Raw genomic sequence first — 56,007 nt, 5'->3', positions numbered from 1 at the left:
TGGGCTGTCGATGGTCTATGGCTTCATGCAGCAATCCGGCGGTGCCGTCCGGCTGCGCACCGCACCCGGCGCCGGCACCAGCTTCGAGCTCTGCCTGCCGTGTGCGCCCGGGTCGGCAGACATACCGAGCGCCGCCAGCCTGCCAGCCTGATTGTCCGCCGGCGTGGTGGCCGCCCTGGCGGCTCGGACGGTCGCGGCCTACTCGGCGATGCGCTCGGGCAGACCGTTCGCCAGCAGTCCGGCAAACGCTTCGGCCGGCACCGGATGGCTGAACAGGAAGCCCTGGCCCTCGGCGCAGTGCAGCCCGTTCAGGAAATCGAGCTGGCTGATGTTCTCGACGCCTTCGGCAACGATGCCCTTGCGCAGGCTGTTGCCCATGCCGATCACCGCGCTCGCGATGATGCCGTTCTCGCTGCCGGCATCGATGTCCTGCACGAACGACTTGTCGATCTTCAGGATGTCGATCGGGAACTGGTTCAGGTAGCTCAGGCTGGAATAGCCGGTGCCGAAATCATCCAGGGCGATGCGCAGCCCGAGCGATTTTAGGTCTGCCAGGATCGCGGCCCCGGCGCGGACATCCTGCATCAGCACGCTCTCGGTGATCTCGAACTGCAGCAGATGCGGATCGATCCCGGTCCCCTGGACGATGCTGCGCACACCGTCCAGGAAGTCGCGGCGCCGGAATTCGACGGCGGAGATGTTGACCGCGATCGACATTCTCGGCAGCCCGGCATTGCACCAGCGCCTGGCCTGGGTGCAGGCCTCGCGCAGCACCCACTGGCCGATCGGCACGATCAGGCCGCTATCCTCGGCGATCGCGATGAAGTCGGGCGGGAACACCAGCCCGCGCTCGCTGCTTTTCCAGCGCAGCAGCGCCTCCGCACCGGTAATGCGGCCCGAATGCAGGTTCACGATCGGCTGGTAGTGCAACACGAACTCGCCGCGGTCGAGCGCCTGGCGCAGATGGCCCTCGATGAAATGCCGCTCCACGGCACGCACGTTCATTTCCGCGCCAAAGAACTGGTAGCGGTCGCCGCCGGCCGCCTTGGCGTAGTACATCGCCGTATCGGCGCTCTTGATCAGCTTCTCCGGATCGGAGCCGTCGGTCGGGCAGATGCTGATGCCGATGCTGACCGTCACGTATGCCTCGGTGCCGCGGATCATGTGCGGCAGCTTCAGCGAGGCGATGATCTTCTCGGCGATCGCCGCCGCGTTCTCGGCATCCTTGATCTCGGACAGCAGGATCAGGAACTCGTCGCCGCCACGCCGGCTCACCGTGTCCGACTTGCGCACGGCATCGGTCAGCCGTCGTGCCACCGATTGCAGGAACCGGTCGCCGCTCTCGTGCCCGAGGCTGTCGTTGATGTGCTTGAAGCCGTCGAGATCGAGAAACATCACCGCGATGGTGGCGTTGTTGCGCTGCGAGGTCTTGATCGCCTGGGCGATGCGGTCGTTCAGCAGGACGCGGTTCGGCAGGTCGGTCAGGAAGTCGTACTGGGCCAGGTAGGTCATCTTGCGGGCCATCGCCTGTGCCGCGCCGACATCGTGGAACACCAGCACGGCGCCGACGATCTGGCCGCTCCAGTCGTTGATCGGCGATACGGAATCCTCGATCGGGATCTCGGTGCCGTCGCGCCTGATCAGGAAGGCGTCCGGCGCCAGGTCTGCCGGCTTGCCGCTGCGCAGGACCATCCCGATCGGGCTTTCCTCGCGTCGGCGCGTGGTGCCGTTGACGATCTGCATGACCTGGTCGATCGGCTGGCCTTCGGCATCCTCGCGTAGCCACCCCGTTAGGCCCTCGGCCGCGGCGTTCATGTAGTCGATATGACCCTGCATGTCGGTGCTGATCACGGCATCGCCGATCGCGTTCAGGACGATCGCGGCGCGCGCCATCTCGGTCTGGTGCAGGTGGTCCAGGGACCTCTGGCGGATGATGTCGTACAGGAGCTGGGCCACCAGGCCGGTCGAGAGGTCCGAGGGTGCCAGGCAGGCGCGGCCGCCACGCCGGATCGTCTCGGCCTCGAGATCCTCGTCGACCACCGCCGAGATCGCCACGATCGGCATGTTCGGCGCGATCCCGATGAGCCGGTCCAGGCTGGAAAGCCCGCCGCTGTCCGGCAGCGACAGGCTCACCATGATCGCATCGGCGCCGGCAGGGACCAGCAGCTCGATGCCGGCGACCAGCGTCATGACCCAGGTGACGTCGAACGGCCCATGCCGCGAGGCGCCGAGAGCATCCTGGATCGTCCGGGCATGCGTGGCGTCGTCGGTGATGAGGAGCACCCGGTTCACGGTGTCGCCTTCGACCGTGATCGCAGGCACAGGCGTTCCGACGGTGCCTGCCGGACAGGTCCGGTCACTGCCATCCTTCGACCCGACGGTTGTCGACGGTTCTCTCGACCCCGGCAGGGCATCTGCACAGGCCGCTCATCTCGGCAGCCGGAAGCGCCGGTTTGCGCCCGTCGCGGCTCATGCGACGGATCAGTGCGTTGCACGGCATCATTCCTGTTCCGTAACTTTCAACCCGGCAGCCTCGATGGCCGCACGGACCGGCCTGCGTGGCGGTTTGTGCTGGATGTCTCGTCTCTCTTTTGAACTCTTGCTACCGCTAAATAACAAAATTGGATTCGTATCGCAACAAACTTTCTGAGACGGGGTCTTTTGCAGAAGCGATATTGCGCAGCACAGCATAACGCGCCCCGGAGGATCCTTTACTCACCAGCTGGGCCACAGGCCGGGGGTTGCGAGTTCGAGCAGGCTGTCGTCCGGATCGCGGATGTAGAGGCTGGTGCCACCGCGCGGCCAGGTGATGCGGCTCACGACCGGCACCGCCTGCGCCTCGAAATGCGCCTCCCAGCGTGCGAGTTCGCCGAGCGGGATGGCGAGGCAGAGATGCACCGAGCCGCCGCCATCATGGGGCGGAATGTCGCCGCCGCCATCGGTAGGGGTCGGCTCGACGGAGCCGCCCTTGGCGAACAGCAGCAGCACCGCATTGCCGGGCAGCCCGAGCGCGCTCATCCGGTCGTCGCGGAGGAAGCGCTCGAGCCCGAGCACGCGCCGGTAGAACGCCTCGGCCCGATCGAGGTCCGCGACGTAGATCGAGGTCTCCAGCAGGTGGCTCAGTCTCGGCGTCTGCGCGACCATCTCTCGTGCTCCATATCTGGTTTCCAGGGCGTCCGGCGGGCCACGGCCGGGTGGCTGGCGCCGCAACTTCAGCGTTAGTGGAACGCTAGTGGTCGGCGCGGGGATGCGGCGAGGACGATGACATGTGTGACCTGCTGCTCCTCGACGACGATCCGCTGGTCCGCACGGCGCTGCTCGAGGCGCTGCGCGACGAGGGGCTCGACGTGATCGTCGCCGGCGACGAAACCGAGGCGCTCGCCGCGCTACGTCGGCCGGTGCCGCCGAAGGTGTTCGTCACCGACCTGGATCTCGGCACGCGGCGCAATGGCTTCGTGATCGCCGGCATCGCCCAGATCGTCTTCCCGGGGCTTGCGATCATCTACATCACCGGGCGGCCGGACGCCGTGCAGGGTCACGTGATGGGGCCCGGTGAGATGCTGATGCTGAAGCCGTTCCGTCCGAGCGAGCTGGTGGCGGCGGCCAGGGAGATGATCGCCAGGCAGGACGTGGCAGCCCGGCCCGTCGAGTAGCGGACCGCTCCCGGCCACGCGGCTTGTGCTAGCGGGCCCAAGACCTATCTCCTCCTGTCATGCAGAACACTCAATCGACCAGCCACGATCCAATCGGCTGGCACGGAACCACCATCCTGTGCGTCAGGCACGGCAACCAGGTGGCAATGGCCGGCGATGGCCAGGTGACGCTCGGGCAGACCGTCATCAAGGGCAACGCCCGCAAGGTCCGGCGGATCGGGCCGAACGGCGCCATCCTGTCCGGGTTTGCCGGCGCGACCGCCGACGCATTCACCCTGCTGGAGCGGCTCGAGGCCAAGCTGGAGCGCTACCCGAACCAGCTGGAACGGGCCTGCGTCGAACTCGCCAAGGATTGGCGCACAGACCGCTACCTGCGCCGGCTGGAGGCGATGATGGCGGTGGCCGACGAGACCCGCTCCTTCACCCTGACCGGCAACGGCGACGTGCTGGAGCCGGAGGATGGCGTGATCGCGATCGGTTCCGGCGGCAACTACGCGCTGGCGGCGGCGCGCGCGTTGCTCACCGTCGACGGGCTCGATGCGGAGGAGGTCGCCCGGCGGGCGATGCGGATCGCCGGCGACATCTGCGTCTATACCAACCACGCCCTGATCGTCGAAACGCTCGGGTCCAAGCCGGCTGGCAGCCATGCCGGGGAGTCACGCTGATGGATGTCCCCACCTACTCCCCGCGCGAGATCGTCGCCGAGCTCGACCGCTTCATCGTCGGCCAGGGTGACGCCAAGCGGGCGGTGGCGATCGCGCTGCGCAATCGCTGGCGCAGGTCGCAACTCCCGGACGGGATCCGCGACGAGGTGGTGCCGAAGAACATCCTGATGATCGGGCCGACCGGCTGCGGCAAGACCGAGATTGCACGCAGGCTGGCGAAGCTGGCGCAGGCGCCGTTCCTGAAGGTGGAGGCGACCAAGTTCACCGAGGTCGGCTATGTCGGGCGCGACGTCGAGAGCATCGTGCGCGACCTGGTCGAGGTCAGCCTCAACATGCTGCGCGAATTGAAGCGGCGCGACGTGCAGGTGCATGCCGAGAAGGGTGCGGAGGACCGGCTGGTCGATGCGCTGGTGGGTGCGACCGCGTCCGCCGACACCAAGATCAAGTTCCGGCGCATGCTGCGTGATGGCGAGCTGGAGCAGAAGGAGGTCGAGGTCGCCGTGTCGGAGCCTCAAGGGGCGCCGATCGGGCAGATGGACATCCCCGGCATGCAGGGCGGCAGCGTCATCAATCTTGGCGACATGATGAAGGGGATGTTCGGCAAGAACGCGCAACCCCGCCGCATGACCGTCGAGGCGGCGCGCACGGCACTCATCCGGGAGGAGAGCGACCGGCTGCTCGACAACGACAGCCTGACCCGCGAGGCGGTGGCGCACGCGCAGGACCACGGCATCGTGTTCCTCGACGAGATCGACAAGGTGTGCGCACGCTCGTCGGAGGGCGGTTTCCGTGGCGGCGACGTCAGCCGCGAGGGGGTTCAGCGCGACCTGCTGCCGCTGATCGAGGGCACCACGGTGTCGACCAAGTATGGCCCGGTGAAGACCGACCATGTCCTGTTCATCGCGTCCGGCGCGTTCCATCTGGCGAAGCCCGCGGACCTGCTGCCGGAGCTGCAGGGGCGGCTGCCGATCCGCGTCGAGCTGGCGCCGCTGACCCGTGACGACCTGCGCCGCATCCTGGTCGAGCCGGAGCATTCGCTGCTGAAGCAGTACAGCGCGCTGATGGGCACCGAGAAGGTGGTGCTCGATTTCAGCGAGGATGCGATCGACGCGCTCGCTGATCTTGCCGCCGACATCAACGATCGGGTCGAGAACATCGGCGCCAGGCGGCTGGCGACGGTGCTGGAGCGGCTGCTCGAGGACATCTCGTTCTCGGCCTCGGACCGGCCGGGCGACAGCGTCCGGATCGATGCGGCCGCGGTGCGCGAGCGGGTGGCACCGCTGGCGCAGAAGGGCGACCTGTCCCGCTTCATCCTCTAGGCAGGTCAGGTCCTGCGCGGGCGGAGAGTCAGGCCGCGTCCTGCGCCGCCCGGTGCACGGCGCGCGCCATCGAGGCGATGCCGTTGCCGCGGTTTGTCGAGAGTGCCTCCAGGAGACCGAGATCTTTCAGGAACACCGGGTCGGTGGCAAGGATCTCGGTCGGGCTGCGTCCGGAATAGACACGCAGCAGCAGCGCCACAAGACCCGAGACGATGGCCGCATCCGACGCGCCGGCAAAGCTCATGGTGCCGTCGCGCAGGGCGGACTCCATCCAGACCTGGCTCTGGCAGCCGGGCACCCGGTGCGCGTCGTTCGCCCACTCGGCCGGAAACGGCGGCAGCTTGCGGCCGAGTTCGATGATGTACTGGTAGCGTTCCATCCAGTCGTCGAACACATCCAGCTCCTCGCCGATCGCGGCGATGGCCTCCGCAGCGGTGGTTTCCTCGGGAACGACGAACGGGTCGGCAGTGGTGCTGGACATGCAGCGCATGTGCGCAGCGGGCTGGGGACAGTCAAGCTGTGCCCCGGACAAGATCCCTCGAAGCAGCTCGATGTCGGAGAATCCGAATATGTGATCGCACGTCTTGAACCGACTGCCATTTGGCAGTATCTATGCCGACAGGAGGCACCATGCACGCGGTTCTCGACAATCGACCGACGGTCGCGGCAACGCCGGCCGGCCGGCTCAACCTTTCGGATCCGCAGGTGCGCCTGCGCCTGACTCCGTCGGCGATCGACGGCATGATCCGGCTGGCGGATCTCTGGGAGCTCAATACCGAGGAGACCTGCCTGCTGCTCGGCGACATGTCGGAGCGGAGCTGGTTCCGGCTGAAGAAGCAGGAAAGCCTGCGGCCGGACCGGGCGCTGCGCCTGTCGCAGGATATGCTGACCCGGATCAGCCTCCTGGTCGGCATCTTCAAGGGCTTGCGGCTGCTGCTGTCGGAGGCGCTCGCGGATGAGTGGATCCATCTGCCCAATCGCGGACCGCTGTTCGCCGGGCGCACGCCGCTGCAGGTGGCGATCGAGCGCGGGATCCCCGGGCTGCTGGAGATCCGCACCCACATCGATGCCCTGCGCGGCGGATTGTAGCGATGGACATGGCTGCGGCGCCCGGCGCTGCCCGGGTGGGGTCAGGCACGGATGCCGGGCTGCCGCCGATCACCAGCATCACCTGCCATGACACCATCCGGCTGATCCCGAGCGGCCGGCTGAAGCCGCCGGTGCTGGCGCCGCTGGCCGCGAACGAGCAGGCGCTGCACGATCTCGCGGTGCTGGAGGGGGTCACCAACAGCCGGCTCCAGGCGTCCGGCACCGGGCTGCCCGAGCTCGATCCGCGCGAGCTGGTGTTCGGCCGTCCCAACGACAGCTTCGTCAATGCAGCCTTCACCCATGTCCGCCCGGGCGGCAACCGCTTCAACGACACCATGCGCGGCGCCTGGTATTGCGGCTTCGACGTCGAGACCTCGCTCGGAGAGGTGGCCTATCACCTGACCCGCGAGCTGGACGCGATCGGCCGCTACGACAACGTCACCGACTATGCCGAGATGATCGCGGACTTCATCGGCCCATTCCATGATCTCACCAATCCGGCGCTGGCCGCGTCGCCGGCGTTCGCACCGTGCCTCGGGCCCGACATGGCGCTCGCCTATCCGGCCGGCCAGGCGGTGGCGCGACGGTTGCGGGCGCAGGGCAGCAACGGGCTGATCTATCCGTCGGTGCGTCATCCGGGAGGGACCTGTCTCGCCGCGTTCCGGCCGAGCCTGGTGCAGAACCTTCGCCAGGGCGGTTTGTGGCGCCTGACATGGGCCGGCAGCAGGGAGCCGCGTGTCAGCCGGCCGGTCGGCAGCCTGGATGCGGGCGGCTAGCGCATCATCCGATCGACGGTGCTAGGACGGGCCGGCCGGCCCTGCAAAGATCGCCGCGTCGCCGCAGATGGTCTCGAGCAGTGGCCGCGCGAAGTAGAAGCCCTGCATGAACCGCGCACCGACCGACTGGAGCGCCACGACCTCGCCGGCGCGTTCGACACCTTCCAGGATGACGGTCGTGCCGATGGCCTCGCACAGCGAGATCATGCCGGCGATGATGGCCAGGCGGGCCTGGCTGAAATCGCAATCCTGCACCAGGGCACGGTCGATCTTGATGATGTCGGGACGCATCTCGGCCAGGCGCGACAGGCCGGAATAGCCGGTGCCGAAATCGTCCAGGGCCACCTTGAAGCCGAGCCTGCGGTACTCGTGGATCACCTCCACCAGCCGCGGCATGTTGACGACGTTCTCGGTCTCCACGAGCTCGAAGGTCAGCTGGCGCGGCTGGAAACCGGTATGGGCAGCGGTGTTGAGCGTCTCGCGCATGCAGGAGACCGGGTCATGGATGGCGTTCGGCAACAGGTTGATGTTGAGCCGACGGTCAAGTCCGAGCCGGGCCGCCAGCTCGATGGCCCGGACGCGGCAGGCCTGGTCGAACACGTAGAGCCGGTCCGGCGCGACCTGGCCCAGGATGTGGGCGGCATCCTGGCCGTCCGGCCCGCGCACCAGCGCCTCGTAGGCATCGATGCGGCCCTCCTGCAGATCGACGATGGGCTGGAACGCCATCGTGAACAGGACGTCGTGGTTGCTCGCCAGAGCCGGTGACCGCGAGGGCACGATTGCAGGCTCGTCGCCCTCGGGCGACTGGTATCGCGCCGCATCTGTCCTCGAGAGGGCCACCGAGCGGCGAGGCGTCCGGAACCCGGCTGCGTCGATCGCCTCCCTGGTCGACCGCCGGTCCCGTCTCGGCATCCCGTCTGCCGTCACCGCCCCGGCGACAGGATCCGGCAGCGCGAGTTGTGGGCGCAAGCTGTCGGATCTGCAGACGCGGTCCCGCCCCGACAGCTTGGCGATATAGAGTGCGGTGTCCGCATCGGCGAGCAGCTGCTTCAGGCTGAGCGTGTTCTTGCCGGAGACACCGATGCTGACAGTCAGATGGACGTGTTCGCCCTCATGGTCGAGCTGCAGGGCGGCGACGCAGGCGCAAATCGTCTGCAGGATCGTCTCGGCGCGCTCGACGGTCAGGTCGAGCATCATCACGGCGAATTCCTCACCGCCGATCCGCCCCACCAGGTCGCCCTCCCGGACCTCCATCAGGAGCACCTGGGCGATCGCCTTGAGGGCCTTGTCACCGACATGGTGGCCGTAGGTGTCGTTGACCGCCTTGAAATGATCCGCATCCACCATCGCGATGCAGCACTGGCTGCTGGCCTGGCCCATGCGGGCCAGCTCCTGCTCGGCGAGTTCGAAGAACGAGCGCCGGTTCAACACGCCGGTGAGGAAGTCGGTGGTCAGGGCGCGGCGGAGATCCTCTGCCGAGTGGCGCCGTGCGGTGATGTCACGGACGATCATCAGGTAGCGCGCGCGCGCCGGATTATGTTCGTCGACGCCGATCGGCGAGATCATGCACGTCGCCCAGAAACGACGCCCGTCGGCACTTCTCCGCCAGCCTTCGTCGAGATGCCAGCCGTCGCGATCCGCGATCTGCAGCCGCCGCTTGAACGCCGCCTCGTCGCTCTCGCCGACCGTGACGATGCCGCTGGCGGGCTTCTGCATCACCTCCGGGGCGGGATAACCGAACAGCCTCACTCCGGACATGTTCCATTCGCAGATCCGGCCGTCCTGGTCGATCGTGAGGATCGCATAGTCGTCGGCGCCCTGGACGAGCGCCATGAACCACGCCTCGTTCTCCTTGAGGCGGCGTTCCTGGGCCGCCTGGAGGGTTGCGTCCGACAGCACCGCCATGTGTCGCTGCTCATCCATGCGGACCACGGTGAGCGACAGCACGCGCGGTTCCTCGCCGAGGGCGGCCGGACCCAGATGCAGGCGCAGGCCGTCGCAGATCATGCTGCGGTCGCTGGGGACCTGCAGCAGGTTCCGCAACTCGGGCAGGTAGGGCTCGAGGAGGCGGATCAGGTTGTCGAGCGGGAGCCCACTCGCCTGCAACGGCATCAACAGGCAGGCAAAGGCCGGATTGGCGAGCAGGATCCTGCCGTCGAGGGTGAATTCGGCCAGCCCGTGCGGGCAGACATACATAAACTGCAGCAGCAGCTCATGCTCGAGCTGCAGGCTCGCCGCTTCGTCCGAGTCAGACACGTGCGACAAGGATCCAGCGTAGCGCCATTTCTGCGCTGCAGAGCATCCGAAGCCGCACGCTGGTCGGCCGCATCCGGAATGTGAGGACGTACGGGATGATGCAGTCGAGCGGCCGCTCATGCTCGACGCGCTCGGCGACCATGAAATTGTTCATGCAGGGCGCTACGTCGTGGAAACAGTGGCGGCCGATCACCCGTGCCCTGGAGAGGCCGGAGCTGCGTTCCTCGTGTCGATTATAGACGGTGACGATGCTCTCGTGGTTGAGACCCAGTATGCCGAAGTCGAGGCCGTCCAGTTCCTCTTCGGACATGGCGCACAGGCTAGCCAGCAGGCCATCATCATCGAAACGCGGCGGGGCGCTGAACATGTCCATTCTAGTGCAACATCACTCGACTCGACCCTCGTCCTCAGAGATTGACGTTACGACCTATAATTTAATTGCAGATTAACGCACAACTGGAAACGGGCTGGCATCAAACCCGCGTCATGCCGGGATGGTCGGCGGAGGTCATGCGATGACGGCGCCGGTTGCAGCGGATGCGCAAGACAATTGGTGGGGGGCCGATCGCGCGACGCTGGTCCGGGTGATGGCGGACCAGCTGCATGGCGAGCTGTGCCGCCTGCGGCTTGGCGATCCCGATACCGCGCCACCCTGGCTCTGGACGGACGACACCGACATGGCCCGGTCGGCCGGCCTGGCGATCGACAGCCTCGACCGGATGGCGCTCGCGGCGGCGGCTGCCGAGCTGATCCCCGGTTGCAGCCTCGGGCCCGGCCTGATGTCGGCGGCCTCTTTCGGCGCCTGGTGCGACGCCGCCCGCGACGCCACGCGCCCGCCGCCCACGAGCATCACCTTCAGGTCGTCCGGAACCACCGGCGCCAGGCGATCCATCACCCATCGGCTGGCACGACTGGATGCGGAGGCGTCCGCGCTGGCGATGCTGATTGGATCGGGCAGGCGCCGCGTGCTGTCGGCGATCCCGGCTCACCACATCTACGGCTTCATCCATTCGGTGCTGCTGCCATCGCAGCTGGGGCGTGCCGGCGGCGCCCTGCTACCGGTCGTGGAACTCCGCGGGCACGCCCCATCCGAACTGGCCGGTCTGCTGCGGCCTGGCGACCTGGTGCTGGGCCATCCGGCGTTCTGGACGCAGTCGCTGCGCGGCGCCGCGGGTGGCTTCCCGGAGGATGTCGTCGGCATCACCTCCTCGGCGCCGTGTCCGGAGGCGCTTGCCGAAGCCCTGCGCGAGGCCGGGCTCGCACGGCTGCTGCAGATCTACGGCGCCTCCGAGACCGGCGGGATCGGCTGGCGGGATGCACCGGGCGCGCCGTATGTCCTGCTGCCGGGCTGGCAGCGCGACGCAGACGGCCTGTCGTGGGCCGGGCAGCCTGTCGAGCCGCCGGACCGGCTTGCCTGGGAAAGCCAGGACGGCTTCCGGGTGCTCGGGCGGCATGACGGGATGGTGCAGGTGGGCGGCGTGAACGTCGATCCGGCGGCGGTGCGGTTGGCCCTCCTGGAGCATCCGGCGGTGTCGGAGATCGCGGTCCGGCTGATGCGGCCGGAGGAGGGGGCGCGGCTCAAGGCGTTCGTCGTGCCGAGGCAAGCGGGCGGCGAGGTGGCCGGGTTGCGGGCCGAGCTCCGGCAGTTCGCAGCGACCAGGCTTGCGCCCGGGGAACGCCCTGGCGCCTACAGTTTCGGGACGGCGCTGCCGCGGAACCTGCTGGGCAAGCTCTCCGACTGGGTGGTCGATGAGCCCGGCGGGTTGCTCCCCTAGAGACGACGGGCCCCGGCCGAGTTCAGGGTGCCGGCCGGCGGCACTTCGGCGGCAGGGCTCAGCGTCAGGCGCGGCCAGCCGTCGGGGCGGTGCAGCCGCAACCCGCGATGGCGCACGAGATACAGCACGCCGACAAGCGCTGCGCCGATCCCGGAGGCGGCGCCGATGCCGAGCGCCTGGCGGGGACCGAGCACGTCGGCGACCCAGCCGACCAGGGGTGCTCCGAGCGGTGTGCCGCCGAGTGATACAGCGAGCACGATCGCCATCACGCGGCCACGCATGGCGGGGTCGGTCGAGAGCTGCACCAGGCTGATTGCGGTGGTGGTGACGGTCTGCGCGGCGATCCCGATCACCACCAGGGCCAGCCCGAACAGGCGGGCGTTCGGCATGCACGCGGCCATGATGAAGCCGCACCCGAACAATGCGGTGCCGCCGATCAGGAAGTCTGGTCGCGGCGTGGTTCGCCTGGCGGATAGCAGCGCGCCGGCCACCGATCCGATCGCCATCGTGGATGCCAGCAGCCCGTAACTGCGGGCGCCACCATGGAAGATCCTGACCGACATGGTCGAGATGAAGATCGGGAAATTCAGCCCGAAGGTGCCGACCAGGAACAGCATCAGCAGCACCGCCTGCAGGTCCGGGCGGCCGGCAATGGTGCGAAAACCTTCGGAGAAGCCGCCCCGCGCGCGTGTCGCCCGGCGTCCGTGATGCAGCGCGCTTCCCCGGAGCAGCGCCAGCGAGCCGAGCACCGCAAGGTAGGAGCCCGCATTGATCAGGAACACCCAGCCGACGCCGATCGTCGCGATCAGCAGGCCGGCGACCGAGGGGCCGATCATCCGGGCGATGTTGAACGAGGTGGAGTTCAGCGCCACCGCGTTCGGCAGGTCGGTCTCGCCGACCAGCTCGGAGACGAAGGTCTGCCGTGCCGGCGCATCGAACGCGGCCGTGCAGCCGAACAGGAAGGCGAAGACGTCGACCTGCCACAGCCGGACCAGCCCGGTGACGGTGAGCAGTCCGAGGCACAGCGCCAGCAGCGCCATCGCCGTCTGGGTGGCGATCAGCAGCCGGCGACGGTTCAGGTGGTCGGCGGCATAGCCGGTGAAGGGGAGCAGCAGCAGCTGCGGTCCGAACTGCAGCGCCATCACGACGCCGACCGCGGTGGCGCTGTGATGCGTCAGCTGGGTCAGCACGATCCAGTCCTGGGCGGTGCGCTGCATCCAGGTGCCGACGTTGGATACGATCCCGCCCGCCGCCCACACCCGGTAGTTGTAGCCGCGCAGCGAGCGGAACGTGCCCGTGCCGGTGGAGGGGGCGAGTTCCGGGGTGGCGAGGCCGGGCATCAGGGCTCGACCAGGCGCCGCAGCAGGGCCAATGCGGCCACCAGCTGGTGCTGCTCGGTGTCGTCCAGCCTGCTGCGGATGGCGCGGAACAGCCAGTCCTCGCGCGCCGCCCGGCCGGCGCTGATCCAGTCCCGGCAGGCGGGAGTCAGGGACAGAATGGTCCGGCGGCCATCAGCCGGGTCGGGTGAGCCTTCGATCAGGCCCGATGCCAGCAGGGTGGCCACCGTGGCGCCGAGCGATTGCGGGCGCATCCCTTCGGCACGGGCGAGGGTGGTCACCGTTGCCGGGCCGTCGCGCTCGAGCCGGACCAGCACCGATTTCTGCGCCCAGGTGAGGTCGTGCGGCGCCGACTGATCGCGCAGGCCGCGTCGCAACCGGCCGAGCAGCACGCGAAGGTCGGAGGCCAGAACGAGGGCCTGTCGGGCGCCAGGGTCGTCGCGGGTGGTGTCGGGAGGCGCATCCATGCATCGGATGCTAGCGGTTGAGAAGGAAAACTACAAAGGCTTCCTTCATAAATCGGTTGCCTGCCTCAGCTTGCCGCTTCCGCCCGGCATCGCCATTTTGATCGCCATGTCAGTGACGCTGCAGAAGACCGATCGCCCGAAGTCTGGACGCGCCAAGCCGCAACGGGCCGCCCGACCGGCGGTGGAGGGTGCCGACGCCTTCGTGCCGGATCGCCAGGCGGCCAAGCCGAAGCTCCGGCAGATGAAGGTGGTGTCGCCATACGAACCGGCAGGTGACCAGCCGACGGCGATTGCGGAGCTGGTGGCGGGCGTCATGGGTGGCGAGCGCGACCAGGTCCTGCTGGGCGTCACCGGCTCGGGCAAGACCTTCACCATGGCCAAGGTGATCGAGGCGGTGCAGAAGCCGACGCTGATCCTGGCGCCGAACAAGACCCTGGCGGCACAGCTGTACGGGGAGATGAAGCAGTTCTTTCCGGACAACGCAGTCGAGTATTTCGTCAGCTACTACGACTACTACCAGCCGGAAGCGTACGTCCCACGCTCCGACACCTATATCGAAAAAGACAGCGCCATCAACGAACAGATCGACCGCATGCGTCATGCGGCGACGCAGGCGTTGCTGGAACGCAACGACGTCATCATCGTAGCGTCGGTGTCGTGCATCTACGGTATCGGCTCGGTCGAGACCTACTCGCGCATGGTGGTGAAGATGCAGCGCGGCGGTGCGATCGCCCGGGACGTGCTGGTGAAGGCGCTGGTCGAGCAGCAATACCGGCGCAACGACGCCGCGTTCGCGCGAGGCACATTCCGGGTGCGCGGCGAGACGGTCGACGTGTTCCCGGTGCAGAACGAGGACCGCGCCTGGCGCATCAGCCTGTTCGGCGACGAGATCGACAGCATCATCGAGTTCGACCCGCTGACCGGCGAAAAGACCGCCGATCTCGAGGAGGTGCATGTCTATGCCAACAGCCACTACGTCACGCCGCGTCCGACGCTGAACCAGGCGACGATCTCGATCAAGCAGGAGCTGAAACTCCGGCTCGACGAGTTCACCGCCAACGGCAAGCTGCTGGAAGCCGAACGACTGCAGCAGCGCACGACGTTCGATCTGGAAATGATCGAGACCACGGGTGCCTGCAAGGGGATCGAGAACTACTCGCGCTATTTGTCCGGCCGTGCGCCCGGTGATCCGCCGCCGACCTTGTTCGAGTATCTCCCCGAGGACGCGCTGCTGATCGTCGACGAGAGTCACGTCACGGTGCCGCAGATCGGCGGCATGGAGCGCGGCGACAACGCGCGCAAATCCATCCTCTCCGAGTTCGGCTTCCGGCTTCCTTCCTGCCTGGACAATCGTCCGTTGCGATTCGAGGAGTGGGAGCGGTTCCGGCCGCAGACCATCCATGTCAGCGCGACGCCGGGGCCGTGGGAGCTCGATCGCGTGCAGGGCGTGTTCGCCGAGCAGGTGATCCGGCCGACCGGGCTGATCGATCCGGTGACCGAGATCCGCCCGGTGGAGCGTCAGGTCGACGACCTGCTGGCCGAGTGCCGGCTGGTGATCGGCAAGGGCGGCCGCATCCTGGTCACGACGCTGACCAAGCGCATGGCGGAGGACCTCACCGAATACATGACCGAGTCCGGCATCAAGGTGCGCTACCTGCACTCCGACGTCGACACGCTAGAGCGGATCGAGATCATTCGCGATCTGCGGCTGGGCGCGTTCGACGTGCTGATCGGCATCAACCTGCTGCGCGAGGGCCTGGATATTCCGGAATGCCAGCTGGTGGCGATCCTGGACGCCGACAAGGAAGGCTTCCTGCGCAGCCGCACCTCGCTGATCCAGACCATCGGCCGCGCGGCACGAAACGTCGATGGTCGTGTGCTGCTCTATGCCGATCGCATGACCGACAGCCTGAAATTCGCCATCGAGGAAACCGACCGCCGGCGCACCCGGCAATCGACCTGGAACACCGAGCACGGCATCACCCCGCAATCGGTGCGCACGCATATCGGCGAGGCGATCAGCTCGGTGTTCGAGCAGGATTACGTGACGGTGTCGCCGGTCAAGGATGCCGGCATCACCGACATGGTCGGCAAGGACCTGAAGGCGGCGATCGCGGACATCGAGAAGCGCATGCGTGCTGCGGCCGCGGATCTGGAGTTCGAGACCGCTGCCCGGCTGCGCGACGAGCTGAAACGCCTGGAAGCGCTCGATCTCGGGCTGGAGCCGCCGCCGCCCTCGCCGGCCTCGCGTAGTGGCCGCACCGCCAAGTCACGCACGCCGGAGCCGCTCGGACCTGGCGGCGGTGGCTACGATCCCGCGAAACGACGCGGCAAGCGACGCGGCTGAGCCCCTGGTCCGGAGACCATCATGATCGACCGCCTCTTGCGCACCGCCGCGTTGCTGACTCTCGCCACGTGCCTCGCCGGCTGCGTGCCCGGCGACGGGCCCGGCACCGACCATCCCGATACCGCTGCCGGCATGTCGGGATACCTTGCCCGCGGACCGTTGCCGGCGTCACTGCCGGGTTCGACCACCGTCGGCCCGGCCGATACCGGCCCGGCAGGCTCCGCAGCGTCGGTCGGTGATGGCACCGCGATCGGCCCCCTCGGTCGCCCGTAGCGGCCGTCGAACCGGCGTCCGCTCAGCGCGGATCGCCGGATAGCCGCGCCGAAAGATAAAGCCTCAGCACCACCCGCAATTCGGCAAGCGCCTGCACCTCTGCCTTGCCGGCGGGCTCGCCTGGTTGCGCCGATGCCAGCGGCGCGGCCATCTTCAGGATCTGCAGGACGACCATGGCAACTGCGGAAAGCCCCGCCGGCGACATTCGCGCGGCGGTCAGGATCGCGGCGATCCGACGCAGCAGCATGTCGCGGATCGCCAGCCGTTGGTCGCCGACGCCCGAGTTGGTCTCGAGCAGGATCACGGCGGCATTCCGATCGGGCATCAGCGCCAGCATGCTATCGAGCAGGGCGTCCGCTATCGCCGCAGGAAGCAGCTCGCCGGCCCGCTGTTCGATCTCGGCCAAGGCGCCGTCGAGGCCGTCGCGATACCGCGTGAGCAATGCCTGCGCCAAGGCGTCCTTGTTCGGGAAGAAGCGGTACAGCGAGCCGATCGCGGTCCCCGATCGTGCGGCGATGTCGGTCATCGTCGCGGCATCGAAGCCGCGCTCGGCAAAAAGCTCGGCGGCTGCCTGCAGGATCGCGGCGACCCGGAGCCGGCCGCGTTGCCGCTTCGGCTCGACCACGGCGGCAGCGGAGGGCGCAGTTGACATTATGCGAGGCTATCCTCAACTATCATTATGCGAGGTCAGCCTCTCATAACGCATGAGTGGGCCGCCCGTCAGCGTTGCGGCAGGAGCCACCCCATCATGATCGACCTCGATCCATCGGCGACGGCACTGATTCTCATCGATTTGCAGAACGGCATCGTCGGCATGAACATGGCGCCGCGATCGGGCGGGGAGCTGGTGGCGCAGGCGACGCGCTTTGCCGCGCGATTCCGGGCCGCTGGTGGCCAGGTGGTGCTGGTGCGCGTGGCGTTCGCGGACGATCTCGCCGATGCACCCCGCCAGCCTGTCGACCAGCCGCTGTCGCTGCCGCCGGGTGGTGTGCCGCCAGGCTGGAGCACGCTGGTCGACGGGCTGCAACAGCCGGGGGACATCGTCATCACCAAGCGGCACTGGGGCGCCTTCCACGGCACCGAGCTCGACCTGCAGCTGCGCCGTCGCGGCATCGGCAGCATCGTGCTGGGCGGCATCGCCACCAATTTCGGCGTCGAATCCACGGCCCGGAGCGCCTGGGAGCACGGCTACGCGGTCATCCTGGCCGAGGATCTCTGCGCTGGTCCGTCCGCGGCACTGCATGACATGGCGGTGGCGCACGTCTTCCCGCGGATCGCCCGCGTCGTGCAGTCGGACGCGATCGGGTTCACCATCGCCTGAAGGCGGGGCCGCTCTGTCCAATCTCAGCGCGGCCGTTCCAGTTGCCAGGCCAGGTGCGAGCGCACTGCCGGCCATTCCGTGGCGATGATGCTGTACACGCAGGTGTCGCGCAGGGTGCCGTCGCGCGCGAGCTGGTGCTGGCGCAGGATGCCGTCCAGCTTGGCGCCGAGCCGCTCGATGGCGCGCCGGCTGGCCTGGTTCAGGGCGTGGGTGCGCAGCTCGACCGCGACGCAGCCGAGCGTCTCGAAGGCATGTGCCAGCAGCAGCTGCTTCGCCTCGGTGTTGACGGCACTTCGCTGCACCCGCTTCGCATACCAGGTCCAGCCGATCTCCAGCCGCCGCACGGCCGCGGGCGCCGAGGGGTCGATATGGCCGCAGCTGGTCATGCCGAGAATGCGCCCGGTGGCGGGCTCGGTCACGGTGAACGGCAGCATCGTGCCGGCAGCCGCCCAGGCGAGGCGGGTGGCGATGGCGGCCTCCATCTCCTCCGGGCGCGGCACGCTGGTGAACCAGAGCTGCCACAGCATCCCGTCCGACGCCGCCTCGATCAGCCCGCCTGCATGCGCCGGGTCGAGTGGCAGCAGCGTCACGTGCCGTCCGGCGAGTTCCGTCGGTGTGATCCAGGCCATCCGGTCATGCTCCGAGGCGTGTTGCGGGTGGCTTACCATACCGGCCCGGGGCGACGACGGCGCGTCGGGCCGGCTTGCGCCGAACCGCATCGCGCGGCCAGCATGCCCCTCCTGTCCGGAGATCATCATGATGCAACGCCGCTACGTCACCGTCGACGTGTTCACCGACAGGCTGTTCGGCGGCAATCCGCTCGCGGTGGTGCTCGATGCCGAGGGTCTGTCCGGCGCCCAGATGCAGCAGCTCGCCCGCGAGTTCAACTACTCCGAGACCTGCTTCGTGCTGCCGCCGGCGGACCCGCACCACGATGCGCATGTGCGGATCTTCACGCCGGGCCAGGAGCTGCCGTTCGCCGGGCATCCGAACGTCGGCACCGCCTTCGTGCTGGGCCGGGAGCGCGCGGGCATCGGCCCGTCGCTGGTGTTCGAGGAGCAGGCCGGGCTGGTGCCGGTGCAGCTGCTGCTGGAGGGCGGCGTCGTGATCGGCGCCGAGCTGACCGCGCCGGCGCCGTTCAGCCGTGGCGGCACGGTGGACCAAGCGGATGCGGCGGCGTGCCTGTCGCTGGATCCGCACGATCTCGCCGTCGACCGGCATCTGCCCGTGATCGCCTCGACCGGGCTGCCGTTCCTACTGGTGGAGCTGGCCGACCGCGATGCGCTGCGCCGGGCCCGCGCCGATATTGCGACGATCGCCCGGGTGCTGCCGCCGCACGGTGTCGACGGCATCTATCTCTATACGCGGGTGCTCGAACCGGCCGATGCCGGCACCGACATGCAGGCGCGGATGTTCGCGCCGCTCGACGGCATCCCGGAGGATCCCGCAACCGGCAGCGCCACCTGCGCCATGATCGGGCTGCAGGCGGCACTGCTGGAGGCGCCCGACACCGTCGTGTCGCTGGTGGTGGGGCAGGGTTTCGACATGGGCCGGCCGAGCCTGCTGCATGCGCGCGCGGTCAGGCAGGGCGGCCAGGTCGGGCAGGTGCAGGTCGGCGGACGCTGCGTATCCGTGATGCAGGGCAGTTTCGAGCTCACCGGCGAGGGGTGAACGCCTGTCGGTGCCGGCCGTTACCCGTGTGATCGCCACGCCGCGGCTACCCGCGGATCACAGGAGACGCGCATGCTCGAATTGAAAGCCGGCCAGTGCGTGCTGGGCGTGCGGCCCGACATCGGTGGTGCCGTCGGCTTCTGGACGCGGGACGGCAAGGCGGTGTTCCGCCCGGTGATCGATCCGAACCTGGCAGCACAGCAGGGCCAGGCGGTCGCGGCCTACCCGCTGATCCCGTTCTCCAACCGGGTGGCCGATGGCCGGTTCGAGTTCGGCGGCGAGACCTTCCAGCTTGCGCGCAATTTCCGCGGCGAACCGCATGCCATCCACGGCAATGCCTGGGAGCGGGTCTGGAGCGTGGTGGCGCAGGACCAGGCCTCGGTCACGCTGGCGCTCGACCACGCGCCGCCGCGTGATCCGGCCGAGCAGTGGCCGTTCTGCTACCGCGCCGAGATCGATTACGCGCTGCGCGACGACGGGCTGACGGTGCGGATCCGGGTGCGCAATACCGATCCCCGGCCACAGCCGGTCGGGGTCGGGTTCCATCCTTTCTATCCGCGCGACCATGACATCGAGCTCGGCTTCTCTGCGGCCAGTGTCTGGCAGGCGGGACCGGATTCGCTGCCTGCGGAGCGGCTTCCGGTCGAGGGCGACTGGTGTTTCGAGCCGATGCGTGCCGTCGACGGGCCGGCTCTCGACAACTGCTATGCCGGCTGGACCGGCTCTGCGTTTCTGCGCTGGCCGACGCGCGGCCTGTCGCTGACGATGACGGCGGAGGCACCGTTCGATCATCTGGTGGTCTTCACGCCACCAGGCCGCGACTACATCGCCGCCGAGCCTGCCAGCAACATGACGGACGCGATCAACCGCCCCGACATCCCCGATCGCGGACTGACGATCCTGGCGCCGGGCGAGGTGCTGCACGCCGAGGTGGAGTTTTCGCTGGCGCGGCTCTGACCGAGGGGACCCGCAAGGAAAGCAGGAAGTCCATGCCGCTCGGTGCTAGTGTGCGCACATGAACGTCGCTCTCCGCAGGCCAATGACGCAGGATGAATTCTTCGGCTGGGCGCAGTCGCAGGGCGGACGCTACGAGTTCGATGGAGTCCAGCCGGTCGCCATGACCGGCGGTACTCTCGGACACAACCAGATCATGCTCGCGATCCACCGCGCGCTCGATCGCCGGCTTGCGGACGGACCATGCACGGCGCTTGGTCCCGATGCCGGCGTGGTGACAATCGGCGACATCGTTCGTTATCCGGACGCGGTTGTCACCTGCTCGAAGTTCAGTCGCTCCGACCATTACGTGCCCTTTCCGGTCGTCGTCTTCGAGGTGATCAGCCCGGGATCGTTGCGCCTCGACCGGGTCGTGAAGCTCCGCGAGTATCAGGCTGTTTCTTCACTCCGTGTCTACGTCATTGTAGAATCAGACGCACCCGCCGTGACCGTTCTGTCGCGTGACCGGGACGGTGAAAGCTTCAAGGCCGTTGGCCTAACCGAGGATGATGTTCTGGACCTTCCTGCTGTCGGCATCTCGATAGCCGTGGCCGAATTCTACGCCGGTGTCGTGTTCAGCGACGGGTCCGGCTCCTGATCTCAGCTTGAGCGGGTAACCGCAGGTCCTGGTCGATGCCGCGCATGGGGATCGATGCCGAGGAGTGCTGTTGCCGAGCCTGACCGCTCGCCGCGGCCTCGCGTGCTTGACTGGCCGTTCGGGGCCGGGCGATAGGCCAACATATGGAAGCCCCTGACCCCGCGGACGACGATGACGAGGCCGCACTGCCCGGGTTGCCGCCGGGGGTATCGCGCTACATCACGCCGGCCGGGCTCGCCCGCATGGAGGCCGAGTTGCGCCAGCTGATGCGTGACGAGAGGCCGAAGATCGTCGAGATCGTGTCCTGGGCAGCCGGCAACGGCGATCGCTCGGAGAACGGCGACTATCTCTACGGCAAGAAGCGGCTGCGCGAGATCGACCGGCGCGCGCGCTTCCTCGGCAAGCGCATCGACGCGGCGCAGCTGGTCGACCCGGCCGCCCAGACCCGACGCGACCGGGTGTTCTTCGGCGCCACGGTGACCTACCTGGACGAGGCCGATGCCAGCCACAGCGTCACCATCGTCGGCGTCGACGAGGCGGATTTCGACAAGGGCGAGGTGAGCCTTGCCTCGCCGGTGGCGCGCGTGCTGATGGGCGCCCAGGTCGGCGACGAGGTGAAGCTGGCGACGCCGCGCGGCGTGGTCATGCTGGAGGTCACCGCGATCGCCTATCCGTAAGCCGCGGACCGTGACACATAGCGTGCCCATGATCCGACTCAACACATCCGCCCTGCTGCTCGGCAGCACCGTTCTCCTTGGTGGCGCCCTGGTCGCCGGCGCCGTACTGGCATCGCCACCTGCTGATGCCCGGCCATTCACCGCGGACGACCTGGTCTCGCTCGACCGCCTCTCCGACCCCCGGGTGTCGCCGGACGGAAGCCAGGTGGTGTTCTCGGAGCGCAGCACCGACCTTGCCGCGAACAAGGGCGTGAACTCGGTGCGGCTGTTGTCGCTCACCGCCGGCAGCGCGGCGCCTGCGGTGCTCGCCGGGGCCGAAGCCCAGGCGTTGCAGCCGCGCTGGTCGGCGGATGGCCACGCGATCTATGTCATTTCCGGCCGCGGCGGTTCGGACCAGGTCTGGCGGCTGCCGGTTGCGGGCGGCCCGCCTGTGCAGGTCACGCACCTGGCGGTCGATGTCGGCAGCTTCGAGCTATCGCCTGACGACCGCCACCTCGTCGTGTCGCTGGCGGTGTTCCCGGATACAGACTCCCCCGACGACACCAAGGCCCGGCTCGACCAGCGACACGCGGCCAAGCCGACTGGCGTGGTGTACGACACGCTGTTCGTGCGGCACTGGGACACCTGGGCGGACGGCACCCGCAACCACCTGTTCGCACTGGCGCTCGACGATGCGGGCGTGGCGACAGGGGCCGCAGTCCCGTTGATGAAGGGCTTCGACGGTGACTCCCCGTCCAAGCCGTTCGGCGACGACAGCGACTACACGATCGCCCCGGACGGCCGCACGGTGTTCTTCTCCGCGCGCCTGGCCGGCAAGAGCGAGCCGTGGAGCACCAACTTCGACATCTACCGCACGGCGATCGACGGCAGCGGCGCACCGGTCGACCTGACCACCGCCAACAAGGCCTGGGATGCCGGGCCGGTGGTGTCGCCGGATGGCCGCAGCCTGGCCTATCGCGCGATGAAGCGTCCGGGCTTCGAGGCCGACCGCTACGGCGTGATGGTGATGGACCTGGCCAGCGGCACAACCCACGAGATCGACCCGCACTGGGACCGTTCGCCCGGGACGCTGCTGTGGTCGAAGGACGGGCGCCAGCTGTACGTCACCGCGGAGGAGCTGGGGCAGTCCAAGCTGTTCGTGCTCGATGCGACCGGTCCGGATAGCCATCCGAAGGCGCTCACCGACCAGGGCCATGTGACGGAGGCCGAGCTCTCCGGCTCCGATATCGTCTATCAGCGCGACGCGCTCGACAGCCCGGCTCAGCTCTGGCGGATCCCGTCGGCCGGCGGCACGCCGGTGCAGCTGACGCATGTGGATGCCGGGCGGCTCGACGGCGTCGAGATGGCGCCCGTGGAGCAATACAGCTTCACCGGCTGGAACAACGAGACCGTGCACGGCTACGTGGTGAAGCCGGACGGCTATCAGGCCGGGCACACATACCCGGTGGTGTTCCTGGTGCATGGCGGGCCGCAGGGCTCGTTCGGCAATGACTGGTCGTATCGCTGGAACCCGCAATTCTATTCGGGGCTGGGCTACGCCTCGGTGATGGTCGATTTCCACGGCTCGACCGGCTACGGCCAGGCCTTCACCGACGCGATCTCGAACCACTGGGGCGACCGTCCGCTCGAGGACCTGCAGAAGGGCTGGAAGGCGGCGCTGGCGAAATACCCGTTCCTGGATGCCAGCCGGGCCTGCGCGCTCGGCGCCAGCTATGGCGGCTTCATGATCAACTGGATCGCCGGCAGCTGGAACGCGCCCTGGAAGTGCCTGGTCACGCATGACGGGGTGTTCGACGACCGCATGATGGGGTTCGCCACCGAGGAGCTGTGGTTTGCCGAGTGGGAGCATGGCGGCCCGGGCCACACGCCGTGGTCGGATCCGGCGGCGTACGAGCGCTTCAACCCGGCGGCGCATGTGGCGGCGTGGCGGGTGCCGCAGCTCATCATCCACGGCCAGCACGACTACCGGATCCCGATCGAGCAGGGGCTGGGCGCATTCGACGCGTTGCAGCGGCGCGGCGTCGAGAGCCGGCTGCTGGTATTCCCGGACGAGAACCACTGGGTGCTGAAGCCGGCCAACTCGCTGCTCTGGCACGCGACGGTGGCCGACTGGCTGCACGCCCATATCGGCAACTAGAACGGGCAGGGGACCAGGCGCATGGCCAGGCAGCTCAAGGTGGCGGTCCAGATGGACCCGATCCACGGCATCGACATCAACGGCGACTCCACGTTCGCGCTGATGCTCGAGGCGCAGGCGCGTGGGCACACACTGTCGGTGTACGACGTGCGCGCGCTCAGCCTGCGCGAGGGCAAGTCCGGTGTCGGGTCGGAGCGGGTCGAGCGCCTGACCGCGCGGATGCGGCCGGTCACCGTGCAGCGCGTCGCCGGCGCCCACGCCACCCTCGGCGCGGAAGCGGTGGTCGACGTCGCCACGATGGACGTGGTGCTGATGCGCCAGGACCCGCCGTTCGACATGGCCTACATCACCGCCACCCACATGCTGGAGCACGTCCACCGTTCGGACGGCAGCGGCACCCTGGTGGTGAACGATCCGCGCTCGGTGCGTGATGCGCCGGAGAAGCTGCTGGTCACGCATTTCCCTGATCTGATGCCGCCGACGCTGATCAGCTGGGACGTCCAGGCGATCCGCGACTTCCGGGCCGAGCACCGCGACATCATCGTCAAGCCGCTGTTCGGCAATGGCGGGGCAGGGGTGTTCCGGATCCGCGAGGACGACGAAAATCTCGCCTCGCTGCTGGAGATGTTCTTCAGCCGGAGCCGCGAGCCGCTGATGATCCAGCGCTACGAGAAGGCGGTGCGCCAGGGCGACAAGCGCATCATCCTGGCCGACGGCGAGCCGATCGGGGCGATCAACCGGGTGCCGGCCGAGGGCGAGGCGCGCTCCAACATGCATGTCGGGGGCAAGGCTGCGAAATCGGTGCTGAACGCCCGCGAGCGCGAGATCTGCGGCCGCATCGGGCCGATGCTGGCCGAGCGCGGGCTGATTTTCGTGGGGATCGACGTGATCGGCGACTGGCTGACCGAGATCAACGTGACCTCGCCGACCGGGCTGCAGGAGATCGACCGTTTCGATGGCGGCAACACCGCCGGGCTGATCTGGGACCGCATCGAGGCGCGGCTGGCAGGCTGACGGTCCAGGTCAGGCCGCGAGATGATCAGTCGTACATCTTGCGGCGGTACTTGTGCGGCTTCGGATCGCGGCGTTTCGGCCCGAAACGGTTGTCGTAGTACTCGTAGATCTCGGTCCAGAAGTACCACACGAAGGTCCCGGACCACCCGAGTATGGAAATGACGATGAGGAAAAAGATCAGCATTCCATCCTCCTCCGGATCGTGGCGCGGTCATGCGGTATCTCGCCGGGCCTTGCTGGAGCCCGTCGAACCGCAGGCGACGATAGCCTCTTTCGCCATCCGGCGGCAAACAACTCGCGTGTTGGTGTGCAGGCGGGGAGGGCGTTACACTTGATGATGCGGCCCGGTCAGGGCAAGAGATGATGCCCAGATGAGTCAAGCTCTCGATGACGATGAGACGAACACAGCCGCTGCACCTCCAGGCGGCACAGCCAGGGCCGTGGTCGATGGCTCCGCGATGAGCGGCGGCCACGAGTTCTACCGGTCCCCGTCGCCCGGCCTGTCACCAGGGCTGGCACCTGGTCTCGCACCAGACCTCGCCCCAGACCTCGGCCCGGTCGTGGCAGCACCCGTGCCGCGGTCCGCCCTCGATGCCGATGCGGTGCGTGCGGCGTACCAGCGCTGGGCCGGTGTGTATGACGGGGTGTTCGGCGGGGTTTCGGCATTCGGCCGCAGGCGGGCGGTGACATCGGTCAACCGGCTGCCTGGCACCCGGGTGCTGGAGGTCGGCGTCGGTACCGGCCTGGCCCTGCCGCACTACACCGCGGACAAGCGCATCACCGGCATCGACCTGTCGACGGCGATGCTCGAGCGGGCGCGCCGGCGGGTGCAGCAGGCGCGGATGCCGCATGTCGAGGCGCTGCTGGAGATGGACGCCGAGGAGACGGTGTTCGAGGACGCCAGCTTCGATATCGCGGTCGCGATGTTCGTGGCCTCGGTGGTGCCGAACCCGCGTCGCCTGCTGGCCGAGCTGAAGCGGGTGGTGCGCCCGGGAGGCCATATCCTGTTCGTGAACCACTTCCTGGCTCAGCGCGGGCTCCGTCTGGCGCTAGAGCGCGGCATGGCACGTGCGTCGCACTCGCTCGGCTGGCATCCCGACTTCGCCATCGAGTCGCTGCTGCCCGAGGCGGATCTGCGTGCTGCGCAGATCGAGCCGGTCTCGCCGATGGGCCTGTTCACGCTGGTCACGCTGACCAACGAGCCGGCACCTGCGCTGTCGCGTGACGGCCTCGTGCCCGGCGGCCTTGCAAAAAGGCGCGACCCACGGTCCCGGATGACTTGAGCCACCGGAAAAAAGCTCCAGGCGGCGCGGCAGACACCATGTGCTGCCGGGTGGAGAGAGCATGACCATGCAGCGCTGGCTTCGTCTGACCGATCATCGTGATGTCGGCACCTGCAGCATCCTGTTCGCCGTCGTGGCGGGACTGGTCGGCGGCGTGCTGTCGCTCGCGCTGCGGCTGCCGGCGGGCTCGATCGGGCTGCCGGCCGGGCTGTCGGCATGGCCGGCCGGGATGCTCCCGTGGCAGCGGTTGGCGCTCCAGCACGGCCCGATCATGGTGTTCTTCTCGGCCGTGCCGGCGCTGACCGGCGGTTTCGGCAACTGGTTCGTGCCGCTGCTGGTCGGTGCCCCGAACACCGCATTCCCCCGGCTGGCGGCGCTGTCGTTCTGGCTGACGGTGGCGGGCTTCGTGCTGACGCTGGTTGGCCTGCTCGGTGCCGTCAATCCGGCCTGGACGCTGTCGCTGGCGGTGCACCTGGCCGCAGCGGCGACGCTGCTGTGCGGGGCGAACCTGGTCACCACGATCCTGAACCAGCGCCGGCCGGACATGTCGCTCGGCGCGTTGCCGGTGTTCGTCTGGTCGCAGCTGATCGCGGGCACGCTGGCCGTCGCCGCCTTGCCGATGATGGCGGCCGCTCTCGTGATGACGCATGGCCCGGGTCCGGACATGCTGGCGAGCCCGGCTGCAGCCCGGTTCCTGTTCTATCCCGGCTTCTGCCTGATGATCCTGCCCGGCCTTGGGCTGGTGAGCCAGATCGTCGCGACCTTCTGCGGCGGCAGGCTGGCCGGCGAGCGGATCGTCGTCCTTGCCCTGGCGGCGCTGGCGATGAGCGGTTTCCTGCTCTGGGCGAACCAGCTGCTGAACGGCGGCGTGCCGGCGCCGGCCAGCCTGTTCCCGCTGGCCGCGCTGCTGTCCGTGCTGCTGCCGGCGCTGCTGATCGCAGGTTGCTGGACCCTGACCCTGTGGCGTGCCGGTGGAGTTCGGCGGCTTGTCGCGCCCGGCCTGTTCGCGTCCGGCTTCATCGTCGTGCTGGTCGTCGGCAGTCTGGTGGCACTGCTGCGGGAGGCGGGCGGCGCGTCGCTGGCACCCCTGCATGACGTGCTGTCGCTGGCATCGGTGTTCGCGCTGTTTGCCGGATTCTATTACTGGATCGGCAAGATGACCGGAAAGCCGTATCCGGAGCGCCTGGCCAGGCTGCAGTTCGTCTCGCTGCTCGCGGGCGTGGCGTTGCTCTTCGGGGGATTGGGCGCAGAGAGCCCGATCGCTGCGGCCGGGGCGTCGCTGGTCGGTGTGTCGATGCTGCTGTTCGCGCTGATCGTCGTGATCACGCTGCGCGGCGCTCGCAGCGTCGCCGCCAATCCATGGGGAGCCGGCGCGATGACGCTCGAATGGAGCGTGCCGTCGCCGGTGCCTGCCGGAACATTCGCCGAGGCTGCCCTCGCATGAGCACGACACTCGCCACTCCCGTTCCCGCCTTCGGGCCGGGCCTCGGCACCGACGTGCGCGACTGGTTCGCGCTGCTGAAGCCGCGGGTGATGACGCTGGTGGTGTTCACCGGTGCGATCGGGCTGTACGTGGCACCCGTGCATGTGCATCCGCTGGTGGCGTTCACCGCCATCCTGTGCATCGCGATCGCGACCGGCGGCGCCGGCGCTATCAACATGTGGTACGACCGCGATATCGACCAGCTGATGCGCCGTACCGCGAAGCGCCCGGTCGCGGCCGGACGGGTGAGCCCGAACGACGCGCTCGGCTACGGCATCGGCCTCAGCGTGCTGTCGATCGTGCTGATGTGGCTTGCCACCAACTGGGTCGCGGCGGCCGGGCTGGCCTTCTCGATCCTGTTCTACGTGCTGATCTATACGATGTGGCTGAAGCGGGCGACGCCGCAGAACATCGTCATCGGCGGGGCTGCCGGGGCGTTTCCGCCGATCATCGGCTGGGCCGCCGCGACCGGGCAGATCGGCCTGCTGCCGGTGCTGCTGTTCGCCATCGTGTTCGTCTGGACGCCGCCGCATTTCTGGTCGTTGTCGCTGTATGCCTGCGCCGATTACGGCCGCGCCGGGGTGCCGATGCTGCCGGTGGTCCGCGGCGCCCGGCATACGCGCTGGCAGATCCTGATCTACACGGTGGTGCTGACCGTCGTGTCGCTGTCGCCGGCGGCCCTGCACATGACCGGTCCGGTCTATCTGGTCTCGACGGCGCTGCTCGATGTGGGCTTCCTGGTGTGCGCCTGGCGGGTGCTGCGCGACGAGCAGACCGCCGACGGCACCAGCCTGACCGGTGACAAGCCGGCGCGGCAGGCCTTCCGCTTCTCGCTGCTCTATCTGGCGGCGCTGTTCATCGCGATCTGCGTGGACCGGGCGATTGCGTAAGACGGTTCGGCCGGTCGCGCCGACCAGGCCACCCACCGCGGCCGAAAGCGCCGGCGAAATACTGCGACGCCGGCGCGGCCGTGCTGTCACCCTGCTGGTCGTGCTGCTGCTGCTGGCGGCGTTGCTCTATGCCCTGACCGTGGTGAAGCTTTCGGCCTGACGCGCGCCGATCAGCCGAGCGTCTCGAGCAGCCGCGGAACCTCGGCCTCGACATCCTGCCGGCGGAAATCCTGTGCCATGCGCTGCGCCGCCGCGCGGTATTGCGACTGGTCCAGCACCTTCGCGATCGCCCGGCGCAGCTCCGGCACGTCCGGAGTGTCGGTGCGCAGGCCGATCCCGACGCCGCTCCAGGTGACCCGGGCACCGACCTCGCTCTTGTCCTCGGCAGCACCGGCCACCACCAACGGCACGCCGTGGCTCAGCGCGTCGTTCACCGTACCGTAGCCGCCATTGGTTACCAGCAGGGCGATGCGGGGCATCAGCCAGTCGAACGGCAGGAACTCCGCCAGCCGCACGTTCGGGCCGATCGGTCCGGGCACCGCCTCGATCGGCCGGCCGCCGGTGGTGACGACCAGCAGCACGTCCGGCCGATCCCGCAGCGCCTCGATCGTCGGGCCGATCAGCTGGCCGAGATCGTGGTTGGACAGCGTCCCCTGGGTGACCAGCACAACTTGCGCGGCTTCGTCGACATCCGGCGCCCAACCGGGGAGCGGGGTGTCGGCTTGCGGCAACGGCAACGCGCCGACGAAGCGCAACGACGCCGGTGGCTCGGCCCGCGGATACTCGAAGGCGGCGACCGTCGGCTGCAGATAGAGGTCGGGCAGGCTGACGCTGGCATCGTTCAGCGTCATGGCCGGCGGCGCGCAACCCAGCGCCTCGAGCTGCTGGTCGAACGCCTGCTGGATCGGGTGCGAGAACTCCCGGCCGACCATCTGCCGGATCATTCGGTACTGCGTCCGGTCCTCGTCATTCACCGCCGGTGGCAGGCCGATGCCGCTGGGCGCGCCGTCGTCGCGGGTGGTGAAGAGCGGCGTCACCCCGCAATGCACGACCGCCGGCCGATCCTGCCGGCGCCCGAGCAGCATCGGGTAGGTGCCGAGGAACAGATTGTCGCACAGGATCAGGTCGGCGGGCTGCTGATTGAGCAGTCCCTGCAGTGACAGGCTCTGCGCTCCGAGCCGCTCGATGAAGGCGTGCCGGAACAGGTAGCGCAGCTTTTCCGGCCCGTCCTCCAGCGTCTTGAGCTCGGGATAGACCGTGTCGAGATCGCTGAGATCCTGGTCCAGCGGGCCGGCGAAGGGGTGGAAATCGGCGCCGATCCGCGCGAACCGGTGGCGATGCGCGCTCGCGGTGTGGCCGGTCACGCCGTGGCCGCGCGCCATCAGCAGCGTGGCGATCGACAGCAGCGGGTTCAGGTGGCCCACCATCGGCGTGCCGGCGACGATGATTCTCAAGGGAGGGGAGGATCCTGCTTCAGCGATGCGGGCCGCAACCTCGGCTGTCCGCACGGCCGTGTCCAGGCCAGGTCAGGCCGGGCCGATCACGCAGGCTGCAGGAACTGCAGGTCGGCGAGGCGGGCATAGAGGCTGTTCTCGCGCATGAGCGACGCGTGGGTGCCGACCGCCATCACCCGGCCGGCCTCGATCACCACGATGCGGTCGGCCTTGCGCACGGTGGCCAGCCGGTGCGCCACCACCAGCGTGGTGCGGTTGCGCGACAGTACTGCCAGCGCATCCTGCACCGCCTGCTCGGACGCCGCGTCCAGGGCGCTGGTCGCCTCGTCCAGCAGCAGCACCGGCGGATCGCGCAGGATCGCCCGCGCGATGGCGATGCGCTGGCGTTGGCCGCCGGACAGCCGGATGCCCTTCTCGCCGAGGGAGCTGTCATAGCCGCGCGGCAGCTGCTCGATGAACTCGTCGGCATGGGCGGCGCGGGCGGCGGCACGGACCTCGTCGTCGGTGGCGGTGGGGCGGCCGTATCGGATGTTCTCGAGTGCCGAGCTGCCGAAGATCGCCGGGTCCTGCGACACGATGCCGAGCCGCGCGCGCAACGCGGCCGGATCCACGGTCGCTACGTCGATGCCGTCGAGCCGCACCACGCCGGATTGCGGGTCATAGAAGCGCAGCAGCAGCTGCAGTACCGTGGTCTTGCCGGCACCGGAGGGACCGACCAGCGCCACGGTCTCGCCGGGTGCGACCTGCAGCGAGAAGCCGTCGAGGGCGGCGTGGTCGGGCCGGGTCGGATAGCGGAAGCTCACGCTCTCGAAGGCGACGCGGCCTTCAGGGCGCGCGGGCAGCAGCGCCGGATGTGCTGGCGCCTGCACCGTCGGCCGCTCGTCGAGCAGTTCGCGCAGCCGGTCGGCGGCCCCGCCGGCGCGTTGCAGCTCGCCCCACAGCTCGCTCATCTGCGCGCCGGAGGTTGCCAGCAGCACCGCATAGAACACGAAGGCGGACAGGTCGCCGCCGCTCAGCCGCCCGGCAATGACGTCGCGGCCGCCGACCCACAGGCTGAGCACGATGGCGCCGAACCCGAGCAGGATCACCACCAGGATCAGCGTGGCGCGGGTGCGGATGCGGCGCACCGCGGCGGCCACCGAGCTCTCGATGCCGGCGGCAAAGCGCTCGCGGTCGATCGGCTCGTGGGTGAAGGCCTGCACGGTGCGCAGCGCGTTGACGGTCTCTTCCGCATAGGCGCCGAGGTCGGCGACGCGGTCCTGCGCCGCGCGCGACAGCCGCTTCTCGCGACGCCCGAACACCACCAGCGGCAGCAGCACGAGCGGCACCACCAGCAGCACCACGCCGGCGAGCTTCGGGCTGGTGACGAGCAGCATCGCCAGGGCGCCGAGCAGCAGGATGGCGTTGCGCAGCCATTGCGAGATCGCCGAGCCGATCAGCGACTGCAGCACCGAGATGTCGCCGGTCAGCCGCGTCAGGATGTCGCCGGTGCGGGCGGTCTCGAAGAATTCCGCGGAGAGCGAGATCACCCGGTCGAACAGGTCACGTCGGAGGTCGGCGGCGACGCGCTCGCCCAGCCACGACACCAGGTAGAAGCGCAGGAAGGTCGCCACCGCGAGTGCTGCCACGACGATGAACATGCCGAGTGCGGCCTGGTCGAGATGGCGCATGCTGCCACTGGCGAAGCCCTGGTCGATCAGCCGGCGCACGCCCTGGCCGAGCGCCAGCACCAGGCCGGCCGCGAGCAGCAGCATGGTGGTGGCCCCGATCGTGCGCCACACATAGGGACGCAGATACGGCAGCAGCAGCGCGAGCGAGCCGATTCGGAGACTGGGTCGGAGCGTGGGCAAATCCCGGCACCCTGCAGTGGTTCTGGACGCTACCGCAGCGCCGGCGGATCGCCTATCGACGGATCATCCCCAGGATTGTTTGCCGACTCTCCGTCTTGCCGAAGGAGAACAGCACCGTTCGAACGGGAATCGCTTGAAGTGATCCACGGCCTGTACCAGCTCTGCACAAGAGAACGGCTGCCGCTTCTTGCAAAGAGCCGCGTCTTTACATATGTTGCGCGAATTCACAAACGGATCGCGTGTCCCGTGCAGACGGCCGGACAGCGCAGACCAGCGGTCTGCATCCGCATATCAATCGACGATAGGATCGAGCTTGCCTGACGAGCAATCGACGAAAATGAGCATGCCCGTGGGCAGCGTGGCCCAGCCCGGGTCCGACGACGCGGTCCGGCAGGCTCTGCTGCGGCTGGGGAGTGGCGCCAGGCCGGACCAACGCCAGGACGCCCAGGGACGCACCGCCCAGTCCGGCCGGCCGGTGGTGCGCCGCAGGTTCGTGCAGGACGGCGAAGTGGCGGTCGAATATGCCGAGCGTCCGCGCCAGCCGGCACAGCCGGTGCAGAACAATGCTGCCGTACTTGACCAGCTTCGCGAGGAGTTGGCACGCGAGCGGCAAACCCGCACCGAGGCGGAGGCCGCCGTTCGCGAGCTGAAGCTGAGCCTGCAGACGTGCCAGACACGCGTCGCCCATCTCGAGATGGCGCTCGAGGAGGCACGCGCGGTGCCGCCGCCATTCGCTGCAGCGCCTGTCCAGGACGAGCCGATGCCAGCGCCCGATGCGCCGCGTCCGGTGCGTCGCCAGTATGTGCGCAAGGTGGCCAGCACCGATGCCGCGCCGGAACCCGAGCCGGTGAAGTGGTGGATCAAGTCGAAATAGCCCGAACCTGCTCGTCCGGCGCCTGCGTGCATCCTACATAGGGCGTGCACGACAGGAGCTGCGAGCGTCGCCATGTGGTATGAAAGCTTCTTCCGCGAGCAGCTGGCCGACCTCAAGCGCCAGGGCAATTACCGCCATTTCGCCGAACTCGAGCGCCACGCTGGCCACTTCCCGCGCGCCTTCCATCACGGCATCGGCCGCGACGTCACCGTCTGGTGCTCGAACGATTATCTCGGCATGGGGCAGCACCCGACGGTCCTGAGGGCCATGACGGAGGCCACCGAGCGCTACGGCGCCGGCGCCGGTGGGACCCGCAACATCTCCGGCACCAGCCCGCAGCACGTGGCTCTCGAGCATGAGCTGGCGGCGTTGCACGGCAAGGAGGCGGCGCTGCTGTTCACCTCCGGCTACATGTCAAACTGGGCGACGATCGGCACGCTGGCGCAGCGCATGCCAGGCTGCATCGTGCTGTCGGACGCCGCCAACCACGCCTCGATGATCGAGGGCATGCGGCACAGCCGGGCGCCGAAGCACATCTTCCGTCACAACGACCCGGCCGACCTGGAGCGCGTGCTGGCGTCGTTGCCGCGCGACGTGCCGAAGATCGTGGCGTTCGAGAGCGTCTATTCGATGGATGGCGACATCGCCCCCCTGGCCGAGTTGTGCGACGTCGCCGAGCGTCACCAGGCGATGACCTATCTCGACGAGGTGCACGGCGTCGGGCTGTACGGCGCCCAGGGCGGCGGCATTTCCGATCGCGACGGGGTCGGTCACCGGCTGACGGTGATCGAGGGTACGCTGGCCAAGGGATACGGCGTGGTCGGCGGCTATATCGCGGGATCGGCGGCGTTGTGCGACTTCGTACGCTCGTTCGCGTCCGGCTTCATCTTCTCCTCCGCACTTCCGCCCGCAGTGGCAGCGGCGGCTCTTGCCAGTGTCCGCCACCTGCGCACCAGCACGACCGAGCGCGCCGCCCACGCGGAACGCGTGGCGAGGGTGCGACGCCGGCTCAACGAGGAGGGCCTGCCGCATCTGGCCAACCCCAGCCACATCATCCCGGTGATGGTCGGGGACCCGGTGCAGGCGCGGCTGATCTCCGAGCAGCTGCTGACCCGGCACGGGGTGTACGTGCAGCCGATCAATTATCCGACCGTGCCGCGCGGCACCGAGCGGCTGCGCATCACCCCGACCCCGTTGCACAGCGATGCCGATATCGAGGTGCTGGTGTCGGCGCTGTCGGAAGCCTGGTCGGAGTTCAGCCTGGCCCGCGCTGCCTGAGGGATCGGGTCAGCCCGCCCAGGCGACGATCGCGCGGCCCACCTCGCGCAGCACCGCCTCCTGCGGCGCCATCTCCTGTCCCGGCGCGTCGTAATAGGCGGCCATCAGCAGCGGCGGCTTGCCCGGCCGGCGGGCGATCGCATAGTCGTTGCAGATGCCGTCGGCGGTTCCGGTGCGGTCGCCGGCGGTCCAGGCAGGCGGGAATGCGGCGCGCAGGCGGGTGCGGCCGACCACGTTGGAGTCCATCCAGCGTTCTAGCTGCGTCCGCGCGCCGACACCGAGCGCGTTGCCCAGGAGCACCGTCCGCGCCGAGCCGACGATGGCGCGGGGCGTGGTGGTGTCCAGGTCGCCGCGCCGGATGCCGACATTCGGCTCGTCATCGTCGAGGCGCGTCACCGGGTCGCCGAGGCCGCGGACATAGGCGGTCAGGCCGGCCGGGCCACCGACGCGCGCCAGCAGCAGGTTGGCGGCGGTGTTGTCGCTGTATTGCAGGATCGCCGCGGTGAGCTCGCCGACGGTCAGGACGCCCTGCTGCACATGCGCCGTCGTCACCGGGGAGGCGGGCAGGAGGTCCTTGGCGCCATACCGGACGGGGTTGTCGAGCGCGTCCCGGCCGGCATCGACGCGCGAGAGCAGCATCGCCGCGAGCAGGCCCTTGAAGGTGCTGGCCAGCAGGAAGCGCTCGTCGGCACGGTGCGCCAGCGTCCGGCCCGATCCGGTGTCCAGGACGAACACGCCGAGCCGGCCGCCATGACGCGCCTCGATGGCGGCGATCGCTGCCTCGCCCGGGGCGGCATGGGCGAGCCAGGCGGGGATGGAGGCGGTGCCGACCAGGGTGGTCAGGCCGAGGGCAAGGTGGCGGCGGGTCAGCAGGCGGGTCACACGGTCGTCCTTTTCCGGTAATCGTCACGTCCATGGCACGCATCACGCTGACGCGGCTCGACCGCTCCGACGCCGCCGAGTTGATCCGGACCAATCTCGCCAACCGCGACCATCACGCGCCGTGGGTGCATCCTTTTACCGACCTGGCGGGATTCGAGAACCGCGCCCGGACGATCGCCGGCGGTGCGCATGTCTGCCTGGTTGCGCGCGAGACGGCGTCCGGAAGTCTCGTGGGCGTGGTGGAGCTGAGCCAGATCGTCCTGGGGAGTTTCTGCAGCGCGTATCTAAGCTATTACGGAATGGCGGAATTCGCCGGCCGCGGCCTGATGACGGAGGCGGTGCGCGCTGCGATCGGTGTCGCCTTCGAGGAGGTCGGGCTGCATCGCCTGGAGGCGAACATCCAGCCCGCCAACCGGGCCTCGATCGCGCTGGTGCGGCGGCTGGGCTTCCGGCTGGAGGGGTTCTCGCCGCGCTACCTGCGGATCGACGGCACCTGGCGCGACCATGAACGCTGGGCGCTGCTGGCGGACGAGGTCCCGGGTTGAGCACCGGGGCCCAATCCCGGGGGCCTGATCCCGGGGGCTGGGCACCGGAGCTGGGCTTCGGTTCCGGAGGTTGCGCGGCGCTCGCATCCGTGCGCCTTTGCCGCTCCTGTTCCGCGGGCGATCGGAGTTTCGTGATGGCGTCTGTATCGGTTGGCGACCACGTCTCGGACCTGGCCGGCTCGCATGACGGCAAGCTCGTCGATATCGACGGCACCACGGCCTATGTCATGCAGGCCAACGGCGTCGAGATCGAGTTCCAGCTGAGCCAGTTGAAGCCGTATCAGCCGCCCAAGGTCGCCGAGCACCGGACGCTGTCCGGACCGCTGCGCGACACCGCGCTCGACCCGGCGCAGAAGGCGTTCCTGGCGTCGATCCCGGACGAGGTGATGGCCGCGGTCGCGCGGAGCTACGGCAGTGGCGACGATGCTTCGAGCCCGCGGACGGCGTTCGCGGCATTGCCGCCGTCGAAGAAGCTCGAGGTCATCCGCATCTACCTGCCGACGCTGCCGCACCAGCTGCTGATGCGCCACATGAGCCTGGTCGTGGCGATGCGCGATCTCGGCAAGCAGACTGCGGCGAAGCGGGGGCGGTCGTAGCGGCTGCCCCGGCCCGGGGTTGAGGCTGCGCAGGTTTCTCGGCCAGGATGATCCGGTGATGAGCTGGAGAGAACCGCGATGACCTTCGTCAGCATCACGCGGCTGCGGATCCGTTCGTGGCGTTTCATGCCAGGGTTCGCTGTGCAGGCGATCGGCTCCCAGCGCCAGTGCAGGCAGGCGAGCGGTTTCCTGAACGGCTCCCTGCTGCCGGACCGCAAGCTGACCTTCTGGACCATGACGCTGTGGCGGGACCAGGCCGCGATGCGCGCCTACATCGTGGGTGGCGCACATGGCAAGGCGATGTCGAAGCTGCAGCACTGGTGCGACGAGGCCAGCATCGTGCACTGGACCCAGGACGCCGACGCGCTGCCGGACTGGGACGAGGCGGACCGGCGAATGCGCACCGAAGGACGCCCGTCGAAGGTGCGCCACCCGAGTGCCGTGCATGCAAGCCTGGGCTTTGCTGCACCGCGCACTGGAGGGGCCGCGCCGATCAGGCCGGCGTAATGGGGAGGATCGCGATCGTTAAGCGGATATCCTGTGCCACTGTAATATCTGGACAGGGTTGATCAAAACTCGAGCGCCGCCAATGATTGGCATGCGAATACCGGCTGCTATGCGCCAGAAGCGGACGTTGACCCACTCTTCTACCGTTCCCCAGAGCGGACACGCGCTTTGGGGCTCACTCAAAGCCTAGCGGTTGGAAGGACCTGGAGGCACTCTGAAGCGCGCGGTTTAACAAAGAGCCCTATTGTCCGGGCTAATGGTGGAAGTACCCACCGTAAGCAGGCGTTCCTGACCTCGCTCACGTAAACCAAGCATGGCAAGACGATACTAGAGGGCGTCTACCTCCGTGATTAGACGCAAGGGTGCGAGCACTGACCGCTTACATCCAAACCCTCTGCATGCGCGTGCTCAGATCGTTTCCGAAGCTGGATTTTGCTTGAAGCTGGGCAGGAGTCAAAGAGTCGGGCCCTTTCGAACCTGTTTGCTCCATGAGACACTTGATCGAACCGTGCGGATCAACCTGCAGCTACGTAGCTGATGTCTAGCACCATTGTCTGGAGACTGCGTGTGCCGGTAGTTAAGTCAGATCGAGCCGAGAGAAACATCATTCCCGGTCGAGCTCGATCGATCGCGCTGAAGTTCACTCATAGTCCCAGTATCCGCCTGACGACCCGCGGCGTGACCGTGTTCGTGGGACCTAACAACTCCGGGAAAAGTCTGGCATTGCGCGAAATAGGCGGATGGGTTGGCAGCGAGAATCAGAAAATCCTTGCGGATGTTGAGGTCGACTGGCCGTCGCCCGAAGGTCTGGAGGCCTACCTAGTAAAGAGCGGCTGGGACGGGCGAAGTATGCAGTTCCAGCTTCGGAATGCCATTGGATTTCAGATGGGCCACTTGCCACAACAGCTCATTGACCAAGTGAGAAAACGCGAACATCCGGCCAACTTTTCTTCATCCACCTTTCCCTTGGGCACGCTTCGACTTGACGGTCGATCTCGCTTCGACCTGGTTAGAACGCAGCCTGCCGGCGACTGGAAAGCGGCTGCCTCAAACCTGTTTCAGCACTTCGTCAAGGACAGCGGCGACCGAGGAGCACTCCAACGGCGCGTGCTTAGCGCTACTGGTCTCTATGTAGCGTTCGATGCGACCGAAGCCAATCATATCCACGTTCGCCTCTCGAAGAACCCGCCCACTGGCCTGGAACGCTCCTTCGACGATGACGCGCTAGCGTATTTCGGCGCAGCACTTCCAATCCAGGACGCAAGCGACGGAATACAAGCGTATGTCGGCATTTTGCTCGCGATGACGGCAGATTACCTCCACACTGTACTGCTTGATGAGCCGGAAGCCTTTCTACACCCACCGATGGCTCGAAAGCTTGGTCGGCAAGTGAGCGAGCTTGCGCGAGAACGTGACATCTCGCTCTTCGCTGCCACGCACAGCGCCGACTTCCTGATGGGCTGCGTTCAGGCCGAAGAACAGGTCCAGGTGGTTCGCCTATCATATTCGAACGGTCAATCTCAAGGACGTCTGATCAATCAACACGAGCTGCGAGCGGCTTTCCTGAACCCTTTGATGCGCAGCGCTAATGCGCTCAGTTCGTTGTTCTATGACGGAGTAATTGTCACAGAGTCTGAGAACGACCGTGCCTTCTATGCCGAGATATATGCCCGCATAGCGGCCGAGAACGAGAGCATACCAACGATCCTTTTCGTTAACGCACAGAACTGGCAAACATGTGCGGTTATCGCTGGCCCACTCCGCCGCTTTGGGGTTCCTGCCGCCCTTATCATGGACGTCGACGTCCTCAACAGCGGTGGAAGCGACTGGACGTCGATCTACAGAGCTGCGGGTGTCCCCGACGCATCGCATCAGAGTTTGGGTCAGCATCGGGCGGAGATCGCTCGTCGGCTGACCGAGACAGACACTAAATTCAAGGTAAATGGAGGAATAAACGTGTTGATCGGGCAGGACCACGAAGCGGCGAAGGATCATCTTGCGTCGCTTGCTGCCTACGGGATTTTTGTTGTTCCCCACGGCGAGGTGGAAAACTGGCTGGCTGAGCTAGAAGTGCCGGGGAAGAAAACAGATTGGACCATTGCGATGCTACGTAAACTCGGCGACAACCCGAACAAGTCGTCATACATTCGACCAGAAGTTGGTGGTGTGTGGTGTTTCATCAACGCAGTTATCGATTGGGTAAGCCGCGCCGATAGGCGAGGTATGGCCGCCTAAGGCTGCATCCATCTTGCTCGCCAGGACCGATTGGCCACATCCGAACGTTCTAAGCGTCAAAGACCAACCAAGAAGCCTGAGCGTGAGAGTCTGTTTTCGCGCAAGTTCCAAGTCCAAAGCGGACCTACCGCTTTCGGCCAAACCCAGCCGCTCAAGCTGTTCGTCTACGTGTCGTATCGAGTCCGGTCTGGAAAGGTAAAATGAGGCTCGTCGAGTATCAGGGTTCCGAAAAGCTCTGGGCTGCCGCGCGACGGTCCCGGAACATCCCGGCCAGCACCAGGATCGCGAGCGCGGCAAGTGCCAGCAGCAGCATGCTGGCGCGCAGGCCGAAACCGGTGGCGATCGTGCCCACCACCGGGGGCCCGATCAGGAAGCCCGCATAGCCCGCGGTCGCCGCCATCGCGATGCCGGCCGCGGGTGAGGCGCCGCGTTCGCCGGCAGCGCTGAAGATCGCCGGGACGACGTTCGACAGGCCGAGCCCGACCAGGCCGAAGCCGATCGTCGCCGGCACCACCTCCGGGACCACGGCCGCAAGCGCCAGGCCGGCCGCCGCCAGGGCTGCACCGAGCCGCACCACTCTCGTCCGCGACAACGCCCGCACCACCCCGTCGCCGGTCAGCCGGCCGAGCAGCATGGCACCCGAGAACGCAGCAAATCCCGCGACGGCAGCGGCAGGTCGGGCGCCGGCGACGGTGGCGAGATAGACCGCACTCCAGTCGGTCATCGCGCCCTCGCACAGCATGCAGAGCAGGGCGCACGCACAGAGCGGCAGCACCGAACCGGCCGGCAACCGCAAGCCGGCACCCCCGCTCGCGACCTGGCCGATCCCCAGCACCCGCCGCCCGATCCCGGCCGCGATCAGCGCCAGGACCGACGCCGCCCAGAGCACCGCGAGCCCGCCGGCATGCAGGGCGACCAGGCCGGCGCCGAGGGCCGCACCCGCCAGGCCGCCACCGCTGAACGCGGCGTGGAACGACGACATGATGGCCCGGCCCTGGCGTTGCTCGATGCGGCTGGCCTCGGCATTCATCGAGACGTCGAGCGCACCGTTGGTCGCACCGAGCATCACGGCCGCGGCGATCAGCCAGCCGCCCCCGCCCGCCAGTGCCGGCAGCGGCAGCGAGAGCGCGAAGCCCGCCGCGGACAGCGTGGTCGCGCGGCCGGTGCCGAGACGCGGGGCCAGCAGGCCGGCGAGGGGCATCGCCAGCACGGCGCCGGCGGCGAACCCCAGCAGCACCAGCGTGAGGAGTCCGGTGGACAGCCCGAACTCCGCGCGCAGCCACGGGATGCACGACGCCCAGGCGCCGATGCCCAGCCCGTTGACCAGGAAGATGCCGGTCGTCGCGAGCCGCTCACCTGGTCTTGCCGGCGTCTCGGGCGTGGCGATCACCGGCAACTCACCGCCGGCTCAGCGCCCGCGGCTAGTGACCCGTCTGCAGGAAGGGGATCGGCGCGCTGGCATAGACGGAGGTCGGCAGCTTGCCGTCCCAGCGTTGCGCGCGGGTGTAATCCACCAGCGCCGGGTTGGCCGCGACCGCACCCGACAGCAGTTGCGCCGCACGCGCCTGCGCCTCGCCGTTCTTCTGGGTGGCATACGAGGTCGCATCCGCCTGCAGCTTGGTGGCCTCCGCAAGACCACGCGCCTGCTCGATCGCCTGGTTGGCCAGGCCCGCGGCGACGATCTTGGCAGTGTCGGCCTCGATCTGCGCCTTGCGCTGCAGACCCTGCGCCTGCTCGACCTGGGTTTTCACCACCGACGCCTGCGCCTGCGCCTCGCGGAAACTCTGCGCGTAATCGAGATTGGTCAGCTGCACGTCGGTGACGTCGAGATGATACAGCGCCTTGGCACGCTCTTTCACCGTCGTGTCGACCCGCTTCACCAGCACGCCGCGATTGCTCGCAACGTCGCTCACATTCACCGTGCCGGCGGCGATCTTCCACTCATTGACCACCATGGAAAGCAGGTTCTGCTCGTAGCCCTGGTTGTGCGCGTAGATGTAGCCGACCTCGTCGACCGGGATCTGGAACTGCACCGTGAGCGTCGCGTCGATTTCCTGGTTGTCGACGGTGTAGGTGTTGAGCTGCGGCGTCTCGAATTGCTGCGTGTCGGTCCTGAAGTAATGCACCTCGCCGATGATCGGCCATTTCAGGTGGAACCCGGGATCCGCGGTCCCGGCATACGCGCCGGCGTTGGTGACCACGGCGCGCTCGTTCGGCGACACCGTGTAGCCGCAGCTGAAGATGCCGGCGGCAACCAGGATCGCGGCCAGGCTGACGGCGATCAGTTTCGGGCTGATGACGGAAGGCAGCAGGCTGCGCGGCGGACCGCCATTGCGCTGCTCGAAGAAGCTGTTGTTCATCGGGAACGGTCTCTCCGGTCGGGCGTGACCGGGCCTCAATTATCCGCCGACCCGGCGATCCCGTCCACTGCGTCCCGCCGCTAGCACTTTGCCCAGTCGAAAGGGACCAGGAAAAACTCTAGTTCGTTGTTTAGGCGAGCATCTTTTATCCGTTCGAGAAGCGCGGTCGATCGGATGATGCTCTAGGCTGCGCGCGGGGTCGGCCGCAGCGGCAGATCCAGAAGGCAGCGGATCTCGCCGTCCCGGTGCTCGTAGCTGGTCCGCGCGCCGAGGGTGAAGGGCAGGGCGCGCTCGATCAGCTTGCGGGCATAGCTGCGCAACGCTTCCGATGCGTCGTCGGGCGACGGCGGCACACCGTGCTCGTGCCAGTCGAGCATCAGGTGCGTGGCGCCTGCTGCGGGGTCGCGGGGTGCATCACGAGGCGCGCTCGTCGTGATGACCGGGGGCGTGATGACCGAGGGCGCTCCGGCCAGGTGCCAGCGCACGGCCAGGCGGCCGGCGGGGGTGGCGAGCGCGCCATCATGTCCCGCGTTGTGGATGAGCTCGTGCAGGCCGAGCGTGAGCAGCTGCAGCGCGTGTTCGGGAATGGCCACGTCCGGACCGTCGAGCTCGATCTGATCCGATTGCGGATCATGCCCGCACGCACGCAGCTCGCCGCTGATCAGTTCCGCCATCCTGACGGGCTGCCGCTCGGCCTCACTGAGCATCCCCTGGGCCCGGGCGAGGGCGCCGATCCGGCTGCTGAAGCGCGTGCGGAAGCTCTCGAACGAGACGCTGCTGGTGGCCAATGTCTGCTGCGCGATCGCGGTGACGGTGGCCATCAGGTTGCCGGTGCGATGTTGCAGCTCGGTCAGCAGGGCATCCTGTCGGGTCTCGAGGCGGCGGCGCTCGGTCACGTCACGCTGGCTCGAAAGCCACCGCGTCACCCGCCCTGCCTCATCCCGGATCGGCATGACCAGCCAGTCGATGACGTAGGGCTCGCCATCCTTGCGATAATTGATCGCCTCGCCGTAGAACGTGCGCCCGGCCTCGAGATCCGCACGCATGCGGTCCAGCACCGACCGATCGGTCGCGGGACCCTGCAGCAGACGCGGCGACCGCCCGATCACCTCTTCGGGCGCATATCCTGTCATTCGGGAAAACGCCGGGTTGACGTACTCGATCAGGGGACCAGGCGCGTCGAGATCGGCGGAGGTGACGATCACGGTGTCGTCGATCGCCTCGATCGCCGCCCTGAACAGGCTCAGATCGAGCCCAGGGTCGCGGTCACCTTTCCCGTACGTCGCGTCCACAGCCCACTCCCTGGCCAACTCGATCCGGTAACACCCCGTAACGCGTTGGGTTGAAGCCAGGACGGTCGCGTTGCGGTGGTGTGGTCCGGCGACCCGCATCCACCCGCATCGAACCGTCAGCAGGCTATAGGGCCAGGCAGCGCGTGCGTCGCATCACGCTGGCTTGTGGGCGGCCCGGGCGTGCTAGCGTTTCTGGTTATAGACGTCGATGCAGACGGCGCCGAGCAGCACCAAGCCCTTGAGCACCTGCTGGTAGTCGATGCCGATGCCCAGGATCGACATGCCGTTGTTCATCACGCCCATGATGAACGCGCCGATCACCGCACCGGCCACCTTGCCGACGCCGCCATAGGCGGAGGCGCCACCGATATAGCAGGCGGCGATGACGTCGAGCTCGAAGCCCTGGCCGGCCTTCGGCGTCGCGGTGTTGAGGCGGGCCGCGAACACCAGCCCGGCGAGGGCCGCCAGCATGCCCATGTTGACGAAGGTGAGGAAGGTCAGCCGCTCGGTCTTGATGCCGGACAGCTTGGCTGCGCGCACGTTGCCGCCGACCGCATAGATCTGCCGGCCGATCGTGGTGCGGGCGGTCAGGAAGGCGTAGATCGCGATCAGGATCATCATGATCACGAGCACGTTGGGCAGCCCGCGATGCGAGGCGATCAGTGTCGTGAGATAGACCATGACGCCGAACAGCACGGCGTTCTTGATGGTGAACAGCACGGTCGGCTCGACATCCATGCCGTGCCGCTTCTGCCGCGTCCGCGTGCGGGTCTGCATATAGACCAGGCCCAGTGCGATGATCACGCCGATCAGCACCGAGGTCGGGTAATGGCGGCCGGTGTTCGGCAGGATCTCCGGGATGAAGCCCGATGACAGCTTCTGGAAGATCAGCGAGAACGGCCCGACCGACTGGCCCTGCAGCAACGCCAGCGCCAGGCCCTTGAACACAAGCATTCCGGCCAACGTGACGATGAAGGACGGGATCTTGAAATAGGCGATCCAGTAGCCTTGCGCGGCACCGATCAACCCGCCCAAGGCGAGGCACAGGATCGTCGCCGGGATGAAGTTCAGGTGGTAGTTCACCATCATCACGGCCGCCGCGGCGCCGACGAAACCGGCGACCGAGCCCACCGACAGGTCGATATGGCCGGACACGATGACCAGCAGCATGCCCAGCGCCATGATGACGATGTAGCTGTTCTGCAGCACCAGGTTGGTGAGGTTGAGCGGCCGCAGCAGGGTGCCGCCGGTCATGAACTCGAAGAACAGCATGATCGCGAACAGCGACATCAGCATGCCGTAGTCGCGCAGGTTGTTCTTCAGGAACCCCAGATGCCCGTGGACACCGCTGCCGGATCCGGGCGCCACTCCCGTCGGGGTGCCGGGCAGGGCGCCGGCCGCAATCTCCGGCGCGACGACGTTGTCGCTCATTCCATCCTCCCGTTGCGCATGATCGAGCGCATGATCTTTTCCTGTGTGGCCTCGGCGGCGGAGAACTCACCGACGAAACGGCCTTCGTTCATGACGCAGATGCGGTCGCAGACGCCGAGCAGCTCGGGCATTTCCGACGAGATGAACACCACGGCTTTTCCGGCGTCCGCCAGTTCCTGGATGATGCAGTAGATCTCGTACTTGGCGCCGACATCGATACCTCGGGTCGGCTCGTCCAGGATCAGCACCTCCGGACCGGTGAACAGCCATTTCGACAGCACCACCTTCTGCTGGTTGCCGCCGGACAGCTTGCCGGTCTCCTGGTACACGCTCGAGGAGCGGATCCGCATGCGGGCGCGGTAGTCGTTCGCCACCTTGAGCTCGGCGATGTCGTCGATGACGGTGCCATGCGAGACGCCGTCCAGGTTCGACAGGGTGACGTTCTTGCGGATGTCCTCGGCAAGCAGCAGCCCGAGCGCCTTGCGGTCCTCGGTGACGTAGGCGAGGCCGGCCTCGATCGCGCGGCTGACCGTGGAGAGGTCGCGCTCGCGTCCGTTCAGGGTCGCGCGGCCGGTGATCTTGCGGCCGTACGAACGGCCGAACAGGCTCATCGCGAACTCGGTGCGACCGGCGCCCATCAGCCCGGCGATGCCGACGATCTCGCCGCGGCGGACCTCGAAATCGACGTTGCGGATCACCTGCCGCTCGGCATGGATCGGGTGATACACCGACCAGTTCTCGACCTTCAGCATGACCTCGCCGACGGCGGGCGTGTGGGTCGGATAGCGGTGCTCGAGGTCGCGATCGACCATCTTGCGGATGATCCGGTCCTCCTCGACGGCGTGGCCGCGGCTGTCGATGGTGTCGACCGAGCGGCCGTCGCGCAGCACCGTGATGCGGTCGGCGACGCGCGAGACCTCGTTCAGCTTGTGCGAGATCAGCACCGACGAGATGCCCTGCTCGCGGAACTCGACCAGCAGGTCGAGCAGGGCGGCGCTGTCGGTCTCGTTCAGGCTGGCGGTGGGCTCGTCGAGGATCAGCAGCTTGACGTCCTTGGACAGCGCCTTGGCGATCTCGACCAGCTGCTGCTTGCCGACGCCAATATTGGTGACGAGCGTATCGGGGCTTTCGTTCAGCCCGACCTTTGCAAGCAGCTCGCGCGACCGGCGCCAGACCTCGTCGCGATCGATCACGCCGTATTTCGATGGGGGTGCGGAGAGGAAGATGTTCTCGGCGATCGAGAGCAGCGGGATCAGCGCCAATTCCTGGTGGATGATGATGATGCCGAGGGCTTCGGAATCGTTGATGTCGCGGAAATGCCGCTCGACGCCGTCATACAGGATCTGGCCGTCATAGCTGCCGAACGGATGCACGCCGCTCAGCACCTTCATCAGCGTCGATTTTCCGGCACCGTTCTCGCCGCACAACGCGTGGATCTCGCCGTGCTCCACGGAGAGGCTGACGTCGCTCAGCGCCTTCACGCCGGTGAAGTTCTTGCTGATGCCACGCATCTCGAGAATGGCGTTCATCGTTTGGCCTACCAATGGTCCGTCCGGCAGCATGGGCTGCCGGACGGAGTTCGTCTGTCAGTTGAGCTGGGCTTGCGTGTAGTAGCCGCTCTTCACCAGCACGTCGTCGACGTTGTTCTTCTCGACGACGACCGGCTTGAGCAGATAGGACGGCACCACCTTGACGCCGTTATTGTAGCTGGTGGTGTCGTTGGTGACGACCGGCTTGCCGCTCATCATCGCATCCACCATGTCGACGGTCACTTTCGCCAGCAGGCGGGTATCCTTGAAGATCGAGGAAAACTGCTCGCCGGCGATGATCGCCTTGATCGACGGAATTTCGCAATCCTGCCCGCTGACCAGCGCCATCTTGGTATCGCCGCTGCCGTAGCCTACGCCCTTCAGCGACGAGATGATGCCGATCGAGATACCGTCATACGGCGACAGCACCGCGTCGAGATGCTTGTCGGTGTAATAGGCGCTCAGGATGTTGTCCATGCGGGCCTGGGCGGTGGCGCCGTCCCAGCGCAGGGTCGACACCTTGTCCATTCCCATCTGGCCGCTGCGGACCACGAGCTTCCCGCTATCGAGATACGGCTTCAGCACCGACAACGCGCCATTATAGAAGAAATACGCGTTGTTGTCGTCGGGCGAGCCGCCGAACAGCTCGATGTTGAAAGGACCCTTGCCGGATGCCAGGCCAAGCCCGTCGACCAGCGACTGCGCCTGCAGCACGCCGACCTTGAAGTTGTCGAACGTGGCATAATAATCGACGTTCGGGGTGCCGCGGATCAGCCGGTCATAGGCGATGATCTTGACGCCGCGGGCGGCTGCCTGCTTCAGCACGTCGGACAGGGTGGTGCCGTCGATCGAGGCGATCACGAGAACCTTGTCACCCTTGGTCACCATGTTCTCGACCTGCGAGAGCTGGTTGGGGATGTCGTCATCCGCGTACTGCAGGTCCGTCGTGTAGCCGTGCGCCTTCAGCTGCTTCACGATATTGTCGCCGTCGGCAATCCAGCGTGCCGAGGATTTCGTCGGCATCGCAATGCCGACCGCGCCCTTGTCCTGTGCATGGGCAGCGCCACCGCCGAAACCGGCCGTCGCTACGCTCAGTGCCAGCACCGAGACCATCGTGTTGAAGAGTTTCATGTTTCGCTCCCTGTGTTGTTGCGATCGCATGGTCGTTGCCAAACCGATCGTAGTCAATTGCGCCCGTCGCTCGGGTCCCGCGGCTTAGTGGTTGTCCCGCGGGAGTCCCTTGTTCTGGGCGATACGCTGGTATCCGACGGCCGGCTCGAGCACGGCACCGTCCTCGAGTTGGCTGACCATGCCACGCTGGATCTCCTGCCAGGGGGTCTGGTGCGCCGGATAAACGTAGCCGCCGGCGGCGTTCAGCGCCAGCCGACGCGCGCCGAGCTCGTCCTCGCTCAGCAGCATGTCGGCGGTGCCGCGCTTCAGGTCGATCCGCACCCGATCGCCGGTCCGCAGCAGCGCCAGGCCACCACCGGCGGCGGCCTCCGGCGATGCGTTCAGGATCGAGGGTGAGGCCGACGTGCCGGATTGCCGTCCGTCGCCGACACAGGCGAGGGCGGTGATGCCGGCACTGATGAGGTAGTCGGGTGCCCGCATGTTCACCACCTCGGCTGCACCCGGATAACCGATCGGGCCGGCACCGCGCATGAACAGCACGGTGTGCTCGTCGATGGCAAGGGCAGGGTCGTCGATGCGCGCGTGGTAGTCCTCGGGCCCGTCAAACACCACGGCGCGGCCCTCGAAGGCGTCCGGATCGTCGGGGTTGGACAGATAGCGTTCGCGGAACTCGGTGGAAATCACGCTGAGCTTCATGATCGCCGACGAGAACAAGTTGCCGCGCAGCACCCGGAAACCGGCGTGGGTTTTCAGCGGACGGTCGAACGGGCGGATCACCGCCTCGTTCTCGATCACCGTGTCGCGACAATTCTCGCCGATGCTGCGGCCATTCACCGTCATTGCGTGTTCGGCGATCAGCCCTTGTCCCATCAGCTGGTTCACCACCGCCGGCACGCCGCCGGCATGGTAGTAATCCTCGCCGAGATACTCCCCGGCCGGCTGCAGGTTGACCAGCAGCGGGATCATTTCTCCGAACGTCTGCCAATCCTCGATCGACAACTCGACGCCCATGTGACGCGCCAGCGCGTTCAGGTGGATCGGCGCGTTGGTCGACCCGCCGATCGCGCTGTTGACCCGGATCGCATTGATGAAGGCGTCGCGCGTCATGATGTCGGACGGCTTCAGGTCCTCGCGCACCATGTCGACGATGCGCAGGCCGGTGCGGTACGAGATTTCCTGGCGGTCGCGATACGGCGCCGGGATCGCTGCCGAGCCGGGCAGCTGCATGCCGAGCGCTTCTGCCAGCGAGTTCATCGTCGTCGCCGTGCCCATCGTGTTGCAGTAGCCTGTCGACGGTGCGGACGAGGCCACCAGCTTCACGAAACCCGCCTGGTCGATGGCGCCGGTGGCGAGCAACTCGCGCGCCTTCCAGATGATGGTGCCGGATCCGGTGCGCTCGCCGCGAAACCAGCCATTCAGCATCGGCCCGACCGACAGCGCGATCGCCGGGATATTCACCGTCGCCGCCGCCATCAGGCAGGCGGGCGTGGTCTTGTCGCAGCCGATGGTCAGCACGACACCGTCGAGCGGATAGCCGTACAGGATCTCCACCAGCCCGAGATAGGCCAGGTTGCGATCGAGCCCGGCAGTCGGCCGCTTGCCGGTTTCCTGGATCGGATGCACCGGAAACTCGATGGCGATCCCGCCGGCCTCGCGGATGCCCTCGCGCACGCGGGCGGCGAGTTCGATATGGTGCCGGTTGCACGGCGACAGATCCGAACCGGTCTGGGCGATGCCGATGATCGGCCGGCCGCTCTGCAGCTCCTCAAGGCTCAGCCCGAAATTCATGTAGCGCTCGAGATACAGCGCCGTCATGTCGATATTGTCGGGGTTGTCGAACCAGGCCTGCGAGCGCAGCCGGCGCGGGGTCGAGGGCGTGCTGTGGCTGGTCATCAGGCGGCCGAGAAACGGTAGATCGAGTGGTGCGAATAGGCCTCGCCGGGCTCGAGCACGGCGCTGCCGAAATCCGGCCGGTTCGGCGTGTCCGGCCATACCTGCGGTTCCAGGCACAGCGCGTCGGATTGCCGATATTGCCAACCGCCCTTGCCGGTTGCGGTGCCGTCGAGATAGTTGCCCGAGTACACCTGCAAGCCTGGCCGGTCGGTGAACAGTTCCATGATCCGTCCGCTACGCGGCGATTCCACCCGTGCGGCGAACCGAACGCCGGCCGCGTCGCTCAGGCAGAAATTATGGTCGTAGCCGTGGCCGTTATGCAGCTGGCTGTGCGGCTCGCGGATCCGCGCGCCGATTTTGCGCGGCTCGCGAAAATCGAACGGCGTATCGTCGACCGGCATCGGTGGCTGCAGCAGTGGAATCGCGTTCGGGTCGATGGCGAGGTACGCGCCGGCATCCACGGTCAGCAGATCACCGAGAATGTCGCCGCCGCCGAGCACGCCGCCCAGGTTGAGATAGCTGTGGTTGGTGAGGGAAACGACCGTGGTGCGATCGGTGGTGGCTGCAAACTCCATCGACAGCACGCCGCGGCCGGTCAACGCGTAGGTGACGCTCGCCTCGACCGTTCCCGGAAAGCCGTTCTCGCCGTGCGGGCTGGTGTGCGTCAGCGTCACCGACGGGTGCGGCGCGTCGCTGATCGAGGCGACATTCCAGACATGCTGGTCGAACCCGGTGGCACCGCCATGCAGCGCATGCACGCCGTCATTTGCAGGCACCACCACAGTCTCGCCGGCGAGTTCGAAACGGCCACCGGCGATGCGGTTGGCATAGCGCCCGATGGTCGCGCCGAAAAATCGCCGCGTCGCGACATACGAGGCCAGATCATCATGACCGAGTACGACGTCGCCCATCGTGCCGTTCCAGTCCGGCACCTCGAGCGCCTGCAATGTGGCGCCCCAGGTCAGGATGGTGGCGTCGATACCATCACCGGAAAGGCGGATCGCCTCGACCGGCCTGCCATCCGGAAGCGTGCCGAACGGGGTGCGGGTGATGCTCATGCCGGGTTCCAGTCGAATGGTGCCACGGTGCGCCGGCGTCCGAGCATGAAGGCGTCCGCGACATGCGCCAGCGGCGAGATGTCGACGTCGCTCTCGCCGCGCCCGACCAGCGAAACGAATTGCCGGTACAGGCCGCGATATTCCGCCTCGTGCGCGTCCAGCATGACGCGGCCGTTATGCGTCATGAGCTTGCCGCCGCCGGACAGGGTGAGCATGCCGTTATCGGTGTCGACATGGATGTCCCAGCTCTGCGGGCCGGTCTGCAGGAAATCGAGCTCGGCGCGGATCGGCGTGCCGATGGTGTCGGTAAATGACAATTCCGCCGCCACCGGCTGATCACGGTTCGAGGGAACGTCGAGCGTCGCTGATTCGAGCGCGAACGGCCGCGGCAGGATGCGCGTGACGATCGAGAGCGCATTGATCGCCGGGTCGAACACGCCGAAGCCGCCCGGCTCCCAGATCCAGTCCTGGCCCGGATGCCAATGCCGCACATCCTCTTTCCACTGGACCAGCACCGACCGGATCGTCCGCTCGGCCAGCCACTTGCGCGCCGGCTCGACCGCGGGCGCATACCGTGAATGCCAGGTTGCGAACAGCGTCACCCCGGCCTGTTCGGCCAGCGCCGCGAGCGGCGGGATCTCGCTGGTGCTGGCACCGGGCGGCTTCTCGATCATCACGTGCTTGCCTGCAGCGATGGCAGCAGCGACCTGTGCGCGACGACCCTGCGGCGGGGTGCAGAGCGAGATCGCGTCGACCTCCACGTCGGAGGCGAGCAGCGCGTCGATCGTCGGGAAACACGCGACCCCCTCGAGCGTCGCATTACGGCTCGCCACCGCGACCAGCTCGATATCGTCGGTCAGCGCGATCGCCGGCAGATGCTGGTCGCGTGCGATCTTGCCGAGACCGACCAGGCCGAGCCGGATGGGTTTGGCTTTGGTGTCGGACATGGCTCAGGCCGCTCCCGTCGTGGCATCGGCCGGCTTGCCGTCGACCAGGCGGCGAAGCTGCAGCGGGTTGGCGTGCTTCACCGCGTCCGGCAGCAGCGCGTCGGGCAGGTCCTGGTAGCAGACCGGGCGCAGGAACCGTGCGATCGCCAGCGTGCCGACCGAGGTCGAGCGGCCATCCGAGGTGGCGGGGAAGGGGCCGCCATGCACCATCGCGTCGCTGACCTCGACGCCGGTCGGCCAGCCATTGGCGAGAATGCGGCCGGCCTTTTCCTCCAGCACCGGCAGCAGCGTGCGCGCGATCTCGATGTCGCCTGCATCCATCTGCAACGTCGCGGTCAGCTGGCCCTCGAGCCCGGCCGCCGCCGCGTGCATTTCCGCCTCCGTGTCGCAACGGACGACCAGCGACGAGGCGCCGAACACCTCGTTCGAGAGCCCGTGATTCGACAGGAAAGACTGTGCGTCGACATGGAACAGCGAGGCCTGGCAGCCATACGCACCCTGGCCGGCCGGCCCACGGGCCAGCAGCCTGGCCCCTGCCGTCTGCAGTTCGTCGAGGCTGTGCGCGTAGGCGCTGTGGATGCCGGGCGTCAGCATGGTGGCGGCCGGCACCTCGGCAATCGCCGCCTTCGCCGCATCGATGAAGCGGTCGAGCGCCGGGCCGTTCACGCCGATCACCAGGCCCGGATTGGTGCAGAACTGCCCCGCCCCCATCACCAGCGATCCGATGAAGGCCTTCCCCAGCGCCTCGGCACGAGCCTCCAGCGCATGCGGCAGCAGGAACACCGGATTGACGCTGCTCATCTCGGCATAGACCGGGATCGGCACCGGCCGCTCGGCGGCGATCCGCACCAGGGCCAATCCGCCGGCACGCGACCCGGTGAAGCCGACCGCCTTGACCCGCGGCTCGGCAACGAGTGCGAAGCCCAGCGCGTGCGTGGTGCCGGTCAGCAGCGAGAAGACGCCCTCCGGCAGCCCCGCCTCGCTCACCGCCTGGCGGATCACCCGGCCGATCAGCTCCGACGTGCCCGGATGCGCCGGATGCCCCTTGACGATCACCGGGCAACCCGCCGCCAGCGCCGAGGTGGTGTCGCCGCCGGCCACCGAGAAGGCCAGCGGGAAATTGCTGGCACCGAATACCGCAACCGGACCGAGCGGGACCTGGCGCTGGCGCAGATCCGAGCGCGGCAGCGGCGTGCGCTCCGGCATCGCGTTGTCGATCCGAACGCCCATCCAGTCGCCGTCCCGCAGCACCCGCGCGAACAGCCTGAGCTGGCTTATGGTGCGGCCGCGCTCACCCTCGATACGGGCCCGCGGCAGCCCGGTTTCGGCACACGCACGCTCCACCAGCGCGTCGCCGAGCCCGGCGATCCCGGTGGCGATGGCTTCCAGCAGGGCGGCACGCTGCTCGGCCGATGCCGCGCGGAACACCGGGAACGCCGCCGCCGCGAGCGAGGCCGCCGCCGTCACGTCGGTGGGGCCGGCTTCCATGAACGACGGCTCGAGCGGCTCGCCGCGGGCCGGATCGATGGCACTGAAGCGCTGGGCCCCGAGGCTGTCACGGTTGCCGATCAGCAGCGCGCCTGTGATGTTCATGATGCGGTCCTCAAGTTCAGTGGTCGGGGCGGGATGGTCGGTTCCACTCACCGCCCCCAGCGTAGCACCAGCGGGTCGACCCGGCGCGCGGTCTCGATCAGGCCGGCCCGGGTTGCCGGATGCAGCGGCAGCAGCGGATGACGTACCCGCTCGGACGCGATCACCCCACCCTCCTGCATCAGCACCTTCGCCGCCAGCAGCCCGCATTGACGGTTCTCGTAATTGATCAGCGGCAGCCAGCGATCGTATGCATCCTGCGCCGCATCCCGCTGCCCTGCGAAAAAGGCGTCGGTGATCTGGCGGATGCCGTCCGGATATGCGCCGCCGGTCATCGCTCCGGTGGCGCCGGCATCCAGGTCGGCCATCAGGGTGATGGCTTCCTCGCCGTCCCACGGCCCCTCGATCGCCTCGCCGCCGAGCGCGATCAGCGCGCGCAGCTTGGCCGCCGCCATCGGCACCTCGATCTTGAAATAGGCCAGGTTCTCGATCTCGCGGGCCATGCGTGCCAGCAGCTCGACCGAAAGCGGCGTCCCGGCAACCGGCGCGTCCTGCACCATGACCGGGATATCGATCGCGTCCGACACCGCCTGGAAGAATCCGCGAATGGCGATCTCCGGAACCCGGAAGGTGGCGCCGTGATAAGGCGGCATCACCATCACCATGGCCGCACCGGCATCCTGCGCGCGACGCGAGCGGGCGGCACAGATATCGGTGCCGAAATGCGTCGTGGTGACGATCACCGGCACCCGCCCGGCGACATGCTCGAGCACGGTATCCATGACCTGCTCGCGCTCGTCGTCGGTCAGCACGAACTGCTCGGAGAAATTCGCGAGGATGCAGATGCCGTGCGAGCCGGCATCGATCATGAAATCGATCGCGCGCTTCTGGCCCTCGAGATCGAGCACGCCGCGTTCGTCGAAGATCGTTGGCGCCACCGGAAAGACGCCGGAATAACGACGCCGCGCCGCTTGCAGACTCGCACTCACTGGTGCGCCATCCGGGTTGTCGCAGGTTTCATGCGGCTGACTTCCTCGCGATGGACGATGCCGAGGCCGGCGGTGACGGCGCCATGCCGGCGCAATCCGTTCTCGATCACCGTGCGCATCGCCACCGACGCGGCGGCACTGTCGCCGGCGGTGATCGCCTCGATGATGCGGCCATGATCGACGATGGTGGCGTCGCGCTCGATCTCGTCGACCGGTGCGCTCAGGATGAACGAGGCCCGCAACGCCGCCTCGATCACGGCACCGATGGAACGCATGAACGGGTTGGCCGATGCGGTGGCGACCGCCAGGTGCAGTGCCAGGTCGGCCTCGGCAAACCCATCCATGTTGTGGGCGACGCCGCGCATCCGCGTCAGGCTGCGGTTCAGCTCGGCCAGGTCGTGGTCGGTGCGGCGAAGCGCTGCCAATGCGGCTGCATGCGGCTCGACCGCCAGCCTGATATCGGCGAGGTCGCGCAGGAAGCGCCGGTCGACGCCGGCATCCAGATGCCACGCCAGCACGTCCGGGTCGAACATGTTCCACGCCGACGCGGCGCACACCACCGTGCCGATGCGCGTTGTGGTGGTCAGCAGCCCCTTCGCCACCAGCGTCTTCACACTTTCCCTGAGCACCGGCCGCGAGATCGCGAACAGCAGCGTCAGCTCGGCGTCACCGGGAAGCTTGGCGCCTTCTGCATAACGGCCGGAAATGATGTCGATGCCGATGGTGCGGGCGACGTCGGCGTGGTTGGAGCGCGCCCGTCCGGCGGGGATCACCACCAGGCTGGCACCATCGCGATCGGCACGCGCGGATTTCGCCGTCATGAACAGGGGCGATGCGCCGTCGGTCACGAGAAACCCGTCCCCCGACCCTGCTCCCGAACCTGTCGCATGTGCCCTCCCGGCTGCCAGGCTGACGGTTCTGCGACCGCTGTTGCCGCCGGGCGAGCCGACTTATGCCGGAGCCGCCCCGGGCTGCATAGTCATATTATATCGGCGAAGAACCGGCCGATGCGCGTGCAGGCCTCGCGCAGGGTTGCCTCCTCGACCGCGAAGCATAGCCTGAGGCAACCCTCGCCGACCGGCCCGAAGGCACGGCCTGGTGCCAGTCCGACGCGCGCCTCCCGCAGCAGCGTCTTGGCTAGTTCCAGGCTGTCCACCGGCCCACCAGGCCCATCGACCGCGAAAAACGAATACATCGCGCCGTCCGGCCGCGGCACGGTGATGCCCGGGATCGCGCCCAGCAGTTCGGTCGCCAGGTCGCGGCGGGCCCGGTAGCGGGCCAGGGTGGCGGCGATGAACGGCTCGCCCTGCTCGATGGCGGCGATGCCGGCATGCTGGATGAAGGCCGGCGCGCAGGAGGTATTGAACTCGTTCAGCTTGCCGAGGGCCGGCATCAAGGCGAGGGGTGCGGTGATCCAGCCGAGCCGCCAGCCGGTCATCGCCCAGCTTTTCGAGAACGAGTTGATCGCGATGATGCGGTCGCCGGGCTCGGCCAGCTCCAGGAACGACGGTGCGGCTGCCTGGTCGAACACCACGCGCTCATAGACGTCGTCGGCCAGGATCCAGATCCCGTGGCGCCGGCAATGCTGCAGCAGCACCTCCTGCTCGGCACGGGTCAGCATCCAGCCGGTCGGGTTGGCGGGTGCGTTCAGCAGGACCATGCGGGTGTCGGGGGTGAGGGCGGCCAGCAGCTCGTCGAGGTCGATCCGCCAGCGCCCGGCCTCGAGACGCAAGGCCACCGGCGTCACCTCGGCGCCCACCACCGTGGGAATGCCGGACAGGTTCGGCCAGTGCGGCGTCGTCAGCACCACCCGGTCTCCGGGCGAGAGCAGCGTCTGGCACGCCAGCAGGATCGCGTTGACCCCGGACGAGGTGACGCAGATCTGCCCCGCATCCGACCGCCGCCCGAGCCCGCGCTGGTAGGCGGCGATCGTTTCGCGCAGTTCCGGGATGCCGTAATTGGATACGTAGAAGGTGCGGCCCTCGTCGAGCGCCCGCTTCGCCGCCTCGCGGATGAAGTCCGGGGTGACGGTATCCGGCTCGCCGAACCAGAGCGGGATCACGTCCGCCAGGCCCATGCCTTCCTGCGCCACTTCGCGGATCAGCGAACCGGGCAGCGCTTCCATGCTGGGTCGGGCCAGGGTGTCGAAAGCGGTCATCGTCATCTCCGGATCGCGCGCGCAGTGGTTCCCGGGTTCCGCCACCGACGTCAAGTCTGCCGCCCGGATGGCAGCGTTGACACGCGCCGGCGGGGGGCCAACATGCGCGGCCATCCGAGCCCAGGCCGGTATCGAACCTTGGAAGACCCGATCGTGAGCGCTGCGGCACCAGGCCCATCCCCGACGCTGATCGCCATCGATTGGGGCACCTCGTCGATGCGCGCCTACCTGATGGGCGGTGGGGGCCAGGTGCTCGATCGCCGGTCGGGGCCGTGGGGCATCATGCAGGTGGGGCGCGACGGGTTCGCCGACCGGCTGGCGACGGCGACCGACGGCTGGCACGAGCAGGGAACAGGCGGGCGATTGCCGGTGCTGGTATCCGGCATGATCGGCAGCGTGCAGGGCTGGCGGGAGGCGCCGTATGTGCGGTGTCCCGCCGGTCTCGCCGAGATTGCCGCCGGCCTGACGACACCGGACCACGACGTGCCGATGGCGATCGTGCCGGGCGTGCTGCAGGACGATGACATTCCCGGCGTGATGCGTGGCGAGGAAACCCAGATTTTCGGCGCGCTCGAGAGCTTTGCCGACTGGCGTGAAGGCGCGCGCATCGTGCTGCCCGGCACCCATTCGAAATGGGTGGATATCGCGGGAGGCCGGATATCCGGGTTCGCCACCTTCATGACCGGAGAGTTGTATGCCGTGCTCAGGCAGCACTCGATCCTCGGCCGGTTCGTGCCGGAGGGTGCCGCTGTCGCCGATGGCGCGCACGAGGCGTTCCGGCGCGGCGTCGACATGATGCGCGACACCGCCACGACGCCCGGGCTCGGCATCACCTCGCTGCTGTTCACCGCACGCTCGATGGTGCTGACCAAACGGCTGGCACCCGAGCAGAGCCTGGACTACCTGTCCGGATTGCTGATCGGCGAGGAGCTGCGCCAAGCCCTGTCGCGATCCGGCAACGCGCCGATCGTGCTGATCGGCGATGCCGGGCTTTGCGAGAAGTATCGCGCTGCACTGGGGCGTTTCGATGCGGTCGCCACCGTGATCGAGGATGCGGCCCCCGCCGGATTGTGGCGCATCGCGCAGTCCGCCGGATTGATCGGTGGCGCGGCCGCACATGCCTGAACCCAGGAGCCGACCATGATCCAGCTCGACCCGTTCCTCACCCGCATGCCGTTGATCGCGATCCTGCGCGGCATCAAGCCGGACGAGGCGGTCGCCGTCGGACACGCGCTGGTGGATGCCGGGTTTGCGGTGATCGAGGTGCCGCTGAACTCGCCCGAGCCGTTCGAGAGCATCCGGCTGCTGTCGGAGGCGCTTGGTCCGGACATCCTGGTCGGCGCCGGCACCGTGCTGCAACCAGGTGATGTCGCCAGGGTGGCGG

54 protein-coding genes (2 of these 54 only partly in view) are annotated in these 56,007 nt (G+C 67.7%); 28 read left to right on the top strand and 26 right to left on the bottom strand.

Translation table 11 applies throughout. From position 1 onward, the window contains the following. A protein-coding gene (locus tag ACOEQ2_RS03225) for an ATP-binding protein (RefSeq protein WP_419729949.1) crosses the window boundary here: on the top strand, positions 1–151 show its final stretch. 1,475 nt of this gene lie to the left of the window's left edge; 151 of the gene's 1,626 nt are visible here — the last part of the coding sequence; the start codon falls outside the window, past its left edge; its stop codon occupies positions 149–151. Between the two features lie 47 nt (positions 152–198). Here ACOEQ2_RS03225 and ACOEQ2_RS03220 read toward each other — a convergent pair whose 3' ends face one another. Continuing rightward, positions 199–2,322 (bottom strand): putative bifunctional diguanylate cyclase/phosphodiesterase, encoded by a 2,124-nt coding sequence (locus ACOEQ2_RS03220; RefSeq protein ID WP_419729948.1) that lies wholly within the window; start codon positions 2,320–2,322, stop codon positions 199–201. Between the two features lie 393 nt (positions 2,323–2,715). Continuing rightward, the gene (locus ACOEQ2_RS03215; RefSeq protein ID WP_419729947.1) at positions 2,716–3,144 is read right to left on the bottom strand and encodes a VOC family protein; all 429 of its coding nucleotides are present in this window, start codon (positions 3,142–3,144) and stop codon (positions 2,716–2,718) included. A gap of 122 nt (positions 3,145–3,266) precedes the next feature. Here ACOEQ2_RS03215 and ACOEQ2_RS03210 point away from each other — a divergent pair, with 122 nt between their 5' ends. From ACOEQ2_RS03210 to hslU, 3 genes are read left to right on the top strand one after another with little or no spacing between them, the layout of a single operon-like run. Continuing rightward, positions 3,267–3,653 carry a response regulator gene (locus ACOEQ2_RS03210; RefSeq protein WP_419729946.1) on the top strand — a complete coding sequence of 129 codons (387 nt, stop codon included), beginning with the start codon at positions 3,267–3,269 and terminating at the stop codon, positions 3,651–3,653. Positions 3,654–3,712: 59 nt separating this feature from the next. Next, the gene (gene hslV, locus ACOEQ2_RS03205; RefSeq protein WP_419729945.1) at positions 3,713–4,318 is read left to right on the top strand and encodes an ATP-dependent protease subunit HslV; all 606 of its coding nucleotides are present in this window, start codon (positions 3,713–3,715) and stop codon (positions 4,316–4,318) included. Next, positions 4,318–5,637, top strand: coding sequence for an ATP-dependent protease ATPase subunit HslU (hslU, locus tag ACOEQ2_RS03200; protein WP_419729944.1), 1,320 nt, complete (start codon positions 4,318–4,320; stop codon positions 5,635–5,637). Before hslV ends, hslU begins: the two co-directional genes overlap by 1 nt. 28 nt (positions 5,638–5,665) lie before the next feature. Here hslU and ACOEQ2_RS03195 read toward each other — a convergent pair whose 3' ends face one another. After that, complete coding sequence (locus ACOEQ2_RS03195; protein WP_419729943.1) at positions 5,666–6,118, bottom strand: SufE family protein; 453 nt, start codon at positions 6,116–6,118, stop codon at positions 5,666–5,668. Positions 6,119–6,267: 149 nt separating this feature from the next. Between ACOEQ2_RS03195 and ACOEQ2_RS03190 the strand changes: the two genes are divergently transcribed. Beyond that, positions 6,268–6,726 carry an antitoxin Xre/MbcA/ParS toxin-binding domain-containing protein gene (locus ACOEQ2_RS03190; protein WP_419729942.1) on the top strand — a complete coding sequence of 153 codons (459 nt, stop codon included), beginning with the start codon at positions 6,268–6,270 and terminating at the stop codon, positions 6,724–6,726. Positions 6,727–6,728: 2 nt separating this feature from the next. Further along, on the top strand, positions 6,729–7,502 hold the full coding sequence (locus tag ACOEQ2_RS03185; protein ID WP_419729941.1) for an RES family NAD+ phosphorylase: 774 nt from the start codon (positions 6,729–6,731) through the stop codon (positions 7,500–7,502). A 21-nt stretch (positions 7,503–7,523) separates the two neighbouring features. On the opposite strand, the gene ACOEQ2_RS03180 is transcribed toward ACOEQ2_RS03185, so the two are convergent. Continuing rightward, on the bottom strand, positions 7,524–9,758 hold the full coding sequence (locus ACOEQ2_RS03180) for a putative bifunctional diguanylate cyclase/phosphodiesterase (protein WP_419729940.1): 2,235 nt from the start codon (positions 9,756–9,758) through the stop codon (positions 7,524–7,526). Then, the gene (locus ACOEQ2_RS03175) at positions 9,751–10,131 is read right to left on the bottom strand and encodes a hypothetical protein (RefSeq protein ID WP_419729939.1); all 381 of its coding nucleotides are present in this window, start codon (positions 10,129–10,131) and stop codon (positions 9,751–9,753) included. The genes ACOEQ2_RS03180 and ACOEQ2_RS03175 overlap by 8 nt, the downstream gene beginning before the upstream one ends. Positions 10,132–10,273: 142 nt before the next feature. Here ACOEQ2_RS03175 and ACOEQ2_RS03170 point away from each other — a divergent pair, with 142 nt between their 5' ends. Beyond that, complete coding sequence (locus ACOEQ2_RS03170; protein ID WP_419729938.1) at positions 10,274–11,533, top strand: AMP-binding enzyme; 1,260 nt, start codon at positions 10,274–10,276, stop codon at positions 11,531–11,533. Here the strand turns inward: ACOEQ2_RS03170 and ACOEQ2_RS03165 are convergent. Beyond that, entirely contained in the window at positions 11,530–12,873 is a 1,344-nt protein-coding gene (locus ACOEQ2_RS03165; RefSeq protein WP_419729937.1) for an MFS transporter, read from the bottom strand. The genes ACOEQ2_RS03170 and ACOEQ2_RS03165 overlap by 4 nt on opposite strands. Then, the gene (locus ACOEQ2_RS03160; RefSeq protein WP_419729936.1) at positions 12,873–13,337 is read right to left on the bottom strand and encodes a MarR family winged helix-turn-helix transcriptional regulator; all 465 of its coding nucleotides are present in this window, start codon (positions 13,335–13,337) and stop codon (positions 12,873–12,875) included. The genes ACOEQ2_RS03165 and ACOEQ2_RS03160 overlap by 1 nt, the downstream gene beginning before the upstream one ends. Before the next feature lie 106 nt (positions 13,338–13,443). Here ACOEQ2_RS03160 and uvrB point away from each other — a divergent pair, with 106 nt between their 5' ends. Both uvrB and ACOEQ2_RS03150 read left to right on the top strand, forming a co-directional pair. Continuing rightward, on the top strand, positions 13,444–15,684 hold the full coding sequence (gene uvrB / locus ACOEQ2_RS03155; RefSeq protein ID WP_419729935.1) for an excinuclease ABC subunit UvrB: 2,241 nt from the start codon (positions 13,444–13,446) through the stop codon (positions 15,682–15,684). A gap of 21 nt (positions 15,685–15,705) precedes the next feature. After that, positions 15,706–15,957 (top strand): hypothetical protein, encoded by a 252-nt coding sequence (locus ACOEQ2_RS03150; protein WP_419729934.1) that lies wholly within the window; start codon positions 15,706–15,708, stop codon positions 15,955–15,957. Positions 15,958–15,979: 22 nt separating this feature from the next. On the opposite strand, the gene ACOEQ2_RS03145 is transcribed toward ACOEQ2_RS03150, so the two are convergent. Beyond that, positions 15,980–16,609, bottom strand: coding sequence for a TetR/AcrR family transcriptional regulator (locus ACOEQ2_RS03145; protein ID WP_419729933.1), 630 nt, complete (start codon positions 16,607–16,609; stop codon positions 15,980–15,982). Positions 16,610–16,705: 96 nt separating this feature from the next. On the opposite strand from ACOEQ2_RS03145, the gene ACOEQ2_RS03140 reads away from it, so the two are divergent. Then, complete coding sequence (locus ACOEQ2_RS03140) at positions 16,706–17,278, top strand: hydrolase (RefSeq protein ID WP_419729932.1); 573 nt, start codon at positions 16,706–16,708, stop codon at positions 17,276–17,278. Positions 17,279–17,301: 23 nt separating this feature from the next. Here the strand turns inward: ACOEQ2_RS03140 and ACOEQ2_RS03135 are convergent, their stop codons facing one another. Then, entirely contained in the window at positions 17,302–17,907 is a 606-nt protein-coding gene (locus tag ACOEQ2_RS03135) for a GNAT family N-acetyltransferase (protein WP_419729931.1), read from the bottom strand. A gap of 127 nt (positions 17,908–18,034) precedes the next feature. Between ACOEQ2_RS03135 and ACOEQ2_RS03130 the strand changes: the two genes are divergently transcribed. From ACOEQ2_RS03130 to gshB, 6 genes are all read left to right on the top strand, one after another. Next, positions 18,035–18,949 (top strand): PhzF family phenazine biosynthesis protein, encoded by a 915-nt coding sequence (locus ACOEQ2_RS03130; protein ID WP_419729930.1) that lies wholly within the window; start codon positions 18,035–18,037, stop codon positions 18,947–18,949. A gap of 72 nt (positions 18,950–19,021) precedes the next feature. Further along, positions 19,022–19,906 carry an aldose 1-epimerase gene (locus tag ACOEQ2_RS03125; RefSeq protein WP_419729929.1) on the top strand — a complete coding sequence of 295 codons (885 nt, stop codon included), beginning with the start codon at positions 19,022–19,024 and terminating at the stop codon, positions 19,904–19,906. 58 nt (positions 19,907–19,964) lie between these two features. After that, entirely contained in the window at positions 19,965–20,540 is a 576-nt protein-coding gene (locus ACOEQ2_RS03120) for a Uma2 family endonuclease (RefSeq protein ID WP_419729928.1), read from the top strand. Positions 20,541–20,683: 143 nt separating this feature from the next. Next, a complete protein-coding gene (gene greB / locus ACOEQ2_RS03115; RefSeq protein WP_419729927.1) occupies positions 20,684–21,217 on the top strand; it encodes a transcription elongation factor GreB in 534 nt (177 codons plus the stop codon). 28 nt (positions 21,218–21,245) lie between these two features. Continuing rightward, positions 21,246–23,354, top strand: coding sequence for a prolyl oligopeptidase family serine peptidase (locus ACOEQ2_RS03110; protein WP_419731123.1), 2,109 nt, complete (start codon positions 21,246–21,248; stop codon positions 23,352–23,354). A 21-nt stretch (positions 23,355–23,375) separates the two neighbouring features. After that, on the top strand, positions 23,376–24,368 hold the full coding sequence (gshB, locus tag ACOEQ2_RS03105) for a glutathione synthase (protein WP_419729926.1): 993 nt from the start codon (positions 23,376–23,378) through the stop codon (positions 24,366–24,368). A 25-nt stretch (positions 24,369–24,393) separates the two neighbouring features. Here gshB and ACOEQ2_RS03100 read toward each other — a convergent pair whose 3' ends face one another. Then, positions 24,394–24,552, bottom strand: a complete 159-nt coding sequence (locus ACOEQ2_RS03100) for a hypothetical protein (RefSeq protein ID WP_419729925.1) — start codon at positions 24,550–24,552, stop codon at positions 24,394–24,396. Between the two features lie 274 nt (positions 24,553–24,826). Between ACOEQ2_RS03100 and ACOEQ2_RS03095 the strand changes: the two genes are divergently transcribed. From ACOEQ2_RS03095 to ACOEQ2_RS03080, 4 genes are all read left to right on the top strand, one after another. After that, a complete protein-coding gene (locus tag ACOEQ2_RS03095; protein WP_419731122.1) occupies positions 24,827–25,651 on the top strand; it encodes a class I SAM-dependent methyltransferase in 825 nt (274 codons plus the stop codon). A 61-nt stretch (positions 25,652–25,712) separates the two neighbouring features. After that, positions 25,713–27,095 carry a cbb3-type cytochrome c oxidase subunit I gene (locus ACOEQ2_RS03090; protein ID WP_419729924.1) on the top strand — a complete coding sequence of 461 codons (1,383 nt, stop codon included), beginning with the start codon at positions 25,713–25,715 and terminating at the stop codon, positions 27,093–27,095. After that, positions 27,092–28,024: a heme o synthase gene (gene cyoE / locus ACOEQ2_RS03085; RefSeq protein WP_419729923.1), complete on the top strand. Its 933-nt coding sequence runs from the start codon at positions 27,092–27,094 to the stop codon at positions 28,022–28,024. Before ACOEQ2_RS03090 ends, cyoE begins: the two co-directional genes overlap by 4 nt. After that, positions 28,017–28,184, top strand: coding sequence for a hypothetical protein (locus tag ACOEQ2_RS03080; protein ID WP_419729922.1), 168 nt, complete (start codon positions 28,017–28,019; stop codon positions 28,182–28,184). The genes cyoE and ACOEQ2_RS03080 overlap by 8 nt, the downstream gene beginning before the upstream one ends. Positions 28,185–28,194: 10 nt before the next feature. On the opposite strand, the gene ACOEQ2_RS03075 is transcribed toward ACOEQ2_RS03080, so the two are convergent. Together ACOEQ2_RS03075 and ACOEQ2_RS03070 are read right to left on the bottom strand one after the other, a co-directional pair. Next, positions 28,195–29,478, bottom strand: a complete 1,284-nt coding sequence (locus ACOEQ2_RS03075) for a nucleotide disphospho-sugar-binding domain-containing protein (RefSeq protein ID WP_419729921.1) — start codon at positions 29,476–29,478, stop codon at positions 28,195–28,197. Between the two features lie 86 nt (positions 29,479–29,564). Continuing rightward, positions 29,565–31,328 carry an ABC transporter transmembrane domain-containing protein gene (locus ACOEQ2_RS03070; RefSeq protein ID WP_419729920.1) on the bottom strand — a complete coding sequence of 588 codons (1,764 nt, stop codon included), beginning with the start codon at positions 31,326–31,328 and terminating at the stop codon, positions 29,565–29,567. A 337-nt stretch (positions 31,329–31,665) separates the two neighbouring features. Between ACOEQ2_RS03070 and ACOEQ2_RS03065 the strand changes: the two genes are divergently transcribed. After that, on the top strand, positions 31,666–32,202 hold the full coding sequence (locus tag ACOEQ2_RS03065) for a hypothetical protein (RefSeq protein WP_419729919.1): 537 nt from the start codon (positions 31,666–31,668) through the stop codon (positions 32,200–32,202). Positions 32,203–32,274: 72 nt separating this feature from the next. Further along, on the top strand, positions 32,275–33,480 hold the full coding sequence (gene hemA / locus ACOEQ2_RS03060; protein ID WP_419729918.1) for a 5-aminolevulinate synthase: 1,206 nt from the start codon (positions 32,275–32,277) through the stop codon (positions 33,478–33,480). A 9-nt stretch (positions 33,481–33,489) separates the two neighbouring features. Here the strand turns inward: hemA and bla are convergent, their stop codons facing one another. Further along, complete coding sequence (gene bla, locus ACOEQ2_RS03055; protein WP_419729917.1) at positions 33,490–34,362, bottom strand: class A beta-lactamase; 873 nt, start codon at positions 34,360–34,362, stop codon at positions 33,490–33,492. 32 nt (positions 34,363–34,394) lie between these two features. Between bla and ACOEQ2_RS03050 the strand changes: the two genes are divergently transcribed. The 4 genes from ACOEQ2_RS03050 to ACOEQ2_RS03035 all read left to right on the top strand — a co-directional run bounded on the left by ACOEQ2_RS03050 (position 34,395) and on the right by ACOEQ2_RS03035 (position 38,245). Next, positions 34,395–34,907, top strand: a complete 513-nt coding sequence (locus tag ACOEQ2_RS03050) for a GNAT family N-acetyltransferase (protein ID WP_419729916.1) — start codon at positions 34,395–34,397, stop codon at positions 34,905–34,907. Between the two features lie 134 nt (positions 34,908–35,041). After that, complete coding sequence (locus ACOEQ2_RS03045; RefSeq protein WP_419729915.1) at positions 35,042–35,503, top strand: hypothetical protein; 462 nt, start codon at positions 35,042–35,044, stop codon at positions 35,501–35,503. A 78-nt stretch (positions 35,504–35,581) separates the two neighbouring features. Next, positions 35,582–36,010 carry a DUF3291 domain-containing protein gene (locus tag ACOEQ2_RS03040; protein WP_419729914.1) on the top strand — a complete coding sequence of 143 codons (429 nt, stop codon included), beginning with the start codon at positions 35,582–35,584 and terminating at the stop codon, positions 36,008–36,010. A gap of 678 nt (positions 36,011–36,688) precedes the next feature. After that, positions 36,689–38,245 (top strand): ATP-dependent nuclease, encoded by a 1,557-nt coding sequence (locus tag ACOEQ2_RS03035; RefSeq protein ID WP_419729913.1) that lies wholly within the window; start codon positions 36,689–36,691, stop codon positions 38,243–38,245. Positions 38,246–38,462: 217 nt separating this feature from the next. On the opposite strand, the gene ACOEQ2_RS03030 is transcribed toward ACOEQ2_RS03035, so the two are convergent. The 13 genes from ACOEQ2_RS03030 to ACOEQ2_RS02970 all read right to left on the bottom strand — a co-directional run bounded on the left by ACOEQ2_RS03030 (position 38,463) and on the right by ACOEQ2_RS02970 (position 54,623). Then, positions 38,463–39,635: an MFS transporter gene (locus tag ACOEQ2_RS03030; protein WP_419729912.1), complete on the bottom strand. Its 1,173-nt coding sequence runs from the start codon at positions 39,633–39,635 to the stop codon at positions 38,463–38,465. Positions 39,636–39,666: 31 nt separating this feature from the next. Further along, positions 39,667–40,605, bottom strand: coding sequence for an SPFH domain-containing protein (locus ACOEQ2_RS03025; RefSeq protein WP_419729911.1), 939 nt, complete (start codon positions 40,603–40,605; stop codon positions 39,667–39,669). Positions 40,606–40,787: 182 nt separating this feature from the next. Beyond that, complete coding sequence (locus ACOEQ2_RS03020) at positions 40,788–41,996, bottom strand: HWE histidine kinase domain-containing protein (RefSeq protein WP_419729910.1); 1,209 nt, start codon at positions 41,994–41,996, stop codon at positions 40,788–40,790. A gap of 84 nt (positions 41,997–42,080) precedes the next feature. Continuing rightward, positions 42,081–43,328: a multiple monosaccharide ABC transporter permease gene (gene mmsB, locus ACOEQ2_RS03015; protein WP_419729909.1), complete on the bottom strand. Its 1,248-nt coding sequence runs from the start codon at positions 43,326–43,328 to the stop codon at positions 42,081–42,083. Beyond that, positions 43,325–44,857 carry a multiple monosaccharide ABC transporter ATP-binding protein gene (gene mmsA, locus ACOEQ2_RS03010; RefSeq protein WP_419729908.1) on the bottom strand — a complete coding sequence of 511 codons (1,533 nt, stop codon included), beginning with the start codon at positions 44,855–44,857 and terminating at the stop codon, positions 43,325–43,327. The genes mmsB and mmsA overlap by 4 nt, the downstream gene beginning before the upstream one ends. 57 nt (positions 44,858–44,914) lie before the next feature. After that, positions 44,915–45,988, bottom strand: a complete 1,074-nt coding sequence (gene chvE, locus ACOEQ2_RS03005; RefSeq protein WP_419729907.1) for a multiple monosaccharide ABC transporter substrate-binding protein — start codon at positions 45,986–45,988, stop codon at positions 44,915–44,917. A gap of 84 nt (positions 45,989–46,072) precedes the next feature. Further along, positions 46,073–47,881 (bottom strand): IlvD/Edd family dehydratase, encoded by a 1,809-nt coding sequence (locus ACOEQ2_RS03000; RefSeq protein WP_419729906.1) that lies wholly within the window; start codon positions 47,879–47,881, stop codon positions 46,073–46,075. Continuing rightward, positions 47,881–48,939: an aldose epimerase family protein gene (locus ACOEQ2_RS02995; RefSeq protein WP_419729905.1), complete on the bottom strand. Its 1,059-nt coding sequence runs from the start codon at positions 48,937–48,939 to the stop codon at positions 47,881–47,883. Before ACOEQ2_RS02995 ends, ACOEQ2_RS03000 begins: the two co-directional genes overlap by 1 nt. Next, positions 48,936–49,886, bottom strand: coding sequence for a Gfo/Idh/MocA family protein (locus ACOEQ2_RS02990; RefSeq protein ID WP_419729904.1), 951 nt, complete (start codon positions 49,884–49,886; stop codon positions 48,936–48,938). The genes ACOEQ2_RS02995 and ACOEQ2_RS02990 overlap by 4 nt, the downstream gene beginning before the upstream one ends. A 3-nt stretch (positions 49,887–49,889) precedes the next feature. Then, complete coding sequence (locus ACOEQ2_RS02985) at positions 49,890–51,479, bottom strand: aldehyde dehydrogenase (NADP(+)) (protein ID WP_419729903.1); 1,590 nt, start codon at positions 51,477–51,479, stop codon at positions 49,890–49,892. Positions 51,480–51,526: 47 nt separating this feature from the next. After that, positions 51,527–52,465 carry a dihydrodipicolinate synthase family protein gene (locus tag ACOEQ2_RS02980; RefSeq protein ID WP_419729902.1) on the bottom strand — a complete coding sequence of 313 codons (939 nt, stop codon included), beginning with the start codon at positions 52,463–52,465 and terminating at the stop codon, positions 51,527–51,529. Then, positions 52,462–53,313 carry a FadR/GntR family transcriptional regulator gene (locus ACOEQ2_RS02975; protein ID WP_419729901.1) on the bottom strand — a complete coding sequence of 284 codons (852 nt, stop codon included), beginning with the start codon at positions 53,311–53,313 and terminating at the stop codon, positions 52,462–52,464. The genes ACOEQ2_RS02980 and ACOEQ2_RS02975 overlap by 4 nt, the downstream gene beginning before the upstream one ends. A 131-nt stretch (positions 53,314–53,444) precedes the next feature. Further along, positions 53,445–54,623 carry a pyridoxal phosphate-dependent aminotransferase gene (locus tag ACOEQ2_RS02970; RefSeq protein ID WP_419729900.1) on the bottom strand — a complete coding sequence of 393 codons (1,179 nt, stop codon included), beginning with the start codon at positions 54,621–54,623 and terminating at the stop codon, positions 53,445–53,447. Positions 54,624–54,776: 153 nt separating this feature from the next. Here ACOEQ2_RS02970 and ACOEQ2_RS02965 point away from each other — a divergent pair, with 153 nt between their 5' ends. Continuing rightward, positions 54,777–55,748: a 2-dehydro-3-deoxygalactonokinase gene (locus ACOEQ2_RS02965; protein ID WP_419729899.1), complete on the top strand. Its 972-nt coding sequence runs from the start codon at positions 54,777–54,779 to the stop codon at positions 55,746–55,748. Between the two features lie 15 nt (positions 55,749–55,763). Continuing rightward, positions 55,764–56,007: the 5' end (the start) of a 2-dehydro-3-deoxy-6-phosphogalactonate aldolase gene (locus ACOEQ2_RS02960; RefSeq protein ID WP_419729898.1), read on the top strand. 383 nt of this gene lie beyond the right edge of the window; the window shows 244 of its 627 coding nt (coding positions 1–244); its start codon is at positions 55,764–55,766; the stop codon falls past the right edge of the window.

Source organism: Lichenicola sp. (genome assembly GCF_965198575.1).
Lineage (GTDB): Bacteria > Pseudomonadota > Alphaproteobacteria > Acetobacterales > Acetobacteraceae > Lichenicola.
This window is presented reverse-complemented; position numbering and strand designations above follow the sequence as displayed.

Coding starts and splice junctions, on each gene's coding strand:
- ACOEQ2_RS03045 (WP_419729915.1), top strand. CDS start 35,042: ATGGCGTCTGTATCGGTTGGCGACCACGTCTCGGACCTGGCCGGCTCG.
- ACOEQ2_RS03125 (WP_419729929.1), top strand. CDS start 19,022: ATGCTCGAATTGAAAGCCGGCCAGTGCGTGCTGGGCGTGCGGCCCGAC.
- ACOEQ2_RS02985 (WP_419729903.1), bottom strand. CDS start 51,479: ATGAACATCACAGGCGCGCTGCTGATCGGCAACCGTGACAGCCTCGGG.
- ACOEQ2_RS02970 (WP_419729900.1), bottom strand. CDS start 54,623: ATGACCGCTTTCGACACCCTGGCCCGACCCAGCATGGAAGCGCTGCCC.
- ACOEQ2_RS02995 (WP_419729905.1), bottom strand. CDS start 48,939: ATGAGCATCACCCGCACCCCGTTCGGCACGCTTCCGGATGGCAGGCCG.
- mmsA (WP_419729908.1), bottom strand. CDS start 44,857: ATGAACGCCATTCTCGAGATGCGTGGCATCAGCAAGAACTTCACCGGC.
- ACOEQ2_RS03110 (WP_419731123.1), top strand. CDS start 21,246: ATGATCCGACTCAACACATCCGCCCTGCTGCTCGGCAGCACCGTTCTC.
- ACOEQ2_RS03000 (WP_419729906.1), bottom strand. CDS start 47,881: ATGACCAGCCACAGCACGCCCTCGACCCCGCGCCGGCTGCGCTCGCAG.
- ACOEQ2_RS03210 (WP_419729946.1), top strand. CDS start 3,267: ATGTGTGACCTGCTGCTCCTCGACGACGATCCGCTGGTCCGCACGGCG.
- hslV (WP_419729945.1), top strand. CDS start 3,713: ATGCAGAACACTCAATCGACCAGCCACGATCCAATCGGCTGGCACGGA.
- ACOEQ2_RS03170 (WP_419729938.1), top strand. CDS start 10,274: ATGACGGCGCCGGTTGCAGCGGATGCGCAAGACAATTGGTGGGGGGCC.
- ACOEQ2_RS03160 (WP_419729936.1), bottom strand. CDS start 13,337: ATGGATGCGCCTCCCGACACCACCCGCGACGACCCTGGCGCCCGACAG.
- ACOEQ2_RS03190 (WP_419729942.1), top strand. CDS start 6,268: ATGCACGCGGTTCTCGACAATCGACCGACGGTCGCGGCAACGCCGGCC.
- ACOEQ2_RS03020 (WP_419729910.1), bottom strand. CDS start 41,996: ATGCGGGTCGCCGGACCACACCACCGCAACGCGACCGTCCTGGCTTCA.
- ACOEQ2_RS03140 (WP_419729932.1), top strand. CDS start 16,706: ATGATCGACCTCGATCCATCGGCGACGGCACTGATTCTCATCGATTTG.
- ACOEQ2_RS03025 (WP_419729911.1), bottom strand. CDS start 40,605: ATGAACAACAGCTTCTTCGAGCAGCGCAATGGCGGTCCGCCGCGCAGC.
- ACOEQ2_RS03050 (WP_419729916.1), top strand. CDS start 34,395: ATGGCACGCATCACGCTGACGCGGCTCGACCGCTCCGACGCCGCCGAG.
- greB (WP_419729927.1), top strand. CDS start 20,684: ATGGAAGCCCCTGACCCCGCGGACGACGATGACGAGGCCGCACTGCCC.
- gshB (WP_419729926.1), top strand. CDS start 23,376: ATGGCCAGGCAGCTCAAGGTGGCGGTCCAGATGGACCCGATCCACGGC.
- ACOEQ2_RS03130 (WP_419729930.1), top strand. CDS start 18,035: ATGATGCAACGCCGCTACGTCACCGTCGACGTGTTCACCGACAGGCTG.
- ACOEQ2_RS03120 (WP_419729928.1), top strand. CDS start 19,965: ATGAACGTCGCTCTCCGCAGGCCAATGACGCAGGATGAATTCTTCGGC.
- chvE (WP_419729907.1), bottom strand. CDS start 45,988: ATGAAACTCTTCAACACGATGGTCTCGGTGCTGGCACTGAGCGTAGCG.
- ACOEQ2_RS03165 (WP_419729937.1), bottom strand. CDS start 12,873: ATGCCCGGCCTCGCCACCCCGGAACTCGCCCCCTCCACCGGCACGGGC.
- mmsB (WP_419729909.1), bottom strand. CDS start 43,328: ATGAGCGACAACGTCGTCGCGCCGGAGATTGCGGCCGGCGCCCTGCCC.
- cyoE (WP_419729923.1), top strand. CDS start 27,092: ATGAGCACGACACTCGCCACTCCCGTTCCCGCCTTCGGGCCGGGCCTC.
- ACOEQ2_RS03090 (WP_419729924.1), top strand. CDS start 25,713: ATGACCATGCAGCGCTGGCTTCGTCTGACCGATCATCGTGATGTCGGC.
- ACOEQ2_RS03100 (WP_419729925.1), bottom strand. CDS start 24,552: ATGCTGATCTTTTTCCTCATCGTCATTTCCATACTCGGGTGGTCCGGG.
- hslU (WP_419729944.1), top strand. CDS start 4,318: ATGGATGTCCCCACCTACTCCCCGCGCGAGATCGTCGCCGAGCTCGAC.
- ACOEQ2_RS03065 (WP_419729919.1), top strand. CDS start 31,666: ATGAGCATGCCCGTGGGCAGCGTGGCCCAGCCCGGGTCCGACGACGCG.
- uvrB (WP_419729935.1), top strand. CDS start 13,444: ATGTCAGTGACGCTGCAGAAGACCGATCGCCCGAAGTCTGGACGCGCC.
- ACOEQ2_RS03135 (WP_419729931.1), bottom strand. CDS start 17,907: ATGGCCTGGATCACACCGACGGAACTCGCCGGACGGCACGTGACGCTG.
- ACOEQ2_RS03195 (WP_419729943.1), bottom strand. CDS start 6,118: ATGTCCAGCACCACTGCCGACCCGTTCGTCGTTCCCGAGGAAACCACC.
- ACOEQ2_RS03185 (WP_419729941.1), top strand. CDS start 6,729: ATGGACATGGCTGCGGCGCCCGGCGCTGCCCGGGTGGGGTCAGGCACG.
- ACOEQ2_RS03145 (WP_419729933.1), bottom strand. CDS start 16,609: ATGTCAACTGCGCCCTCCGCTGCCGCCGTGGTCGAGCCGAAGCGGCAA.
- ACOEQ2_RS03095 (WP_419731122.1), top strand. CDS start 24,827: ATGAGCGGCGGCCACGAGTTCTACCGGTCCCCGTCGCCCGGCCTGTCA.
- hemA (WP_419729918.1), top strand. CDS start 32,275: ATGTGGTATGAAAGCTTCTTCCGCGAGCAGCTGGCCGACCTCAAGCGC.
- ACOEQ2_RS03215 (WP_419729947.1), bottom strand. CDS start 3,144: ATGGTCGCGCAGACGCCGAGACTGAGCCACCTGCTGGAGACCTCGATC.
- ACOEQ2_RS03175 (WP_419729939.1), bottom strand. CDS start 10,131: ATGGACATGTTCAGCGCCCCGCCGCGTTTCGATGATGATGGCCTGCTG.
- ACOEQ2_RS02990 (WP_419729904.1), bottom strand. CDS start 49,886: ATGTCCGACACCAAAGCCAAACCCATCCGGCTCGGCCTGGTCGGTCTC.
- ACOEQ2_RS03150 (WP_419729934.1), top strand. CDS start 15,706: ATGATCGACCGCCTCTTGCGCACCGCCGCGTTGCTGACTCTCGCCACG.
- ACOEQ2_RS03040 (WP_419729914.1), top strand. CDS start 35,582: ATGACCTTCGTCAGCATCACGCGGCTGCGGATCCGTTCGTGGCGTTTC.